At 36.1% G+C, this 57,150-nt stretch carries 66 protein-coding genes, 1 riboswitch and 1 other annotated feature (1 of these 68 only partly in view); of the genes, 42 read left to right on the top strand and 24 right to left on the bottom strand.

What is annotated here, in order from left to right; all coding sequences use genetic code 11:
- On the top strand, positions 1-294 hold a 294-nt coding region (locus tag BAU28_RS12430; protein ID WP_208610968.1), incomplete at its 5' end, for an L-serine ammonia-lyase, iron-sulfur-dependent, subunit alpha.
- Between the two features lie 47 nt (positions 295-341).
- Here BAU28_RS12430 and proI read toward each other — a convergent pair.
- Positions 342-1,181, bottom strand: coding sequence for a pyrroline-5-carboxylate reductase ProI (gene proI, locus BAU28_RS12435; protein WP_071718704.1), 840 nt, complete (start codon positions 1,179-1,181; stop codon positions 342-344).
- Between the two features lie 166 nt (positions 1,182-1,347).
- On the opposite strand from proI, the gene BAU28_RS12440 reads away from it, so the two are divergent.
- Both BAU28_RS12440 and BAU28_RS12445 read left to right on the top strand, forming a co-directional pair.
- Complete coding sequence (locus BAU28_RS12440; RefSeq protein ID WP_002173369.1) at positions 1,348-2,301, top strand: MBL fold metallo-hydrolase; 954 nt, start codon at positions 1,348-1,350, stop codon at positions 2,299-2,301.
- A gap of 9 nt (positions 2,302-2,310) precedes the next feature.
- Positions 2,311-3,105 carry an SDR family oxidoreductase gene (locus tag BAU28_RS12445; protein WP_048374133.1) on the top strand — a complete coding sequence of 265 codons (795 nt, stop codon included), beginning with the start codon at positions 2,311-2,313 and terminating at the stop codon, positions 3,103-3,105.
- Between the two features lie 30 nt (positions 3,106-3,135).
- Here BAU28_RS12445 and BAU28_RS12450 read toward each other — a convergent pair whose 3' ends face one another.
- On the bottom strand, positions 3,136-3,321 hold the full coding sequence (locus BAU28_RS12450) for a YqzH family protein (RefSeq protein WP_002145860.1): 186 nt from the start codon (positions 3,319-3,321) through the stop codon (positions 3,136-3,138).
- Positions 3,322-3,545: 224 nt separating this feature from the next.
- On the opposite strand from BAU28_RS12450, the gene argC reads away from it, so the two are divergent.
- The 7 genes from argC (at position 3,546) to BAU28_RS12485 (ending at position 9,672) form a co-directional block, all read left to right on the top strand.
- Positions 3,546-4,583: an N-acetyl-gamma-glutamyl-phosphate reductase gene (argC, locus tag BAU28_RS12455; RefSeq protein WP_071718705.1), complete on the top strand. Its 1,038-nt coding sequence runs from the start codon at positions 3,546-3,548 to the stop codon at positions 4,581-4,583.
- 10 nt (positions 4,584-4,593) lie between these two features.
- Complete coding sequence (gene argJ, locus BAU28_RS12460) at positions 4,594-5,817, top strand: bifunctional glutamate N-acetyltransferase/amino-acid acetyltransferase ArgJ (RefSeq protein WP_071718706.1); 1,224 nt, start codon at positions 4,594-4,596, stop codon at positions 5,815-5,817.
- A gap of 11 nt (positions 5,818-5,828) precedes the next feature.
- Positions 5,829-6,596, top strand: coding sequence for an acetylglutamate kinase (gene argB, locus BAU28_RS12465; RefSeq protein ID WP_071718707.1), 768 nt, complete (start codon positions 5,829-5,831; stop codon positions 6,594-6,596).
- Complete coding sequence (locus tag BAU28_RS12470; RefSeq protein WP_071718708.1) at positions 6,593-7,753, top strand: acetylornithine transaminase; 1,161 nt, start codon at positions 6,593-6,595, stop codon at positions 7,751-7,753. Before argB ends, BAU28_RS12470 begins: the two co-directional genes overlap by 4 nt.
- Before the next feature lie 12 nt (positions 7,754-7,765).
- Positions 7,766-8,716, top strand: a complete 951-nt coding sequence (gene argF, locus BAU28_RS12475; protein WP_071718709.1) for an ornithine carbamoyltransferase — start codon at positions 7,766-7,768, stop codon at positions 8,714-8,716.
- A 148-nt stretch (positions 8,717-8,864) separates the two neighbouring features.
- Complete coding sequence (locus tag BAU28_RS12480; RefSeq protein ID WP_025150106.1) at positions 8,865-9,416, top strand: DUF2062 domain-containing protein; 552 nt, start codon at positions 8,865-8,867, stop codon at positions 9,414-9,416.
- Positions 9,417-9,474: 58 nt separating this feature from the next.
- Entirely contained in the window at positions 9,475-9,672 is a 198-nt protein-coding gene (locus BAU28_RS12485; protein WP_071718710.1) for a hypothetical protein, read from the top strand.
- 24 nt (positions 9,673-9,696) lie between these two features.
- Here the strand turns inward: BAU28_RS12485 and BAU28_RS12490 are convergent, their stop codons facing one another.
- A complete protein-coding gene (locus tag BAU28_RS12490) occupies positions 9,697-10,143 on the bottom strand; it encodes a MarR family winged helix-turn-helix transcriptional regulator (RefSeq protein ID WP_002173352.1) in 447 nt (148 codons plus the stop codon).
- Positions 10,144-10,215: 72 nt separating this feature from the next.
- The gene (locus BAU28_RS12495; RefSeq protein WP_002173351.1) at positions 10,216-10,995 is read right to left on the bottom strand and encodes a GDSL-type esterase/lipase family protein; all 780 of its coding nucleotides are present in this window, start codon (positions 10,993-10,995) and stop codon (positions 10,216-10,218) included.
- Between the two features lie 271 nt (positions 10,996-11,266).
- On the opposite strand from BAU28_RS12495, the gene cpdB reads away from it, so the two are divergent.
- Positions 11,267-13,627 carry a bifunctional 2',3'-cyclic-nucleotide 2'-phosphodiesterase/3'-nucleotidase gene (gene cpdB / locus BAU28_RS12500; RefSeq protein WP_071718711.1) on the top strand — a complete coding sequence of 787 codons (2,361 nt, stop codon included), beginning with the start codon at positions 11,267-11,269 and terminating at the stop codon, positions 13,625-13,627.
- Positions 13,628-13,684: 57 nt separating this feature from the next.
- Here cpdB and nhaC read toward each other — a convergent pair whose 3' ends face one another.
- Entirely contained in the window at positions 13,685-15,058 is a 1,374-nt protein-coding gene (gene nhaC / locus BAU28_RS12505) for a Na+/H+ antiporter NhaC (protein WP_071718712.1), read from the bottom strand.
- A gap of 276 nt (positions 15,059-15,334) precedes the next feature.
- Positions 15,335-15,555: a binding site (T-box leader), on the bottom strand.
- A 143-nt stretch (positions 15,556-15,698) separates the two neighbouring features.
- Between nhaC and BAU28_RS12510 the strand changes: the two genes are divergently transcribed.
- The 8 genes from BAU28_RS12510 to BAU28_RS12545 all read left to right on the top strand — a co-directional run bounded on the left by BAU28_RS12510 (position 15,699) and on the right by BAU28_RS12545 (position 22,461).
- Positions 15,699-16,055, top strand: a complete 357-nt coding sequence (locus BAU28_RS12510; RefSeq protein WP_071718713.1) for a hypothetical protein — start codon at positions 15,699-15,701, stop codon at positions 16,053-16,055.
- A 122-nt stretch (positions 16,056-16,177) separates the two neighbouring features.
- Entirely contained in the window at positions 16,178-17,566 is a 1,389-nt protein-coding gene (gene bioA, locus BAU28_RS12515; protein ID WP_071718714.1) for an adenosylmethionine--8-amino-7-oxononanoate transaminase, read from the top strand.
- Positions 17,566-18,294: a dethiobiotin synthase gene (gene bioD, locus BAU28_RS12520; RefSeq protein ID WP_071718715.1), complete on the top strand. Its 729-nt coding sequence runs from the start codon at positions 17,566-17,568 to the stop codon at positions 18,292-18,294. Before bioA ends, bioD begins: the two co-directional genes overlap by 1 nt.
- Positions 18,260-19,447, top strand: coding sequence for an 8-amino-7-oxononanoate synthase (gene bioF, locus BAU28_RS12525; protein WP_071718716.1), 1,188 nt, complete (start codon positions 18,260-18,262; stop codon positions 19,445-19,447). Before bioD ends, bioF begins: the two co-directional genes overlap by 35 nt.
- Positions 19,444-20,184, top strand: a complete 741-nt coding sequence (locus tag BAU28_RS12530) for an alpha/beta fold hydrolase (protein WP_071718717.1) — start codon at positions 19,444-19,446, stop codon at positions 20,182-20,184. Before bioF ends, BAU28_RS12530 begins: the two co-directional genes overlap by 4 nt.
- Positions 20,150-20,959 carry a malonyl-ACP O-methyltransferase BioC gene (gene bioC, locus BAU28_RS12535; RefSeq protein WP_071718718.1) on the top strand — a complete coding sequence of 270 codons (810 nt, stop codon included), beginning with the start codon at positions 20,150-20,152 and terminating at the stop codon, positions 20,957-20,959. The genes BAU28_RS12530 and bioC overlap by 35 nt, the downstream gene beginning before the upstream one ends.
- Position 20,960: 1 nt before the next feature.
- Positions 20,961-21,959 carry a biotin synthase gene (gene bioB / locus BAU28_RS12540; RefSeq protein WP_002173341.1) on the top strand — a complete coding sequence of 333 codons (999 nt, stop codon included), beginning with the start codon at positions 20,961-20,963 and terminating at the stop codon, positions 21,957-21,959.
- Positions 21,960-22,140: 181 nt separating this feature from the next.
- Complete coding sequence (locus BAU28_RS12545; RefSeq protein WP_048374117.1) at positions 22,141-22,461, top strand: hypothetical protein; 321 nt, start codon at positions 22,141-22,143, stop codon at positions 22,459-22,461.
- Between the two features lie 29 nt (positions 22,462-22,490).
- Here BAU28_RS12545 and ribH read toward each other — a convergent pair whose 3' ends face one another.
- From ribH to BAU28_RS12570, 5 genes are all read right to left on the bottom strand, one after another.
- Complete coding sequence (ribH, locus tag BAU28_RS12550) at positions 22,491-22,952, bottom strand: 6,7-dimethyl-8-ribityllumazine synthase (protein ID WP_000230892.1); 462 nt, start codon at positions 22,950-22,952, stop codon at positions 22,491-22,493.
- An 18-nt stretch (positions 22,953-22,970) separates the two neighbouring features.
- Positions 22,971-24,164, bottom strand: coding sequence for a bifunctional 3,4-dihydroxy-2-butanone 4-phosphate synthase/GTP cyclohydrolase II (gene ribBA, locus BAU28_RS12555; RefSeq protein WP_071718719.1), 1,194 nt, complete (start codon positions 24,162-24,164; stop codon positions 22,971-22,973).
- A 12-nt stretch (positions 24,165-24,176) separates the two neighbouring features.
- Positions 24,177-24,821 carry a riboflavin synthase gene (gene ribE / locus BAU28_RS12560; RefSeq protein ID WP_071718720.1) on the bottom strand — a complete coding sequence of 215 codons (645 nt, stop codon included), beginning with the start codon at positions 24,819-24,821 and terminating at the stop codon, positions 24,177-24,179.
- On the bottom strand, positions 24,803-25,915 hold the full coding sequence (gene ribD, locus BAU28_RS12565; protein WP_071718721.1) for a bifunctional diaminohydroxyphosphoribosylaminopyrimidine deaminase/5-amino-6-(5-phosphoribosylamino)uracil reductase RibD: 1,113 nt from the start codon (positions 25,913-25,915) through the stop codon (positions 24,803-24,805). The genes ribE and ribD overlap by 19 nt, the downstream gene beginning before the upstream one ends.
- A 309-nt stretch (positions 25,916-26,224) precedes the next feature.
- A riboswitch (FMN riboswitch) is annotated at positions 26,225-26,368 on the bottom strand.
- Between the two features lie 189 nt (positions 26,369-26,557).
- Positions 26,558-26,764, bottom strand: coding sequence for a CDGSH iron-sulfur domain-containing protein (locus BAU28_RS12570; RefSeq protein ID WP_001151582.1), 207 nt, complete (start codon positions 26,762-26,764; stop codon positions 26,558-26,560).
- Positions 26,765-26,902: 138 nt separating this feature from the next.
- Here BAU28_RS12570 and BAU28_RS12575 point away from each other — a divergent pair, with 138 nt between their 5' ends.
- Entirely contained in the window at positions 26,903-27,148 is a 246-nt protein-coding gene (locus tag BAU28_RS12575) for a DUF2552 family protein (protein WP_002173336.1), read from the top strand.
- Positions 27,149-27,157: 9 nt separating this feature from the next.
- Here BAU28_RS12575 and BAU28_RS12580 read toward each other — a convergent pair whose 3' ends face one another.
- Positions 27,158-28,081, bottom strand: coding sequence for an alpha/beta hydrolase (locus BAU28_RS12580; RefSeq protein WP_025150122.1), 924 nt, complete (start codon positions 28,079-28,081; stop codon positions 27,158-27,160).
- 82 nt (positions 28,082-28,163) lie between these two features.
- On the opposite strand from BAU28_RS12580, the gene BAU28_RS12585 reads away from it, so the two are divergent.
- Together BAU28_RS12585 and BAU28_RS12590 are read left to right on the top strand one after the other, a co-directional pair.
- The gene (locus BAU28_RS12585) at positions 28,164-28,640 is read left to right on the top strand and encodes a GNAT family N-acetyltransferase (RefSeq protein ID WP_071718722.1); all 477 of its coding nucleotides are present in this window, start codon (positions 28,164-28,166) and stop codon (positions 28,638-28,640) included.
- Positions 28,641-28,754: 114 nt separating this feature from the next.
- Positions 28,755-29,681, top strand: coding sequence for a LacI family DNA-binding transcriptional regulator (locus tag BAU28_RS12590; protein ID WP_071718723.1), 927 nt, complete (start codon positions 28,755-28,757; stop codon positions 29,679-29,681).
- Between the two features lie 25 nt (positions 29,682-29,706).
- Here the strand turns inward: BAU28_RS12590 and BAU28_RS12595 are convergent, their stop codons facing one another.
- The 4 genes from BAU28_RS12595 to BAU28_RS12610 all read right to left on the bottom strand — a co-directional run bounded on the left by BAU28_RS12595 (position 29,707) and on the right by BAU28_RS12610 (position 34,514).
- Positions 29,707-31,026 carry a Na+/H+ antiporter family protein gene (locus tag BAU28_RS12595; protein WP_071718724.1) on the bottom strand — a complete coding sequence of 440 codons (1,320 nt, stop codon included), beginning with the start codon at positions 31,024-31,026 and terminating at the stop codon, positions 29,707-29,709.
- Positions 31,027-31,141: 115 nt separating this feature from the next.
- Complete coding sequence (locus BAU28_RS12600; RefSeq protein WP_071718725.1) at positions 31,142-32,143, bottom strand: alpha/beta fold hydrolase; 1,002 nt, start codon at positions 32,141-32,143, stop codon at positions 31,142-31,144.
- 272 nt (positions 32,144-32,415) lie between these two features.
- Positions 32,416-32,766, bottom strand: coding sequence for a ferritin family protein (locus tag BAU28_RS12605; protein ID WP_071718726.1), 351 nt, complete (start codon positions 32,764-32,766; stop codon positions 32,416-32,418).
- Positions 32,767-32,924: 158 nt separating this feature from the next.
- Positions 32,925-34,514, bottom strand: a complete 1,590-nt coding sequence (locus BAU28_RS12610; protein ID WP_071718727.1) for a bifunctional metallophosphatase/5'-nucleotidase — start codon at positions 34,512-34,514, stop codon at positions 32,925-32,927.
- Positions 34,515-34,724: 210 nt separating this feature from the next.
- Here BAU28_RS12610 and BAU28_RS12615 point away from each other — a divergent pair, with 210 nt between their 5' ends.
- The 3 genes from BAU28_RS12615 to BAU28_RS12625 all read left to right on the top strand — a co-directional run bounded on the left by BAU28_RS12615 (position 34,725) and on the right by BAU28_RS12625 (position 36,539).
- Positions 34,725-34,988, top strand: a complete 264-nt coding sequence (locus BAU28_RS12615; protein WP_071718728.1) for a YqkE family protein — start codon at positions 34,725-34,727, stop codon at positions 34,986-34,988.
- A gap of 68 nt (positions 34,989-35,056) precedes the next feature.
- The gene (locus tag BAU28_RS12620; protein ID WP_025150129.1) at positions 35,057-35,581 is read left to right on the top strand and encodes a GrpB family protein; all 525 of its coding nucleotides are present in this window, start codon (positions 35,057-35,059) and stop codon (positions 35,579-35,581) included.
- A 130-nt stretch (positions 35,582-35,711) separates the two neighbouring features.
- The gene (locus BAU28_RS12625; protein ID WP_071718729.1) at positions 35,712-36,539 is read left to right on the top strand and encodes an aldo/keto reductase; all 828 of its coding nucleotides are present in this window, start codon (positions 35,712-35,714) and stop codon (positions 36,537-36,539) included.
- Positions 36,540-36,568: 29 nt separating this feature from the next.
- On the opposite strand, the gene BAU28_RS12630 is transcribed toward BAU28_RS12625, so the two are convergent.
- Complete coding sequence (locus BAU28_RS12630; protein WP_071718730.1) at positions 36,569-37,483, bottom strand: aldo/keto reductase; 915 nt, start codon at positions 37,481-37,483, stop codon at positions 36,569-36,571.
- A gap of 53 nt (positions 37,484-37,536) precedes the next feature.
- Positions 37,537-37,665, bottom strand: coding sequence for a Z-ring formation inhibitor MciZ (gene mciZ, locus BAU28_RS12635; RefSeq protein ID WP_002173323.1), 129 nt, complete (start codon positions 37,663-37,665; stop codon positions 37,537-37,539).
- A gap of 74 nt (positions 37,666-37,739) precedes the next feature.
- On the opposite strand from mciZ, the gene BAU28_RS12640 reads away from it, so the two are divergent.
- Positions 37,740-38,279, top strand: coding sequence for an NUDIX domain-containing protein (locus tag BAU28_RS12640; protein ID WP_071718731.1), 540 nt, complete (start codon positions 37,740-37,742; stop codon positions 38,277-38,279).
- A 25-nt stretch (positions 38,280-38,304) separates the two neighbouring features.
- Here BAU28_RS12640 and BAU28_RS12645 read toward each other — a convergent pair whose 3' ends face one another.
- Positions 38,305-38,856: a GNAT family N-acetyltransferase gene (locus BAU28_RS12645; RefSeq protein ID WP_002173321.1), complete on the bottom strand. Its 552-nt coding sequence runs from the start codon at positions 38,854-38,856 to the stop codon at positions 38,305-38,307.
- Between the two features lie 126 nt (positions 38,857-38,982).
- On the opposite strand from BAU28_RS12645, the gene spoIIM reads away from it, so the two are divergent.
- The 9 genes from spoIIM (at position 38,983) to corA (ending at position 47,029) form a co-directional block, all read left to right on the top strand.
- On the top strand, positions 38,983-39,630 hold the full coding sequence (gene spoIIM, locus BAU28_RS12650) for a stage II sporulation protein M (protein WP_071718732.1): 648 nt from the start codon (positions 38,983-38,985) through the stop codon (positions 39,628-39,630).
- A 107-nt stretch (positions 39,631-39,737) separates the two neighbouring features.
- Entirely contained in the window at positions 39,738-40,193 is a 456-nt protein-coding gene (fur, locus tag BAU28_RS12655) for a ferric iron uptake transcriptional regulator (protein ID WP_000392654.1), read from the top strand.
- Positions 40,194-40,296: 103 nt separating this feature from the next.
- Positions 40,297-40,527 carry a YqzK family protein gene (locus BAU28_RS12660; protein WP_001250436.1) on the top strand — a complete coding sequence of 77 codons (231 nt, stop codon included), beginning with the start codon at positions 40,297-40,299 and terminating at the stop codon, positions 40,525-40,527.
- A 6-nt stretch (positions 40,528-40,533) separates the two neighbouring features.
- A complete protein-coding gene (xerD, locus tag BAU28_RS12665) occupies positions 40,534-41,424 on the top strand; it encodes a site-specific tyrosine recombinase XerD (RefSeq protein WP_002173319.1) in 891 nt (296 codons plus the stop codon).
- Between the two features lie 147 nt (positions 41,425-41,571).
- A complete protein-coding gene (locus BAU28_RS12670; protein ID WP_071718733.1) occupies positions 41,572-42,309 on the top strand; it encodes a FixH family protein in 738 nt (245 codons plus the stop codon).
- 366 nt (positions 42,310-42,675) lie between these two features.
- Positions 42,676-43,860: a phosphopentomutase gene (deoB, locus tag BAU28_RS12675; protein WP_071718734.1), complete on the top strand. Its 1,185-nt coding sequence runs from the start codon at positions 42,676-42,678 to the stop codon at positions 43,858-43,860.
- A 12-nt stretch (positions 43,861-43,872) separates the two neighbouring features.
- Positions 43,873-44,694, top strand: coding sequence for a purine-nucleoside phosphorylase (locus BAU28_RS12680; protein WP_071718735.1), 822 nt, complete (start codon positions 43,873-43,875; stop codon positions 44,692-44,694).
- 7 nt (positions 44,695-44,701) lie between these two features.
- On the top strand, positions 44,702-46,006 hold the full coding sequence (locus BAU28_RS12685; RefSeq protein ID WP_071718736.1) for a pyrimidine-nucleoside phosphorylase: 1,305 nt from the start codon (positions 44,702-44,704) through the stop codon (positions 46,004-46,006).
- A gap of 60 nt (positions 46,007-46,066) precedes the next feature.
- The gene (corA, locus tag BAU28_RS12690; RefSeq protein ID WP_071718829.1) at positions 46,067-47,029 is read left to right on the top strand and encodes a magnesium/cobalt transporter CorA; all 963 of its coding nucleotides are present in this window, start codon (positions 46,067-46,069) and stop codon (positions 47,027-47,029) included.
- Positions 47,030-47,060: 31 nt separating this feature from the next.
- On the opposite strand, the gene BAU28_RS12695 is transcribed toward corA, so the two are convergent.
- Together BAU28_RS12695 and BAU28_RS12700 are read right to left on the bottom strand one after the other, a co-directional pair.
- On the bottom strand, positions 47,061-48,350 hold the full coding sequence (locus BAU28_RS12695) for an NCS2 family permease (RefSeq protein ID WP_071718737.1): 1,290 nt from the start codon (positions 48,348-48,350) through the stop codon (positions 47,061-47,063).
- A gap of 134 nt (positions 48,351-48,484) precedes the next feature.
- Positions 48,485-49,156: an SIMPL domain-containing protein gene (locus tag BAU28_RS12700; RefSeq protein ID WP_071718738.1), complete on the bottom strand. Its 672-nt coding sequence runs from the start codon at positions 49,154-49,156 to the stop codon at positions 48,485-48,487.
- A 265-nt stretch (positions 49,157-49,421) separates the two neighbouring features.
- Here BAU28_RS12700 and BAU28_RS12705 point away from each other — a divergent pair, with 265 nt between their 5' ends.
- Both BAU28_RS12705 and BAU28_RS12710 read left to right on the top strand, forming a co-directional pair.
- On the top strand, positions 49,422-49,841 hold the full coding sequence (locus BAU28_RS12705; RefSeq protein WP_025150140.1) for a MarR family winged helix-turn-helix transcriptional regulator: 420 nt from the start codon (positions 49,422-49,424) through the stop codon (positions 49,839-49,841).
- Between the two features lie 100 nt (positions 49,842-49,941).
- Positions 49,942-50,487 carry a hypothetical protein gene (locus BAU28_RS12710; RefSeq protein ID WP_071718739.1) on the top strand — a complete coding sequence of 182 codons (546 nt, stop codon included), beginning with the start codon at positions 49,942-49,944 and terminating at the stop codon, positions 50,485-50,487.
- A gap of 17 nt (positions 50,488-50,504) precedes the next feature.
- Here BAU28_RS12710 and BAU28_RS12715 read toward each other — a convergent pair whose 3' ends face one another.
- The 4 genes from BAU28_RS12715 to BAU28_RS12730 are packed head-to-tail and all read right to left on the bottom strand — an operon-like array spanning position 50,505 to position 53,914.
- Complete coding sequence (locus BAU28_RS12715; RefSeq protein WP_071718740.1) at positions 50,505-51,578, bottom strand: ABC transporter permease subunit; 1,074 nt, start codon at positions 51,576-51,578, stop codon at positions 50,505-50,507.
- Between the two features lie 12 nt (positions 51,579-51,590).
- A complete protein-coding gene (locus BAU28_RS12720) occupies positions 51,591-52,658 on the bottom strand; it encodes an ABC transporter permease (protein ID WP_071718741.1) in 1,068 nt (355 codons plus the stop codon).
- On the bottom strand, positions 52,648-53,529 hold the full coding sequence (locus BAU28_RS12725) for an ABC transporter ATP-binding protein (RefSeq protein WP_071718742.1): 882 nt from the start codon (positions 53,527-53,529) through the stop codon (positions 52,648-52,650). Before BAU28_RS12725 ends, BAU28_RS12720 begins: the two co-directional genes overlap by 11 nt.
- The gene (locus BAU28_RS12730) at positions 53,495-53,914 is read right to left on the bottom strand and encodes a GntR family transcriptional regulator (RefSeq protein WP_002173305.1); all 420 of its coding nucleotides are present in this window, start codon (positions 53,912-53,914) and stop codon (positions 53,495-53,497) included. The genes BAU28_RS12725 and BAU28_RS12730 overlap by 35 nt, the downstream gene beginning before the upstream one ends.
- Before the next feature lie 166 nt (positions 53,915-54,080).
- Between BAU28_RS12730 and dacF the strand changes: the two genes are divergently transcribed.
- The 5 genes from dacF to BAU28_RS12755 form a co-directional block, all read left to right on the top strand.
- A complete protein-coding gene (gene dacF, locus BAU28_RS12735; protein WP_071718743.1) occupies positions 54,081-55,271 on the top strand; it encodes a serine-type D-Ala-D-Ala carboxypeptidase DacF in 1,191 nt (396 codons plus the stop codon).
- Positions 55,272-55,436: 165 nt separating this feature from the next.
- Entirely contained in the window at positions 55,437-55,787 is a 351-nt protein-coding gene (gene spoIIAA, locus BAU28_RS12740; RefSeq protein WP_002088460.1) for an anti-sigma F factor antagonist, read from the top strand.
- Complete coding sequence (spoIIAB, locus tag BAU28_RS12745; RefSeq protein WP_001243400.1) at positions 55,788-56,228, top strand: anti-sigma F factor; 441 nt, start codon at positions 55,788-55,790, stop codon at positions 56,226-56,228.
- A gap of 12 nt (positions 56,229-56,240) precedes the next feature.
- Complete coding sequence (gene sigF, locus BAU28_RS12750) at positions 56,241-56,999, top strand: RNA polymerase sporulation sigma factor SigF (protein WP_025150147.1); 759 nt, start codon at positions 56,241-56,243, stop codon at positions 56,997-56,999.
- 139 nt (positions 57,000-57,138) lie between these two features.
- Positions 57,139-57,150, top strand: partial view of a sodium-dependent transporter gene (locus tag BAU28_RS12755; RefSeq protein WP_002173303.1) — the start only. It continues 1,515 nt past the right edge of the window; the window shows 12 of its 1,527 coding nt (coding positions 1-12); it begins with the start codon at positions 57,139-57,141; its stop codon lies off the right edge, out of view.

Consider the following 57,150-nt stretch of genomic DNA (forward strand, 5'->3'; position numbering starts at 1 on the left):
ATGGCGATTTCTTTAAAGAACATGCTTGGTTTAGTATGTGATCCTGTTGCAGGGCTTGTAGAAGTACCTTGTGTAAAACGGAATGCAGCAGGTGCTTCAAATGCCATGATTTCAGCTGATTTATCATTAGCTGGTGTAACTAGCACAATTCCATGTGACGAAGTAATTGAGGCGATGTTTAGAATCGGACAAACGATGCCAGTAGCACTTCGTGAAACAGCTGAAGGTGGACTTGCAGCAACACCGACAGGTCGTCGTCTGCAAGAAGAGATCTTTGGGAAGAGTAATAATTAAGAATAATTATGAGAAAACGGAGCTCAAATAAAGTTGAGCTCCGTTTTCTATTTTTCGTTTGTGATTTGTTCTAATGTTTTTCCGAGATCATGTGATCGTTTCGTCGCTTGTGTAATACATGAAACTAGTGCTTGTTGAAAATTATGCTCCCGTAATACTTCTATTCCTGCTTCGGTAGTTCCGCCAGGAGAAGTAATTTCTTTTCGCAAAATAGAAGGGTGTTTTTCACTTGCTTTTAGCATTTCAGCAGCACCAATCATCGTTTGAAGAATAAGTGATTTTGCAACAGTTTCTTTCAGACCAATTTTTTTTGCAGCTTCTTCCATTGCTTCCACTACGTAATAAATATAAGCTGGTCCGCTTCCGGATAATGCAGTGACAGCATGCATATCTTCTTCCTCTACAACAGAGACGAGGCCAATCGTCTCAAATAAAGCTGTTGCAGTGCGAATATGTTCTTCCGTTGCATGTTCTGAAGGTGAGATGGCGGTAGCAGATTTTAAAATAGCCGCAGATGTATTTGGCATTGCACGAATAATCGGAATGTCTTTTTGAAGTAGGTTTCTAATTGAATGGGTAGAAACACCTGCCAATAACGAGATAATAAGCAGGTTGTTATTTATATGTTCTTTAAGAGGGATAATCGCTTCTGCGACATCTTTTGGCTTCATAGCTAGAAAAAGAATATTTGCATCAGTAAGTAATTCTTTTTTGTTATGTGTACCTTTAGTCCCGTATTTTTTATGTAACTCCTGTAATCGTGTCTCGTTAGAACGATTACTTACAGTAATATGTTCCCCTTTGACAACATTTGCGTCTAATAAACCACCAATAATTGCTTCGGCAATAGAGCCTGCACCGAGAAAGGAAATATTTTGAATAGACATGATGTTCCTCCTTTAAATTTGGTTAGAAATGCTTATAAATGTACATACATTCGTTTTTTTGGGGGAAATACCTCTTTTTATCTGAAAATAATGACAAATTTGTGGAGAAGTTGTAAACTGAAGAGGTATTCATTTTTGAACCGGAAAGAAACAGGGGGGGCTAAGCATGACGGCGATTCATCGAATGGAGATTCCTGTTCCATTTGCAGTTGAGACAGTGAATGTGTTTTTAGTTGAGGGAGAAACATTAACGTTAATTGATACAGGGACAAATACAGAAGAGGCAAAGAAGGCACTAGAAAGTCATTTAGATGTATTAGGATATAAGATAGAAGATATTGAAACGGTAGTGATTACGCATCACCATGCGGATCATTGTGGACTTTTAAATACATTTTCTGAAAAAGTAAATATTATCGGACATCCTTGGAATGAACCATGGATTACGCAGAATGCCGAGTTTTTAAAGCGGTATCATGAATTTTTTAAAGAGACAGCACTACAGTTCGGAGTTCCAGCAGCATTTTTGAATGATGAGGCACTATTGACGACGAAGACACTTAAATATTCTTGTAATAGATCGTTAACACACACTGTGAGAGAGGGAGATCGTATAGATTCGTTACCTGGATTTACAGTGATTGAAACGCCAGGTCATGCTTCTACTCATATTTCATTATATAGAGAATCTGATGGAATATTAATTGGTGGGGATGCGCTCATTAGTCATATTTCTTCTAATCCAATATTAGAACCACCATATGAAGGGCAAACAGAAAGAGCACGTCCATTATTGCAGTACAATCAAACGTTAAAACGTTTAAGTGAGATGAATATTTCACGTATTTTATCAGGACATGGGGAAGATGTTTTGAATGTGAAACAACTTATTGAAACGAGGTTACAAAAGCAAGAAACACGAGCGTTTAAAGTGCTTGAGTTATTAAAAGAAAAGCCAATGACAGCATTTGAAGTATGTGTAAAATTATTTCCGGTATTATATAAAGAACAATTGCCACTTACTATCTCAGAAACTGTTGGACAATTAGACTTTTTAGCATATAATCAACAAGTGATGATTGATGAATCTTCACAACAATTGATTTATTATGCAAAGTAGGTGACAGCAATGACGGGACGTTTACAAGAAAAAGTAATCGTCATTACAGGTGCTTCTAGTGGAATTGGAGAGCAAGTCGCAATGCAGGTTGCGGAGCAAGGAGCGACTCCAGTATTAATGGCTCGAACAGAAGAGAAACTACAAGCATTAGCAGAAAAAATTAAAGCAACTTATAATACGCCTTGCTATTACTATGTATTAGATGTAAGTGAAGAAACGAAAGTACAATCAGTTTTTTCAAAGGTATTACAAGAAGTAGGACGTATTGATATATTGGTAAACAATGCGGGATTTGGTATTTTTAAAACATTTGAAGATGCGTCAATGGATGAAGTAAAGGATATGTTTCAAGTAAATGTATTTGGATTAGTAGCTTGTACGAAAGCAGTATTACCTTATATGGTAACAAGGAACGAAGGACAAATTATAAATATTGCTTCATTGGCTGGAAAAATTGCAACTCCGAAGTCGAGTGCTTATGCAGCAACAAAACACGCTGTATTAGGATTTACGAATAGTTTACGTATGGAGTTATCTAACACAAATGTGTATGTAACAGCAATTAACCCGGGACCGATAGATACGAACTTTTTTGAAATAGCCGATCAATCAGGTACATATGTGAAAAATATGGGACGTTACATGTTAAAACCAACATATGTAGCAGAACAAATCGTAAAGGCGATGCAAACGAAAAAACGTGAAGTAAACTTGCCGAAGTGGATGGGAATTGGGCCGAAGCTCTATGCATTATTCCCGGGGGTATTTGAACGTGTTGCAGGTAAATCATTAAGTAAAAAATAGGAGATTTCCATATGGAAATCTCCTATTTTTTTATTTTCCGGTCACATAATCGTAAACGATATCTTCAACCGCCTCGTACACATCAATTTCAGTATTTGAATGAATTATCGTTTGAATATGTTTAATTAACATTTCCTGATCCTCTTTTGAAACAGGATTACATTGATATTGCCGAAAACTTTTTGTAATCATTTTCTCAATTAATTTTTCATTCATGTTTTTCCCCGCCCATATGTATACATGTATTGTTTTATTGTACTTGAAGTGAAATAAAAATACTACCATACATAATTTTTGTATAAAAATTCATCTGCGTATATTATTTTTCTAGTAAAATTAAGTTTTTAAAGTTTTTAAAATTAATAAATATTTAATTGACTCTATAAATATACAATATTATAATCATACTTAATTTAAAGAATCGATTTAAGGAGGAGCATATGAAAGTCGCAATTATTGGAGCAACTGGATATGGAGGTATTGAATTAATTAGGTTATTAGAGCAACACCCCTACTTCTCAATAGCATCTCTCCACTCCTTTTCGCAAGTTGGTGAATGTATAGCGAATGCATATCCGCATTTGCGGAGTGTTCTCGTTCATAAGTTGCAAGAAATTGATGTGGATGAAATAAGGAAGGTAGCGGAGATTGTATTTTTAGCAACGCCCGCGGGAGTATCTGTGGAGCTCACACCAAAATTATTAGAAGTAGGTTTAAAAGTAATTGATTTATCGGGTGACTTTCGTATGGTAGATCCTTCGCTATATGAAATGTGGTATAAGCGGCCAGCTGCAAAGGGAGAGATTCTCAGAAAAGCAGTGTATGGATTAAGCGAATGGAAAAGGGAAGAGGTTAGGTGCGCTGAATTAATTGCAAATCCGGGATGTTTTGCAACAGCGACATTGCTAGCGGTAGCGCCGTTAATGCAAAACGGGATAGTTGAAGAAGATTCAATTATTATAGATGCAAAGTCAGGAGTATCAGGAGCGGGAAAAACACCAACAACAATGACTCACTTTCCAGAACTATACGATAATCTTCACATTTATAAAGTAAATAAGCATCAGCACGTTCCTGAGATTGAGCAAATGCTTATAGAATGGAATGATGAAGCGAAGCCAATTACATTTAGTACACATTTAATACCGATATCACGAGGGATTATGGTTACACTCTATGCAAAAGTAAAACAAAAAATCAAAATGCAACAACTTCAAAAGTTGTATGAAGAAACGTATCACAACTCAGCTTTCGTTCGAATTCGTTCTCAAGGAAAATTCCCAAGCCCGAAAGAAGTAAGAGGCTCAAATTATTGTGATATTGGGTTAGCCTACGATGAAAGAACAGAAAGAATTACAGTAGTTTCTGTTATAGATAATATGATGAAAGGTGCAGCGGGGCAAGCGATTCAAAATGCAAATATATTAGCGGGATTGGAAGAGGCAACGGGTTTACAGCATATACCGCTTTATCCATAAGGGGGAAATTATGATTAAAGAATCGTCCATTAATAAATTAGAAAATGGTTCAATTGTCACTCCGAAAGGCTTTTCGGCAATTGGTACTGCAAATGGTTTGAAAAAGGAGAAAAAGGATATAGGTGTAATCATTTGTGAAGTGCCAGCATCGTGTGCCGTTGTTTATACAACAAATCAAATGCAAGCAGCGCCGTTGCAAGTAACGAAAGATAGTATAGCGGCGGAAGGGAAATTACAAGTAATCGTCGTTAATAGTGGAAATGCAAATGCTTGTACGGGAATGAAAGGATTGCAAGATGCTTACGAGATGCGAACATTAGGAGCTGAACACTTTGGAGTAAAAACGAATTACGTCGCGGTCGCTTCAACAGGTGTAATTGGAGTACCTTTACCGATGGATATAATTCGAGAGGGAATTGAATCACTTGTACCAACAAAGGAAGTAAGTGAAGCTCATTCTTTTTGTGAAGCGATTTTAACGACGGATCTTATGACGAAAGAATCTTGCTATGAGATGATAATTGACGGAAAAGAAGTAACAATTGCTGGGGTCGCAAAAGGTTCTGGGATGGTTCATCCCAATATGGCAACGATGCTTAGTTTTATTACAACAGACGCTAATATAGAGCATGACGTATTACAAACAGCACTATCACAAATTACGAATCATACATTTAATCAAATTACGGTGGATGGAGATACTTCTACGAATGATATGGTCATCGTTATGGCAAGTGGATTATCAGAAACGAAGCCAATAAGTATGGAACATAAAGAGTGGGAAACTTTCGTAGTTGCTTTACAAAAGGTATGTGAAGATTTAGCAAAAAAAATTGCGCAAGATGGTGAAGGGGCTACGAAGTTAATAGAAGTAAATGTGCTAGGGGCTCGAACAAACGAAGAAGCAAAGAAAATCGCAAAGCAAATTGTCGGTTCGAGTCTTGTGAAAACAGCAATATACGGTGAAGACCCAAATTGGGGGCGAATAATTAGTAGTATTGGCCAAAGTGAAGTAGCTATTAATCCAAATACAATTGATATCACCCTTCAATCTATCAATGTGTTAAAAAATAGTGAACCTCAAATGTTTTCTGCAGAGGGAATGAAAAAAAAATTACAAGAACATGAAATTATTATTGATGTGTATTTACATTTAGGAGAAGAAACTGGATCTGCTTGGGGCTGCGACTTAAGTTATGAATATGTGAAAATAAACGCTTGTTATCGTACATAAGGAGAGAGAAGATGAGTGATTATATTGTAGTTAAATGCGGCGGGAGCATGTTGAATCGATTAAATAGTGCGTTTTTTGAGTGCATAAAGAAATTGCAACAGAAGTATAAGGTAGTGATTGTCCATGGCGGTGGCCCAGAAATTGATGCTAAGTTAGAAGACTATAATATCAAGGTAGAAAAGAAAGATGGATTACGAGTAACGCCGAAAGAGGTTATGGATGTTGTTCAAATGGTGCTATGCGGAAGTACGAATAAAAAGTTTGTAATGAATTTACAAAAGCATAATTTACTTGCAGTGGGGCTTTCAGGGTGTGACGGTAATTTACTTCAAGTTCAACCTGCCAGCGAAGGGATAGGATATGTGGGAGAAGTAAGTTATGTAGAAACAGCCTTATTAAAAGGATTAATAAATATGAATTATATTCCTGTTATTGCTCCAATCGGGATAAATGATAATGAGATTTATAACATAAATGCTGATACCGCTGCAGCTGGAATTGCGGTCGCATTATCCGCAAAAGAACTCATTTTTATTACGGATGTAGATGGAATATTACATGAAGGAAAATTGGTAAAGAAAACGGACGAATCTGAAATTGTTACTTTTATAGAAAAAGGAGTTATTACAGGCGGGATGATTCCGAAAGTACAGGCGGCACTGACATCTTTAAAAATGGGAGTGCAAAAGGTAAGTATTGTGAACGGTACAAAAGATTTTACTGAAGTTACAGGAGAGTGTATCGGAACGACGGTAACGAAAGGAGTGAGTATCGTATGACAAGTCATCTTTTTCAAACGTATGGGAGAAGAAATATTGAGTTTGTAAAGGGAAATGGAACGAAAGTTATTGATAAAAATGGTAACCAGTATTTAGATTTTACGTCGGGAATTGGCGTATGTAATTTAGGACATTGTCACCCTACTGTTATGAAAGCTGTACAAGAGCAACTTGATGATATATGGCATATATCTAACCTGTTTACAAACAGCTTACAAGAAGAAGTCGCGTCATTATTAACAGAAAATATAGCATTAGATTATGTGTTTTTCTGTAATAGCGGAGCAGAGGCGAATGAAGCTGCTTTGAAGTTAGCCCGTAAGCATACTGAAAAATCTCTCGTCGTAACATGTGAGCAATCTTTTCACGGTAGAACATTCGGAACGATGAGTGCGACGGGGCAAAATAAAGTGAAAGAAGGATTTGGTCCACTACTTCCGTCTTTTTTACATACCCCTTTTAACGATATTAAGGCGTTAGAGGAAGTAATGAATGAAGAAGTTGCGGCGGTAATGGTAGAAGTTGTTCAAGGAGAGGGAGGAGTAATACCTGCTGATCTATCTTTTTTGAAAGCGATTGAAACATTATGTAATAAGTTCGGTTCATTATTTATTATAGACGAAGTACAAACAGGGATCGGAAGAACAGGAACACTATTTGCTTACGAACAAATGGGAATAGATCCTGATATCGTTACCACTGCTAAGGCTCTTGGAAATGGCATTCCCGTTGGAGCGATGATTGGCCGGAAAGAACTTGGAACGTCGTTTACTGCAGGATCACACGGTTCAACGTTTGGTGGGAATTATATTGCAATGGCTGCAGTGAAAGAAGTATTGCAAGTAAGTAAGAAACCATCGTTTTTAAAAAAAGTAAAGGAAAAGGGCGAGTACGTATTAGAGAAGTTGCGAGAGGAATTACGACATGTCGAATGTATTCAAAATATACGTGGTAAGGGGCTTATGATTGGGATTGAGTGTAAGCATGAAGTTGCAAGTTTTATAGAACAACTAGAAGAAGCAGGACTTCTCGTATTACAAGCAGGACCTAATGTTATAAGACTATTACCGCCACTTATTGTAACGAATGAAGAATTAGAACAGGCAGTATATATGATAAAAAAAGTAGTTTGTACAAAAAAAGTATCAATTATATAAGGGGGAAACTTCATGTCAACTGTACAAGTACCGAAATTAAATACGAAAGATCTTTTAACACTAGAGGAATTAACGCAAGAAGAAATCATTTCTTTAATTGAATTTGCTATATATTTAAAAAAGAATAAGCAGGAGCCTTTATTACAAGGAAAAATATTAGGTCTCATTTTTGATAAACATTCAACTCGTACTCGCGTTTCTTTTGAAGCAGGGATGGTACAGCTTGGAGGACATGGAATGTTTTTAAATGGAAAAGAGATGCAAATGGGTAGAGGAGAAACGGTGTCAGATACTGCGAAAGTACTGTCTCATTATATTGATGGGATTATGATACGTACATTCTCACATTCGGATGTAGAAGAGCTTGCGAAAGAATCGAGTATTCCTGTTATTAATGGATTAACGGATGATCATCACCCTTGTCAAGCGTTGGCAGATTTAATGACGATATATGAAGAAGTTCATGCGTTTAAAGGAATTAAATTGGCTTATGTAGGTGATGGGAATAATGTATGTCATTCATTGTTGCTAGCGAGTGCAAAAGTCGGAATGAATATGACTGTTGCAACGCCCGTAGGGTATGAACCGAATGAGGAAATTGTAAAAAAAGCGTTAGCGATTGCTGAAGAAACAGGAGCTGAAATTGAAATTTTGCATAATCCTGAATTAGCGGTAAACGAAGCGGACTTTATTTATACTGACGTTTGGATGAGCATGGGGCAAGAGGGAGAAGAAGAGAAATATACTTTATTTCAACCTTACCAAATCAATAAAGAACTTGTTATGCATGCGAAGGAAACATATCGTTTCTTACACTGTTTACCTGCCCATCGTGAAGAAGAAGTAACAGGAGAGATAATAGACGGGCCACAGTCTGTTGTCTTTGAGCAAGCTGGTAATCGATTGCATGCTCAAAAAGCGTTATTAGTGAGTTTGTTTCAAAATACTGGAAAACCTTCCTGAAAAGGAAGGTTTTTTTTATTGAAATGTCGGATGTATATTTGGTTAATTATTTCTATATCATTTATAATAAAAAGAGAAAATTAATTTTTTTTTCATATTATGTAGGGACATACTAGATAGAAAAAATATAGTTAAAGAGATGATAATTGTGAAAACAACTAAGAAGACATATTCGTTTTTTCAGCGGATGTGGAGAATATTAAAGTTTCAATATTATAAGTTACTGCGATCGCCAGAGGGAGCAAAGAAAGTGTCGTTAGGCTTTGCTATTGGATTTGGTTTAGAAATGTTAGTAATTTATACGGCATCGCTCGTATATTTAATATTTTATCCAATTGTCAGGTTGGCAAAGGGATCTTTTCCAGCCGCAGTCATTGGCAATATTATTGGGAAAATATCGTTTCTCCCAGTATTTTTATTTCCATTTGCTTACGCGTTAGGGAAAACGATTTATCCATTTCATGTAAAGAAAATACATCATGAACCATTTACGATATCAGATTTGTTTTCGAGCCATATTTTCACAATGTTAAAGAGCTTATTACAGAGTGAAGTGTATGTATTGATTGGTATGACGATAATAGGAGTTGTGTTTGGGGTAATTTCATATTTCGTTGTGCATTATTTATATGAAAAGAATCGTAAGTTACGTTTGAAGAAAAGAAAGAAACGAGTGAGAGAACCACTTGTACAAATATAAAGAATGTCACATTCATTTTCTCCGTTGAATATGTTTAAGAAAAAGGGGGAGAGAATGAATGTATTATTATTACGTACCTCAAGTATACTCGTATTCAACATATTATCCGGTACATGATATGCGAAGACAATTTGGAGTGTATCAACAACCGCAGCAATTACAACAACCTCAACAACAGAATACGCAAGAGCGAAAGCCATATTTAATGACATGGCCGTATTCAAATGTTTATTATGGTAATTATTACGAATCATAAAGCTGCTTCTATTTAGAAGCAGCTTTATACGTTTGTTTTCAAAATTAAATTTTGAATGGTTTGAAGAGAATAAATGAGCTTTTCGCGCTCTTCCTCAGATAATGTTTGGAAATTTTCTTTTAGTTTGTCTAAAATGAATTGCTGATACTGACCTACTAGCAATTTCCCTTCAGCTGTTAGGGAAATTAAAATGACCCGTCGATCTTTTTCGCTATAATGACGCTCTATTAGTTCTTCTTGAATGAGTTTGTTTAATAGAGGGGTCATGTTAGGCCGTGATATCGCTAGCCGCTTGCCAATTTCTGAAACTGCTAATGTACCATTTTCATGCAAAAGCAGTAACACCTGTGTATGTGATGGCGGCATATGTCTTTGAGAAGAAAATTCTCCAGGAAGCATAAATTTGCGATAAAAAAGAGGCACTAGCGAAAGCAGATGATCAACGATACGTTCCCACTCACGTGATTCCATGTAAAGGCCCCCTTCCACTATCATTGTAACAAAAAAGACAAGGTATAAAAATAGAATTGTTTCATGGTCGCCTTAATATTTGTAGGATAACACTTGCTTTGTAAATGTATTGGCAATAATCGCATAGCCGTTATCATTTGGGTGTACTTGGTCAAATAGTAAATCTTTTTTATCATTCGATATTAATTTTCGAATTGGTAAAACGATAGATGGTTGATTCGCTTTTGAAATAGCATAAACAGAATCATTCCAACCATCTAAAAACATATCTGCATAACTGGCAATGGAGTCATCGAGTTGTAAAGGGTTATAGAGTTCAGAGAGAATGAGTAAAGCATTCGGATTTTGATCTCGAACTGTCTTTACAATGTTTTTTACATCCGTTTCGAAACGAGCTTTTTCTTTATTTAGCATTTTAATACCATCTATAACACCTACATCACGATTTAAGCGAAATAAATTATTTCCCCCAATATTAATAGTAATGATATTCGCTTCCCTAATTTTTTGTTGAACTTCTTCGGACTGAACTTTTTTAGCGAGACGATCCGTAGTAAGGCCATTTACACCAAGATTTTCTACTGTAATTGGTTTATGAATTTGTTCTTCCAGTTGTCTGGAAGCTAATTCGGCAAATCCCCCCTGTGTAGACCCATATCCTTTGGCGAGTGAATCACCTAATACGAGGTGATAAAAGGAGTCGTTCGTTTGTTTATCAATCCAACTTGGAGCAGATGGTTTTTCTGTTTTTTCTTTAATTTCTTTTTGTTTTGTCTCATCGTTCTTTTCAAAATTAGAATAAGAAATGATTAGAAGGAGGAGACAAACAATTGTTAAGATGACTTTTCTCATAAATTCATCCTCCTTGTAATTGGTAATTGTATCATATTCAGCAGTATAAGCAATGTAAGGGCATATTATATATTTATGAAAACTTCACAATAACTTTACAGAAAATTTGTAGAAGTGTGTCAAAAAATATTGACGATATGAAAGAAGTTTAGATATGATAATGTCAGATAAGGTGAAAATCGTCGCTCTAATAGAAGAAAAAAGTATGTGGTTAGGGACTGATGGAGATTCATTTCATTATTTTGGGGTAATTGTATAAGGGGGATTTTTTGTGAGAAAGTCAAAAAAAATGCTAGCTGGAGCAACTCTTGCTATTGGTGTTATAGCGCCGCAAGTATTGCCAACAACAGCTCATGCAGAGGAAAAAACTGGGGAGAGTACAGTTAACTTACGAATTTTAGAAACATCAGATATTCACGTTAACTTAATGAATTATGATTATTATCAAACGAAAACAGATAATAAAGTAGGTCTCGTGCAAACTGCAACCCTTGTTAATAAAGCGCGTGAAGAAGCGAAGAACTCTGTCCTATTTGATGATGGGGATGCATTGCAAGGGACGCCGCTTGGGGATTATGTGGCGAATAAAATAAATGATCCGAAGAATCCTGTTGATCCAAGTTATGTACATCCATTATATCGTTTAATGAATTTAATGAAGTATGACGTCATCTCTCTTGGGAATCATGAATTCAACTACGGTTTAGATTATTTAAACAAAGTGATTAGTAAAACGAAGTTCCCAGTTATTAACTCGAATGTTTATAAAGATGATCATGATAATAATGAAGCGAACGATGAAAATTATTTTAAACCATATCATATTTTTGAGAAAGAAGTAGTGGATGAATCAGGTGAAAAACAAAAAGTGAAAATTGGTGTAATGGGATTTGTTCCACCTCAAGTTATGAACTGGGATAAAGCGAATTTAGAAGGAAAAGTAAAAGCGAAAGATATTGTTCAAACAGCGAAGAAAATGGTACCGAAAATGAAAGCAGAAGGTGCAGACGTTATCGTTGCATTAGCTCATTCAGGTGTTGATAAGAGTGGGTACAATGTTGGGATGGAAAATGCATCGTTTTATTTAACAGAAGTGCCTGATGTTGATGCAGTATTAATGGGACATTCACATACTGAAGTGCAGGATATATTTAATGGAGTTCCAGTTGTAATGCCTGGCGTTTTTGGCAGTAACTTAGGTATTATTGATATGCAATTGAAAAAGGTAAACGGAAAATGGGAAGTACAAAAAAAGGATCAATCTAAGCCAGAACTTCGTAAGATTGCTGATGGTAAAGGAAACGCATTAGTAGAATCAGATCAAAAATTAGTTAATGAAATTAAAGATGACCACGAAGCAACAATTAATTATGTTAATACACCTGTAGGTAAAACGACAGCGCCAATTAATAGTTATTTTTCATTAGTACAAGATGATCCTTCTGTACAACTTGTGACGAATGCCCAAAAATGGTATGTAGAAAAGTTATTTGCTGAAAATGGACAATATAGTAAATATAAGGGGATTCCAGTTTTATCTGCAGGAGCACCATTTAAAGCAGGTGGCCGAAACGGTGCTACATACTATACTGATATTCCGGCTGGAACTTTAGCGATTAAAAACGTTGCAGATTTATATGTATATCCAAATACATTATATGCTGTGAAAGTAAATGGAGCACAGGTAAAAGAATGGCTTGAAATGTCTGCTGGTCAGTTTAATCAAATCGATCCAAAGAAAACAGAAGAACAGCCATTAGTAAATGTAAACTATCCTACATATAACTTTGATATTTTAGATGGTTTAAAATACGAAATTGATGTGACGCAACCAGCGAAATACGACAAAGATGGAAAAGTTGTAAATGCAAATACGAATCGTATTGTAAATATGACGTATGAAGGTAAGCCTGTAGCTGACGATCAAGCGTTCATCGTAGCGACAAATAACTATCGTGGAAGTAGCCAAACGTTCCCTGGTGTAAGTAAAGGGGAGGTTGTATACCAATCACAAGATGAAACACGTCAAATCATTGTGAAGTATATGCAAGAAACACCCGTTATTGATCCAGCAGCCGATCAAAATTGGACATTTAAACCGATTGTTGCAGATAAATTAAATACAACATTTGACTCTTCACCAAATGCACAAAAGCATATAAAGAAAGATGGAAAAATATCATATGTTGGACCATCTGAAAATGAATTTGCTAAATATGCAATTGATATAACGAAGAAGAATGATGATAAAGAAACTGGTGGAGGAAATCAAACGACGCCACCGAAAGGTGATGGAGAAAATCCGAAGACACCGTCAACAGATAATGGAGAAAATCCGAAGACACCGTCAACAGATAATGGAGAAAACCCAACACCACCAACAACAGAAGACGGCAATAATGGTAATGAGCCAAAACAAGAAGGAAACAACACTGGATCTGGACAAACTACAACAGATGATCAAAATACAAAAGAAACAACAACAACTGTAAGTGAAAATAAAGAAGCTGAAAAAGATGAACATGATTTACCGAAAACAGGTGCAAGTGTTGCTTCTACAATTGGAGCTGGTCTGGCGTTTGTTGGAGCAGGATTACTTATGTTATTTAGAAGAAAGAAAGCAAGTAAATAGTAAAGTATTGTATGAGAAAAGGATTACCGATTACGGTAATCCTTTTTTATGTGTATATTATGAAACTGGTACTGCTTTTTCTTTTTTCCATGAAAGACCGAATCCAGTAAAGCCAACGATAATAGTTACGACTGGACAAGCTAAGCAGAAGATTGCGTATGGAACATAATCGAATGTTGGAACACTAAGGACGTTTGATAAGAATACGCCACTTACACCCCAAGGTACGAGCGGATTAATTACTGTACCAGCATCTTCTAATACTCGTGATAAATTACGACGTTCTAAACCGACTTCATCGTATTTGTTAGCGAATGCTTGTCCTGTTAAAACAATTGATAAGTATTGTTCGCCGAGTAAGAAGTTTACACCAATTGCAGTTGAAGCGGTAGAGATGATTAAGCGTGTACTTGTCTTTACAAAGCTAGAGATGATATTCATAAGCTGTGTGATAATACCCATTCCTTGTAGTAAACCACCCATACATAGAGCGAGGAAAATAAGAGCAATTGACATCATCATACTTTGTAAGCCACCGCGAGATAATAAGCTATCAATATCTTTTATACCAGTTTTTGAAATGTAACCGTCCTGCATAATTTTCATTAAATCAGGTAGAGACGTACTTGGCTTGAAAATAAAGAGAATAATGATTCCTACTACGATTCCAGCAAGTAATGTTGGAACTGCGGGCACCTTTTTAAATGCGAATAGGAATAGTAATAAAATCGGAATAAGTGTAACGATAGAAATCGTTGCATTTTTTTCTAATGTACTAATAAAGGTTGTAAAATCAACGTCGCCTTTAGTGCCGCTGCCTAAAATGAAAAATGCAATAAAAGCAATAATGAAAGCAGGGACTGTTGTCCAAAGCATGTTACGAATATGTTCAAATAAATCTACACCCGTTACAGCTGGAGCTAAGTTTGTTGTATCAGATAAAGGAGACATTTTATCTCCAAAGAAAGCACCAGAAATAATTGCACCGGCGATAAGAGCTGGATCGTATCCAAGAGCACTACCCATGCCCATAAAGGCAAGGCCTACGGTTGCAGCAGTTGTAAACGCACTACCAATACTCGTTCCAACAATTGCACAAACAACAAAAACAGTTGGAATGAAAATTTTCGGAGATACAAGTTGGAAGCCGTATACCATTAAAGTTGGAATTGTTCCAGCTGCGATCCAAACGCTGATTAATACGCCTACAAGTAAGAAAATAAATATAGATGGAATACCAGCTGAAATACTACTGATCATCCCTTTTTCCATAGTAGACCAAGAGATTTTTTTCATAAAGCCAAACGCTAATAAAATAACGATACCGAATAAAATTGGGATATGCGGTGAAACTTCTAATTGAATAACACTAAAACCAATACAGAAAAAGATAAAAATTGTTAAAAGAACAGATTCAATTTTTGAAACCATTGTTTTCCCCTCCTAATTAATCGAAAATAGTCTTTTTTATATAAAATTCGCCAATATTGTATATTTCCTTCTAAAATTTAGAATTTTGTGACAAATTACCGGTAATTGTTAATAATTCTATATGATACGGAAATGATTGGATAAAAAAACGTCCCTGCATATAATTATGCAGGGACGAAGAAATCGCGGTACCACCCTAGCTTGTGAAATGAATGTATCACGAAATAAAGGGTCGTATGATATGCGCTAATAAAATAAAAACGCCCCTGCAATATATGCAGGGACGAAAAATTCGCGGTACCACCCTAAATTGTGAAACAGTGTCGTTTCACCACTCTTTAGACATAACGGTCTATAACCGTCTTTCACTACTCCTCACGTTTCGTAAAAGAAGCTCCAGGGGGTAATTCATAAATCGCTCTGTACTGGTTCGCACCGACCACCAGCTCTCTGAAATCAGAAATCGAAATACTACTAAATCCTATCAACGCCGATTCATATGATGTTAGTTAAATTTTTATCATATATTCGTCTCACATGTCAATAAAAACATTCAAGATTTTTTAAGGGGAATAAAGGGAAAATGTTTTTAAAGCTCTAAATTTGTGCGTTATAATGAAAGTGAAAGGGGGAGAAAAGAGTGAAGAAAAAAATAGTTCTTTTTACAACCTTATTAGTTGTTGGGAGTGGTGCTGGAATTTACACAGCTTTTGCAGCCTCCTCAGACCAACCAGACAAATACAAAATACAGCAGTCAGAAGTGAAAAAAGTAAAAGAAACTGAAGAGAAGAAATCAATGGAAAAAACAGCAGCGAAACTAGGTGTTTCTACCGAGGGAAAAACAAAAGAAGTGATTGGAAAAGAAGTAGACACTGCCAGATTTGAGCAGCGACACGATCTATTAATTGAGCATGCAAAACAACTTGGAATTGATACAGAAGGAAAAAAAGATGAAGAAATTATTTTAGAAATTGGAAAGGTAAAGCATGGAAGGTAGAACAACTTATCGTATGATAAGTTGTTCTTTTTTAAGAACCTTTTGATTTAAAAATAATTGACAGTCATTTAGATTTAATGTTAACTGTATTTATAAACTAGTTAACATTAGGGGTGACAATTGTGACTGTTAGTAGTAATACGAATGAAAAATTACCTTATACATATGAAGAATTATCGGAGAAAAATAAAGCCTATGTATGGCATCCATTTACACAAATGAAAGATTATTTAGAAGAAGATCCTGTCATTATTGAACGTGGAGAGGGAAGAAAGCTATACGATGTAAATGGAAATGAATATTGGGACGGTGTTTCGTCTATTTGGTTAAATGTGCATGGGCATCAAGTACCGGAACTAGATGAAGCAATTCGTGAGCAATTAAATAAAATTGCACATTCTACTATGTTGGGACTTGCTAACGTTCCATCTATTTTATTAGCAGAAAAAATAATTGATGTTGTACCAGAAGGCTTGAAGAAAGTATTTTATTCAGACTCTGGTTCAACCGCTGTTGAAATTGCAATTAAGATGGCTTTTCAATATTGGCAGCATAAAGGGAAACCGAGAAAACAAAGATTTGTTACATTAAAAGAAGCATATCACGGTGATACAATTGGTGCTGTTTCAGTAGGAGCAATAGACTTGTTTCACCAAGTGTATAGTTCACTCTTATTTGAAGCAATTAAAATGCCTTATCCGTATACATATCGTTCTCCTTATGGAGATAATAAGGAACAAATTGTAAAAAAACATTTAGAAGAAATGGAAGAGCTACTGAAAGAAAAACATGAAGAAGTAGCAGCGATTATTGTGGAGCCATTAATGCAAGGTGCTGGCGGGATGATTACAATGCCGAAAGGATATTTAAAAGGGCTTCGCGATTTATGTACAAAATACAATGTATTATTTATTACAGATGAGGTAGCGACGGGATTTGGACGTACCGGAAAAATGTTTGCATGTGAACATGAGAATGTGACGCCAGACATTTTAACTGCGGGAAAAGGTTTAACAGGTGGTTATTTACCGGTGGCGATTACGGTAACGACAGATGAAATTTATAATGCCTTTTTAGGAGACTATGAAGAACAAAAAACGTTTTTCCATGGTCATAGTTATACAGGGAATCCGTTAGGGTGTGCTGTAGCAATTGCAAATTTAGAACTATATGAAAAAACTAATTTAATAGAAGATGTTGCGTATAAAACGGAATATGTAGCAAAACAATTAGAAGCGCTTAATGAATATAAGCACGTAGGAGATATTCGTCAGTGCGGGCTAATGGTTGGCATTGAACTTGTTAAAAATAAGGAAACGAAAGAATCGTTTGAATGGACAGAAAGAGTCGGCGTTCAAGTGTGTAAACGCTCAAGAGAGTTAGGCATGATTTTACGTCCACTTGGTAACACCATTGTATTTATGCCTCCTCTTGCATCTACAATGGCTGAAATTGATGAGATGTTACGCATTTTATATAAAGCAATCTCAGATGTTACGGAGGAAGAATGATGAGTGGTTTCTTTATAACAGCAACAGATACGGAAGTTGGAAAAACTGTAGTGGCAGGGGCCTTAGCAGGTATATTTCGTGAGCGTGGGTATAATGTTGGTGTATTTAAACCGTTGCAAAGTGGACATGTTGCGTCAAATCCAGATGGGGATGCAGCAAGGTTAAAAGCATTATCGGGTGTACCGACAAAAGAAGATGAAATTTGCCCTTATTCAATTGAAGAACCACTTGCTCCGAGACTTGCCATGAAAAGAGCTGGAAGAGTCGTAAAGTTAAAAGAAATTATTGCGCACTATGAAGAGTTATTAAAAGAGTTTAATAGCCTATTTGTAGAAGGAGCTGGTGGGCTTGCCGTCCCATATACAGAAGACGCTCTAGTAATCGATTTCGCAAAAGAATTAAAGCTGCCTCTTATTGTAGTAGCACGTCCTACACTAGGAACAGTAAATCATACAATTTTAACAATAGCTTACGCAAAGGCACAAGGATTAACAGTGGCAGGTGTCATTTTATCTGGTTGTAAAGAATGTGAAATGGAAAGAGTACAAGAAAATAAAGAAATGATTGAAGAATTGAGTGGGGTACCGGTTTTAGGTTTATTACCATTCTTTGAAGGTGAGTTTACAAAAGAAGAAGTCTTGGAATCTGCAAAAGAATATATAATGATTTCAAAATTAGAGGAGTTCGTCCAAAATGAATCAAATGTGGCGCACACATCTTCAATCTAAATTACAACAATTAAATGAGCAAGGGCAGTATCGCAATTTGCATGTAACAGAGCAAGCAGAAGAGACATGGCTTATTCGAGATAAGAAAAGGATGCTAAATTTAGCATCAAATAATTATTTAGGATTAGCTGGAGATGAAAGGTTGAAAGAAGCTGCTATTGTCTGTACAAAAAAATATGGAACTGGAGCGACAGCATCTCGTCTCGTTGTAGGAAATTATCCACTGTATGACGAGGTTGAGAGAAGTATATGTAATTGGAAAGGTACTGAAAGATCCTTAATTGTAAATAGTGGATATACCGCGAATGTTGGAGCGATTGCTTCGTTAGTTGGTCGTCATGATATTGTTTTTAGTGATAAATTAAATCATGCAAGTATTGTTGATGGAATTATATTAAGCGGGGCAGAATATAAAAGGTATCGTCATAATGATTTGGATCATTTAGAGAAGCTGTTGAAAATAGCGTCACCTGAAAAGAAGAAATTAATCGTAACAGATACTGTTTTTAGTATGGATGGTGATACTGCATATTTGAGAGGTTTAGTGCAACTTAAAGAGAAATACGGGGCAATCATTATAGTTGATGAAGCGCATGCGAGTGGAATATACGGAATTAGTGGAGCTGGATTATCTCATATAGAAAAAGATATTGCTCAAAAAATTGATATACATATGGGGACGTTTAGTAAGGCTTTAGGGTGTTATGGTGCGTATTTAACAGGTGATGCAATTTATATAGAGTATTTACAAAATATGATGAGGAGCTTTATTTTTACTACAGCCTTACCACCAGGAACACTAGGAGCGATACAAAAAGCAATTGAGATTGTGAAAGAAGATCACGAAAGAAGAGAGAACCTCATAGCGAATGGTGCGTACTTCAGGAACCGTTTAGGAGAAGCTGGTTTTGATATTGGGAATAGCTCAACTCATATTGTACCGATTGTAGTCGGTTCAAATGAAAATGCCCTACGCTTTAGTGAAAAATTGCAAGAGATAGGCATTACAGCAATTGCAATTCGCCCGCCAACTGTTCCGGTCAATAGTTCCCGAATTCGCTTTGCAGTTACGTCACAACATACAAGAGCCAATTTAAGATGGGCAACGCAGCATATTATTCGTATTGGTAAAGAAGAGGGGTTTTTAGTATGAAGGAGCTGAAGATTATTTTTATTCCTGGATGGGGAATGGAAGAAGAGGTTTGGACTTTAGTTCTGCCGTATTTTAAAGGATATTCTGTTCAATGTGTAGAGTGGCGTAATGTGAAAGAAAGTAGTGAATTTGCGAGGCGCATCATAGATGCAGCAAATGATGAAAATGTGATTTTAGTTGGGTGGTCATTAGGAGCGCTAGCCGCTATCCAATCTTATAAAAAGATTAAGGCAAAAGGTATAGTTTTAATAGGTGGTACTGCTAAATTTACAATTACTAGCGACTATACAAGTGGGTGGAATGCTTCATTTGTAGAACGTATGAAAAAGAATTTAGCAAGGCAGAAAGAAAGTACGCTACAGCGCTTCTATGAAAATATGTTTACAAAAAATGAGTTAAAAGAGAATAAGAATTTTGAAGAGATTATAATGCGATTTAAAGGAGACACGATTCAGTCTTTGCAATTAGGTTTAGATTATTTAATAGAAACAGATATGAGAAATGAATTAACAGATATTAAAGCCCCGTTGTTACTCCTTCATGGAGAGCAGGATGTAATATGTCCATTGTCTGCAGCACATAGTATAACGAAGAATACGAACGCTACGCTAAAAGTAGTAAGCGGGGCTGGGCATGCATTATGCATAACAAATTTTGAATATTGTGCAAATGAAATAATTCAATTTGTAGAGGGGATACGACATGATCAACAAAATGTTACTGCAAAAACGGTTTAACGGGGCGGCGGTATCTTACGATCAATATGCAAACGTGCAAAAGAAAATGGCACAATCGTTACTTTCTATATTGCAAGAAAGGTACAGTGAAGCATCATCGATACGTATTTTAGAACTTGGATGTGGAACTGGATATGTAACAGAGCAATTATCAAATTCATTTCCGAAAGCACATATTACAGCTGTTGATTTTGCTAATGAGATGATTGCAGTGGCGAAGGCTAGGAAACAAGTAGAGAATGTTGTATTTAGATGTGAAGATATTGAGAAATTAAAATTAGAAGATTCATATGATGTCATTATTTCAAATGCTACATTTCAATGGCTAAATGATCTAAAAGCGACAGTGAAAAATTTATTTAACCATTTGTCTGAAGAGGGAATATTATTATTTTCAACGTTTGGTAATACGACTTTCCAAGAGTTACATACGTCTTTCCAACGTGCTAAGAAAGAAAAGGGGATACACAATTGTACTTCAATTGGACAACGCTTCGTTTCGAAAGAACAGTTGGTAAATATATGCAAAATGCCATTAGGAGATGTACATGTTTCTGAAACATGTTACATAGAAAGATTTACAGAAGTTAGGGGGTTTCTACATTCTATTCGAAAAGTAGGAGCGACCAATAGTAATGAAGAATCGTATTGTCAAAGTCCTTCACTCTTTCGGGCGATGCTTCGAATATACGAAAGAGACTTCACGGAAAAAGAAGGGATAATGGCAACATATCATGCTTTATTTACGTATATAACAAAAGAGGGGAAGAGATGAAATGAAACAAGTACAAACAAAAAGGGATTGGAAAAAACTTGCATACGACGTAGTAGAAGAGAAAATGATTACGAAAGAAGATGCAATAGCGATATTAGAAGCTGACGACACAGAAGTTTTAGAAATTATGAATGCAGCTTATATCATTCGCCATCATCATTTTGGTAAGAAAGTAAAATTGAATATGATTATTAATACGAAATCAGGCTTATGTCCTGAAGATTGCGGGTATTGTTCACAGTCTATTATTTCAGAAGCACCGATTGATAAATATGCATGGTTAACGCAGGAGAAAATTGTAGAAGGAGCACATGAAGCAATTCGCCGTAAAGCAGGTACATATTGTATTGTAGCATCTGGACGTCGTCCGACGGATAAAGAAGTAAATCACGTAATTGGAGCAGTTAAGGAGATTCGTGAAACGACAGATTTGAAGATTTGTTGTTGTTTAGGTTTCTTAAACGAAGATCAAGCAGGACGTTTAGCAGAGGCTGGTGTGCATCGTTATAACCACAACTTAAATACACATGAAAATAATTATGATAGTATTTGCTCAACTCATACGTATGACGATCGTGTTGATACAGTTCAAAAGGCGAAGCAAGCCGGCATTTCACCATGCTCTGGGGCGATTTTTGGAATGGGAGAAACAATTGAACAACGTGCTGAAATTGCCTTTGAATTACAACGTATAGATGCAGATTCTATTCCTTGCAATTTCCTTGTTGCTGTAAAGGGGACGCCGCTTGAAGGACAAAAAGAGTTAACACCTGTAGAATGTTTAAAAGTGTTGGCGATGATGCGTTTTGTAAACCCAACAAAAGAAATTCGTATTTCAGGAGGACGCGAAATCAATTTACGTTCTGTACAGCCGCTCGGTTTATTTGCAGCAAACTCTATTTTTGTCGGCGATTATTTAACGACAGCTGGACAAGAGCCGACTGCGGACTGGGGTATGATTGAAGATTTAGGATTTGAGATTGAAGAATGTGCATTATAATATAGATGAAAAGCAAACTCTTTTAAGAGTTTGCTTTTTTTGTAAATAAAATGTAATAAAAAGCCATTAACGCTTGATACTATTGCCTTTTAATCGAGAAAAAGAATTTTTGTGGACGAATTTTCCAAGGCCCAATTGTACATAGTAAAAAAGTAATTTATATTGGGTTGGAGGATTTTACATGCACAAATATATATTAGCTATTATGACTTGTCTTATTTTAATAAAAGCGATAAGTGCTGATCCAGTTAAGGCGGCTGAAAATCCTGAACAAAAAGAAATGCAACAAAGAATTGAACAACATTTTCGAACGAAAGCTGAGCATTTTGGACTTGAAACAGAAGGAAAAGATTTAAAAGAAGTGCGGAAAGAAATTTATATTATAGAAGAATCGAAAAAGAGAGAAAATGTGTGGAGAACAGCACAAACTCTTCGTATAAAAACAGAAGGAAAAACGATGGATGAATTAATAGAAGATGTACGAAAAAAGGTGAAAAAATAAAATAAAAAAAGAGGCCGTAGCCTCTTTTTTTAAGCCCATTGTTTTGATAAGTGAGCCATTTCGATTGCAGCAACTGCTGATTCATATCCTTTATTACCAGCTTTTGTACCTGCACGTTCAATCGCTTGTTCAATTGTTTCTGTCGTTAATACCCCGAAAATAACTGGAATGTCTGTTTGTAGTGATAAAGACGCAACACCTTTTGCTACTTCATTACAAACGTAATCGTAATGTGTTGTAGCACCACGGATTACTGTACCTAATGTAATAACAGCATCATACTTTCCGCTATTGGCCATCTTTTTAGCGATCAAAGGAATTTCGAATGCACCAGGAACCCATGCAACGTCAATATCATTTTCTTCTACACCGTGGCGCTTTAATCCATCTAAAGCCCCGCCGAGTAACTTGCTTGTAATAAACTCATTAAAACGTCCAACAACAACCCCAACTTTTAAACCTGTACCAACTAAATGACCTTCGAATACCATATTTTATCTCTCCCTTAATTATAAGTTTAATAAATGTCCTAATTTGTTTACTTTCGTTTGTAAATACGTTTTATTTTCTTCTTTTGCTGGCATTTGCAATGGTACACGCTCGATTACTTCTAAATCGTAACCTTGTAAGCCAGCAATTTTTCGTGGATTATTCGTTAATAATCGTAACCTTTGTAAGCCTAAATCTTTTAAAATTTGAGCCCCAATACCGTAATCACGAAGATCTGCTGGGAACCCGAGTTTTTCATTTGCTTCTACAGTATCAAAGCCTTCTTCTTGTAATTTATAAGCGCGAAGCTTATTAAGAAGCCCAATGCCTCGTCCTTCTTGTCTCATATAGAGAAGAACCCCTTTTCCTTCACGCTCAATTTGAGCAAGCGCAGCATGTAGCTGTGGTCCGCAGTCACAGCGGCACGAACCGAATACATCACCTGTTAAGCATTCTGAATGGACACGTACAAGTATATGATCACCTGTTGAAATATCACCTTTTACGAGTGCGATATGTTCTTTCGTGTCTAATGAGTTAGAATAGCCAATTGCATGAAACGTACCGAAATCAGTAGGTAATGTAATTTCCACTTCTCTCGTTACAAGCGTTTCATGATGGCGGCGATAAGCAATCAAATCTTCAATTGTAATCATTTTTATATCAAATTGTTTTGCGCACTGCAGTAAATCAGGTACACGTGCCATCGTCCCATCTTCATTTATAATCTCGCAAATGACCCCAGCTGGTTCTACTCCGCAAAGTTTGGCTAAATCGACAGCAGCTTCTGTATGACCAGCACGGCGCAAGACACCGCCTTCTTTCGCAATTAATGGAAAGATATGTCCAGGGCGATTGAAATCAGCACTTTTTGATGTAGGATTTAACAATTCTTGTATCGTAGTTGCACGTTCGTGAGCGCTAATCCCTGTAGTTGTAGAAATATGATCAATACTTACTGTAAACGCAGTATGATGTGAATCTGTATTATGAGAAACCATCGGTTCTAACTGTAGACGCTCTGCGCATTGTTCTGTAATCGGTACGCAAACGAGGCCACGACCGTGTGTAATCATAAAATTAATCGTTTCTGGTGTAATGAACTCTGCTAAAGCAATAAAATCGCCTTCATTTTCTCGGTTTTCATCATCACATACGATAACGACTTTTCCTTGTTTTAAATCTTCTAGAGCTTCTTCAATACGATGAAACATTGTGCTTCCCCCTTATAGAAATCCATTTTCTTGTAAAAAGCTTTCGGTCATTGAATCTGTTTTTTTTACCGGTTTTGAAATAAAGCGTTCAATATATTTACCAATCATGTCACACTCAATATTTACGATATCTCCGGCTTTTTTTTCTCCGATGACAGATTCGCTTACTGTGTGTGGGATGAGTGAGATTGTAATTGAAGATTCGTCTATATCAAATATTGTCAAACTAGTGCCATCAACAGAAACGGATCCTTTATGCAAACAATAGCGTAGTAATTCATCAGAAATTGCTATTTTGTAATAGATGGCATTGTAATGTTGTTTTGTAGTTAAAATCGTACCGATGCCATCTATATGTCCGGTGACGAAATGTCCACCGAATCGTCCGTTCGCAGCCATTGCCCGTTCTAAATTTACTTTGGCACTTGGCTTTAGCATACGAAGTGATGTTGCTTTCATAGTTTCAGGCATTGCATCGACGGTGAATGAAGTAGTCGTAAAATGAGTCACGGTTAAGCAAATCCCATTAACTGCGATGCTATCACCTAACTTGACATCTGATAAAATTTGATTTGCGCTAATAGTTAACTTCATTGCTTCCCCACTTTGAGTCATGCTTGATATCGTTCCTAACTCTTCTACAATTCCTGTAAACATTCCGTCACCTCGCTTTTTAAGGTTGCAACAATTTTTATATCATTACCAATTTGTTTCATCTCTTGAATTGTTAAGGGAAGTGCATCTTGTAATTTTGAAAAACCATTTCCGCCAAATAAAGTAGGTGCATCTTTTCCACCGATTAATCTCGGGCTTATATAGGTCACAATTTCATTAAAACTATTTGTTTTTAAGAAACTTGCATGTACTGTTTGACCACCTTCAACGAATAGAGAAAGAATTTGTTTCTCCCCGAGTAGGGATAGGACATCTTGTATTTCAATTTGCTTCGTTTTCATTTGGAATACAGCTATATTGTTAGATTCATAAGATGCTATTTGCTCTTTATTTACATCCTTACCGACAATAATCCATGTCGGAGCTAAGCCATCTGTTATGACATGAGAAGATGGCGGCGTTCGTAAGTGGGTATCTAAAATAACGCGTATAGGATGTTTACCTCCGTTTGGAATTCTTGTTGTTAAGTGTGGATTATCAGTTATAACTGTATTCACACCGACAAGGATAGCATCATGCATATGACGATATCGGTGAACATCAGCTCGCGCTTCTTCACCTGTAATCCACTTACTTTCACCGGTTACAGTCGCTGTTTTTCCATCTAAGCTCATTGCTGTTTTTATTGTTACAAATGGACGTTTCGTTTTCATATAGTGGAAAAAGTATCGATTTAATAAAGTTGCTTCCGCTTCAAGAACACCGGTAGTTACCTCGATTCCGGATGCTTTTAATCTCCTTTTTCCATTACCGGAAACGAGTGGATTGCAATCAAGGGTAGCAATTACAACACGCTGGACTCCTTTTTCAATGAGTGATTCACAGCAAGGTGGTGTTTTTCCAAAATGGCTACACGGTTCAAGTGTTACATAAACGGTAGCGCCTTTTGCCCTTTCACCAGCCATGTGAAGAGCATGAACTTCAGCGTGTTCTTCACCAGCACATAAGTGAGCACCCATTCCAACAATATTTCCATCCTTTACAACAACAGCACCAACCATAGGATTTGGACTTGTTTGTCCTGATGTACCTTGTGCTAACTGCAAGGCAATTCTCATATATTCTTGATCTGTCATTCTCTTCACCTCTCCTGAAAAAATCAAAAAACCCCAAGGATTTTATATCCTTGGGGTTTGGGAGACGTGATTTCTAGAAATATAGTTCGAATACGAAAGTATAGGAAAGAAACCTAACGATGACTGATATTTTGGCATAAGGAAAAAGCCTAGCACAATATCGAGTTTTTCAAACGCTAGTCGTATCTTTTTATTTCAGTATAGAAACATAAGTATACAAAATAAAACATATATGAAGATTCAAAATGAACCTTTAAAAATATGCATACTGAAATAAAAGTGTATTCGCTATATATAATTACTAGAAAACATATCCTTCTCCCATCCAGACTATACTGTCGGCCCTAGAGTTTCACTAGATCCACCGTTTTCGAGTTGAAAACGGGTCACGGACTTAAAAGCTTTCGCTTCATCACCGCCGGTTGGGAATTTCACCCGACCCCGAAGGATGTTGTTTGCTCACATTATAGCACAAAAAAGAAAAAAGCATAGTAGAAAATGTTCGAATGTGAAGAATTGTGTGAAAATACATGTTGCTTTGAATGGAGTCAAAAGTAATAGAAATGTTGTAATGGGAAGGTTTGTACAGGCGTTGATTGAAAGAAAAAACATGCACAAAAAATGTGCATGTTTTTTACAAAATTATTCTGCCTCTGGTGCTCTAACAACAGATTCGAATTTTCCTTTATGCGAAGCATCGCAATAAGGCATATTTTTTGATAGACCACAACGACATAAAGAAAATGCCGGTTTTGCTGGGAATACATTCCCTTGTGAATCGACTAATTCCACGTCCCCTGTAACGCGAAAAGAGCCATTATCATTTACTTTAATTTGTACTTTTGCCAACGTTATCCCTCCTTTCCAAACGCTTAATCTCATCATATAATCAGGGGGAGGACTTGACAATAAAAAAGAGTTCTTTGTGCGGAAGAAGAGGGAATGTTATAATAGCTTTTATAACTGATTAGAGTAAGGTGACGAAAGATGGATAAACAATTACGAACATTACAAAATATTGCAAATGAGCGCACGTGGGCATCATTTTTGAATGATAATCATCCATATAGTTTACTTCATTGGTCAATCGCAGGTGTAGGACAAGAACCGAAAGATGTTTGGTTACTTCAAGATGAGGTGACCTTTCAAACGACGGAATTCCCAACGCTAGATGAGGCAGTAAAGTGGATTTCTGAAAATATGGAACAAGTTACAGACGTTTTAGCTCAGTAAAAAACAGGCTTATGCAAGCCTGTTTTTTGTTTCTTTTACATATGTGTTTAAAAATTTGTCAATGGCAGCTTCGTACTCTTCTTTATTTTCATTATAAGAGCAAGCGTGTGCACCATGTTCTGCAATATAAAGTTGTTTATTATTCTCTTTTGCTTCATAAAGTGATTTCGTCATATCAGCTAAAATATAGTCATCATCTTTACTATGAATAAAGAGAACAGGATTGTTAATATTTTTTATGCAATCAATTGGTGAAACTTCACGAATTGTATAGCCGTCACGAACTTTTAAAAAGGCATTTGCTAAAGGTAATAAAGGCCATTTTGGCAAATGAAATTCAACCTTTAAACGATGTTGTAATTGTCCGTAAAAATCAGAGAAAGGACAATCAGCAATATAAAAATCGGCACCATCTTCTACAAGTCCTGCATATTGAAGAAGGGTTGCAGCACCCATAGATTCACCATGAATTCCAAGTGTAATATTCGTTCCGAAACGACCTTTTAGCCAGTCAACTACTGATTTTAAATCATGTTTTTCATAATAGCCATAGCTTGTCGTTTTGCCACCTGTTTTACCATGGCGACGATGATCATAAATAAATACGTTATATCCTCTACTCAAAAATAAGTTTGCATACTTAACGGAATTCATTTTATTTACAGTCACACCGTGGCAAAAAATCATAAATTTATTGGAATGTCCAGCGGGCATGTAATATCCGTGAAGTTCGTATCCAAATTGAGAAGGGATGTGAATTTCTTCTTTTTGAATAGCATTAAAATCGTCCAAATGAAAATGTTTTTTCGTTTCGCGTTCTAAAACTTCTTCCTCTGTTTTTTTCTTCAAGTACATAACTTTATTTGTAAAGAAAATCCCAATAGCAGTTAGTGCACCTAGTATAGTAAACAATGCTGTAAAAAAACGTTTCATACTTTACCTCATCCTCCAAATACCTCTACATATGATACACTTACATTGTATCACAATGATATAAAAAGGGGAGAAATCGTGTATGGTTCATATACAAAAAATTACACCAGAAATGAAAGAAACAATTCAGGATTTTATGTGTGAAAACTGGGGAAGCTCAATGATGGTCTCACGGGGCAGAGTGCATCGATTGGAAAAATTACCTGGTTTTGTTGCACTTAAAAATGACAGAATAGTGGGAATTATAACTTGTGAAGTGACAGAAAATATGTGTGAAATTGTATCGTTAGATAGTCTTGAAGAAGGAAAGGGGATTGGTACAAAACTGGTGGATTGTGTATTGCAAATAGCAAGGGAGAATGGATGTAAAAAAGTATGGCTCATTACGACGAATGATAATATGAACGCACTTCGTTTTTATCAGAAACGTAACTTTATGATGACGAACTTATATATTAATGCGGTAAAGGAAGCACGAAAAATAAAGAAAGAAATTCCGTTTATTGGTTATGATAATATCGCGATTTCACATGAAATTCAGCTGGAGTATATTTTGTGAGTAAAGTGGAAGTTATGTAACAATTTTCAGAAATATAAAACAATAACCTTGACGAATGTTATATTTTGGTTTAGTTTAAAATTGTAATCTATTACCATATTAAGGGGTGACGATGTGGCAACTATACGTGATGTTGCAAAATTGGCCGGTGTTTCAGTCGCGACTGTTTCAAGAGTAATTAACGAAAAAGGATATGTCCATGAAGATACGGTGAAACAAGTAAAAAAAGCAATTGAAGAATTACATTATAGGCCGAATGCTGTAGCAAAGCCTTTATTTAAACAGCCTTCAACGATGATTGCATTACTTGTAGATAATTTGCATAATCCATCATACATCACTTTGCTGCGTTTCGTTGAGGAAATAGCATATAAAGAAGGATATCAAGTAGTAGTTTGTAATATAGAAAATAAGAATAGATACATAGATATGTTTATGCAAAATAACATTGCAGGCGTTATAATGACGGAATCTGTTTTTCGAAATATAGGAGGAATATCACTTCCTTTCGTTGTGCTTGAGGAAAGGCAATCTCTTATGAGCTATTATGAAAGTGGGCAGAAGGCTGTTTCTTTATTAAAAGAGAAAGGCTGTCAGTTTCTTGCTTATATTGGTGAGGGGGTAGAGAGTGAAGAAATGGAAGAGCATGTGGCAGGATTTTTAGACACTGCTTGGAAAGAAGGACTTTCTTATCGAGAGGAAATTGTACAAGGGTATACGAATCAACAGTTTCTTGAAATATTGCAAAAGCATCCGTACATAGATGGGATTGTAGCTTCGAGTGACAAGGTCGCTATTGAGCTAATCAGGGCGGCGAAAACTCTTAATATTCATATACCAGGTAAGTTGCAAATCATTGGATTTAATGGGAGTGTAGAGGGGGAATGGATAAGTCCATCGTTAACGACGATTGGAAGCCATATCGAAGAAAATGGAAAAATAGCTTTTCAGCAGTTAATTGGAAAAATAAAAGAGAAGAAAGTGGAACAAGAAGAAGTAAAAACAGAATGTAGATTCATTGAGAGAGAAACAACAAAGTAAAAGGTGCGTTTTTAAAACGCACCTTTTATAGTGTAATTGCGGCAATAAAGCCGAATATAAGTAACGGTATATTATAGTGTAGAAAAGTTGGAACACATGTATCCCATATATGGTGATGCTGACCGTCAGCATTTAAACCGGAAGTTGGTCCAAGTGTACTATCTGATGCTGGAGATCCTGCGTCACCTAGTGCACCAGCTGTCCCGATAATTGCGATTGTTGCCATCGGGCTAAATCCGAGCTGGATGCATAACGGCACGAAAATTGTTGTTAAGATTGGGATGGTTGAGAAAGATGAACCAATTCCCATCGTCACGAGAAGTCCAATAACGAGCATAAGAAATGCAGCCAGCGGTTTACTATTTCCGATTATATGCGCACTCGTTTGCACAAGAGATTCAACGTGTCCAGTTTTTCGAAGAACAGCGCCAAATCCAGCGGCAGAAATCATAACAAATCCGATAAAGGACATCATACGCATTCCGCTCGTTAAAATAGCATCGGCTTCTTTAAGAGGAAGACTACCGCTAACTGATAAGACGATAATCCCTGCTAAAGCACCGAAGATCATTGATTCTGTTGCTAATTGAACAGTTAATGTAGCGATTATTGATAATAAGCCAAAAGTGATGCTTCTTTTCGTATAGGGAACGATTTCATTCTGTGCAGCATGAACGTGTTCTATTTCATACGTACGTGGTTTTCGGTATGTAATGAAAACCGCTACACATAATCCGATAATCATACCGATTGCTGGAATAGTCATTGCTTTTGGAATAAGTGCGACATCAAATGTAAGACCACTTTGCGCAGCATTTGTTTGCAATACGTCATGATAAATTTTTCCGAACCCTGCTGGGACCCACATGTAAGGGGTAATCAATCCAAATGTAATAAGACATGTTACAAGCCTACGATCCACCTTCAGTTCATTTAATATTTTTAAAAGTGCTGGAATTAAGATCGGGATGAAGGCGATATGAACAGGGATAATATTTTGTGAGAAACAAGCCATTGTTAAAATAATAAATAATATAAGTATTTTAGAATAGACTTGTTTTTTCGTGTCTTGTTCGTTGCCAATCCATTTTAAGGCTGATTGGATCATTGCATCGGGAAGCCCTGTTTTTGAAAGGGAAATAGCAAATCCACCGAGCATTGCGTAGCTTAATGCGATAGGAGCACTGTTTCCGAGACCGGTTGTAAAAGTGCTAATTGTTTCTGAAATACCAAGTCCGCCGATAAGTCCGCCTGTTAAAGCTCCAACAATAATGGCGACAATGACTTGGACACGTAACAAACTAAGCAATAGCATGACTGCTACTGCGATGAGTACAGCGTTCATAATAAATGTAGTCTCCTAATTTTTATTCTGTTAAGGCAAGCAAATACGAAGTATGTTATTTGCTTGCGACATATTATTATAAAATGTTTTTTATGAAATGTAAAAGAGCCATTTGTTATTTATGTTGAAAAGATAGCTCTTGTTTAATTGATTGTAAAGATTTGGCGAATAGTTCAGGCTCTTCTAAATCTGGAGAATGCGCCGAGTTTGGAAACCAAATCATCTTTTTAATAGGAGCTTGAATGATATCGCAATATTGTTGAACGAGTGCATAAGGAGTTTGATAATCATAGCGACCGGAACAAAAATAAACAGGAACGGATAAACTTGAAATAGACGAAAAGAAATCGATTGTCAGCATCTCTTCCCATAAAACCCCGGACTTTAAATTTCCTGTGAGAAACTTGAACCAATCTAACAGCGTATATTCAGGAGAAAAGAAACCTTTTCGTATGAAAGAAAAGGAAGATCCGTTTTGTATTGCTCCTCCAAATGTACCAAGCCACTTTCTTTGAATAATGAGACGTCTCGTATCTAAAAAGGGTGGTTTACCTAATTTTAAAAGAGAAGCTAGTGCTTTTTTATGGTCATGTTTTTTTGCCGAGTTAATTAAATGTTGGAATAGTAATTCCTCATTTTTCTTCATATGTACGATTTGACCGATGCCGATATAAGCCTCTATATATTCCGGACATTGACTAGCGATTTTCAGTCCGATAATACTCCCCCAAGAATGACCAGCGAGAAATAATTTTTGCTTATTGAACCTTTTAAGAAGATATTGGATGACTTCTTTTGCATCTGAAACAAATTGATTAATCGTAAAGTTTGATTGGATATCCCGCCATAAAAAGGATTTTCCTGCCCCACGTTGGTCCCAATTAATCACAATAAAATGCTTTTCTAACTCTTTCTGAAAATGTCGAATAAAGCCGATTTGAGCCATACCAGGTCCGCCGTGACAGCATAATAAAATAGGCTGTTCCACATTTTGCCCGCGTATAAGGAGAGATTGTTTCCGATCATTAATCATAACGCTTTCTATCGTAGCGATACTGTTAGGGATTAATTGCTTCTTTTCGTTATAAAACCGAGGGGTATGGCTACGAAAAAGCATATGTAAACCTCCTTTTCTTAAATGGTATGAATCGCACAGGCTCTTTCTTTTGCATATACTGCTAGAAAATCATTGTATCATAACATACTGGTTAGATTTCAAGCTTAGGCAATTAAGAGAGGAGGGAGAATGTGACGATTGGAGAAAGTATAGATTCTTTAAATAGACGTGAATCATATCGAGAGAAATAAAAGAAAGGATACTATGTTCCATATAAGAGCGTGTATCCTTTTTAACTTATTTTATTTGTGCTTTGAAAAGTAATATGGAAACTAAACAGCATGATTTTGTTCATCAGCAGCTGCGCGTCGAAATGCTTCTTTTATTTGCTGATTTGTCTCTTCGTCTGCAATTTCTAGGTAAAAATCAACAGAGCGTTGTGCATCTTGTATAGCGAATTCTAATCCGTTCAAATAAAGAGTTGGGCATTCTTCAGTGATCTGAGGCTGAGGGTTTTTACCAGTTAAAAGGGTGTGAATTTGTACAAATTGGTGGAAATGTTTTATTTCATCTTGCCGAATTTCAAGAATCTGATTTCGTTCATTAATTGCTTTCTCAATACTACGAATAGGTTTGTCGTTTTGTCGATATAAAGCATCGTAATTGTCTGTCTGGAAATACATATGAACCCTCTCAGTATAGTTTTCTGTATACTACGAGGAAATAAGGGGCTATGCGCTTATCTATTACTGGGCTAGAAGAATACGACATACAAGAAGAAGCCCCTTGCATATAAAAGGAGCTACTTCTTTCGAGTGTCACGCACTAGTTTGATTAATATTTAGTTGATTTTTTGAATACGTCCATCAATAATTGGCTGAATTGGTTCTTTTAATTGTTTTACATAATCGACTAACGCTTCAAAATCGTTTGGACCAGTTTCAGCATTTTTTCCATTTTTAAAGGATACGAATCCATCACCGCCGGATGCTAAGAAGGCATTTGCAACTACGCTATACGTTTTAGAGGAAACTAATTCTTCACCATTAGTTAAACGGATATTAGTTACCTTTTCACCGTTCGGTTTATTTGCATCCCAATTGTATTGAATACCTGAAATCTGGAGCATTCTTGTAGCTCCTTTTTGCCATTGTTGATTTAAAATATCACGAATATCTTGACCCGTTAAATCTACTTTAATTAATTGATTTCCGAAAGGTTGAATCCCATATAATTCGCCCCATGTAATATCTCCAGCGTCTAGATCGTTACGAATGCCACCAGGATTCATAAGAGCGATTTGTGCTTGCATTGTTTGGCGCTGTGCATCGGCAATTAAATTTCCAAGAGTAGACTCACCAGCATCGTTTTGTTTACGGTCGATAGGTGCTGTGGATTTTCCTACAACTTCATTTACAAGCGGTGCAATTTTCTCTTTATATTGATCTAATTTTTGTTTTACTTGTTTATCAGGCTCTACACCTTCATGGTATGTTGTAATAACTTCAGCTTTTTTCTTAACAATATCTTTTGTTTTTCTATCAATTGTTACATCTACGTCTGAGAAAGCTGTTCCGTAAGAATTAGCTTGTACAATAAGTTTATTATTTACAGTACCATTTACATACGTATGACTATGTCCACCGAAAATAACATCAACTTCAGGGTCTGTTTCATTTGCAATACGGGCAAGATCACCATTTGTTACACCAGTGTCATCAGTTGTGCCTCCAACATGTGCAAGGACTACGATAGATTTAACGCCGAGACGCTTTAATTGTTGTGTGGATTTATTAATAGCTTCTACTTCATCAGTAATTTGTACATTTTTTAGCATAGTAGGCATAACGACATTTGGTGTATCCGTTGTAACAACCCCAATGAATCCCACAGGAACTCCATCAACCATTTTTACAGTAAATGGTGGTAAAAATAAGCGGCCAGTTGATTTATTATAGAAGTTTGCAGCGACATAAGGGAAATTTGCTCCTTTGAAGTTTCCAGTTTTTTCGTGATATCCACCGTAAATGAGGCGTTTCATTTCATCGATACCTTCATCGAATTCATGATTTCCAATTGTACCAACATCAAACTTTAAGTCATTTAAAAATTCAATAGTTGGTTCGTCTTGTAATAAAGCTGAAAGTGGTGGGCTAGCACCGACAATATCTCCAGCATGCACAAGAAGTGTATTTGGATTTTGTTTTTTACGTTCTTTTAAATAAGTGGCTAAGTAATCAGCGCCACCAGCGTCTTTGTTGTTAATTTTTTTTACAGTGTCTAGTTGTCCATGGAAATCATTAATACCAAGCATTTGTACGTCTATGTATCGGTTTTGTTCAGCAGGAGTCTGAGATGGAGGAGCAGCGAATACGTTTGAAAAAGTCATGGTACTTAAAATAGCGACAGCAGGAATAATTTTTTTCCACATGATTAAATTCTCCTTTTTTATAATCTGACATCATACGACATAATTTTAATAGATTAATAGGATTATATCTATAATATTTTTTAGTTTTTTCGAAAAATTAACAAATTTACAAAATATGAATAATAGAGAATGCGTGAGTAATGTACCTTTTTTATTGTCGATTTCACCGTGTATCCTCTATAATGGAGAAAAAAGTAAAAGGTGAGCAGCATGAAGAAAAAGAAACAAAGACAAATGCAAAGACAATCTCAAATGAATAAACCAGAGAAAGAATCACTTACATTAGGTGATCAATTGAATGAATCACTCATGCAACAATTAAAGAATAAGAAAAAAGAGTTACAAGTGAGAAAAGAGGAAAAAGAGGCAGCTGAGCAAGAGAGAAAGCGTAAAGAGCAAAAAGAACGTGAAAAGAATAAATCATTTGAAGAACTGTTAAGTGAAAGTAATCTTACTTGGAAAGACTTTAAATAATAAAAAAATGATCAGTGAAATATCACTGATCATTTTTTTGACGAGTTTGTAAGAAAAGGGGAATTAAAATGAGAAAAATTGTAGTCGTTCCGTACGAAAATCATTGGAGTGAGAAATTCCAAATGGAAGCCGAAAGATTAAAGCTGGCGATGCCAGAAACGGTGAAAATTTATCATATTGGCAGTACATCAGTGCCAGGACTTGCGGCTAAGCCAATCATTGATATGATAATGGAAGTAGATAGTATTGAAAGAGTAGATCATTGGAATAAACAATTTGACGAGCTTGGTTATATTGTGAAAGGGGAAAATGGCATTTCAGGTCGCCGTTTTTTTATTCATGGAACTGAGGAGAAACGCTCGTATCACTTGCACGTATTTGAAAAAGGAAATTCTGAGATTACAAGGCATTTAGCGTTTCGTGATTATATGATGGCTCATTGTGAAGAAGCTGAGGCATATGCAACTTTAAAGAAAGAACTAGCCGAAAAATATACATATGATGGCACGCTGTATACAGAAGGAAAAGATGAGTTTGTACGTAATGTTGATGAAAAAGCAAAAGAATGGATAGAAAATAACGTGAATGACTGATTTCACGTTATTTTTTATAAGGTGTATAAAATTATTATGTAAACTGTACGTATGTTTTGACTTTTTGGGTGAATCTTGTTGAAATAAAGTGGTGGTTTATAAAAATGTAATACTGAAGGGGAGAACGAATGTGCATATTCCAACAACTACACTTCATAATGGCGTGAAAATGCCGATGATTGGCTTAGGTGTTTATAAAGCGAAAGAAGGCGACGAAGTAAAACAAGCAGTAAAAAAAGCGTTAGAAGTTGGATACCGTTCGATTGATACAGCGACTGTATATGAAAATGAAAGCGGTGTCGGAGAGGCGGTTCGTGAATCAGGAATCCCGCGAGAAGACTTATTTATTACAACGAAAGTTTGGAACGACGATCAAGGATACGAGGAGACACTCGAGGCGTTTGAAAAGAGCTTAAAGAAATTACAAATGGACTATGTAGATTTATATTTAATCCACTGGCCAATTAGAGGAAAGTATGTTGATACATACCGAGCTTTAGAGAAGCTTTATGAAGAAGGAAAAGTACGTGCCATCGGTGTTTCTAATTTTCATAAACATCACTTAGAACTATTATTACCAAATTGCAAAGTGAAGCCGATGGTAAATCAAGTGGAACTTCATCCAATGTTAGCGCAATTTGAATTGCATAACTTCTGTCAAAGTGAACAAATTCAAATGGAAGCATGGAGTCCATTAATGAGGGGCGGGGAAGTATTCGAGCACCCAATTATTCAGGATATTGCTAACAAATATGAAAAAACACCCGCGCAAGTTATATTAAGATGGGATATTCAAAGTGGGATTGTGACAATTCCTAAATCTGTTACGCCATCTCGTATTGAAGAGAACTTTACTATTTTTGATTTCTCATTAACTGAAGAAGAGATGAATCAAATTAATACGTTAGATCGTAATTTACATGTAGGGACGAATCCTGATAAATATGATACGTTATAAAAAGACGCTACCAGTATGGTAGCGTCTTTTTAACGATGTAAAGCATATGTATCAAATTTTACAATTTGCTGAAGTTGTGTATATTCTTCTTCTGTTAAAGGTGTTTGTTTACCAGCATGTACATTTTCTTGCAACTGTTGAATAGAGCTTGCACCAGGTATAACAGATGCAACAGTTTCATTATGTAAGCAATATTGAATAGCTGTTCCTGTTAAAGAGTTTCCCCCGATTATTTCTTTTACACTTGCTAATGCTGTATTTAATTCATCATAAGAATAGGAGAGGTAATCTTTTTCTTTCACTTTTCCTATCTTCGTTTCATTGCTGTCAGTTAACAGTCCTTTTGCAAGTGGTCCGCGTGCGATGACACTAATTTGATGTTCATTAAGCAGCGAGAACCATTCTTCAGGGCGACGATTTAAAAGGCTGTACTCCATTAATACACTAACGATATTTGAACGTTTTGCATACTCACGGATGACATTTGGACGTATAGAAGAGATACCATAATGACGAATAATACCTTCTTTTTTTAATTCTTCAAAGGCTTCAACAGTTTCATCTATAGGATCTTCAATCGTCCCGCCATGCAGTTGATATAAATCAATATAATCTGTTTGAAGTCTACGTAAACTTTCTTTTACTTCGGCCTTTATGTAAGCTTTAGAAGGATCCCAAGACCAGCCGTTTTTTTCTTCTGTCCATCGATTTCCAACCTTTGTTGTAAGAACAATTTGATCTCGTTTTCCTTTCAGAGCTTTGCCGACAAATTCTTCATTTAATCCATAATCGTATAAGTCCGCTGTATCAAAAAAGTTAATTCCTAAATCGATTGCCTCATCGATAATACGCATAGCTTCTACTTCAGATGTACCGAGAGACATACAGCCAAATCCGATTTCCGTAACATATAAATCTGATTTTCCTAATTGACGTTTTTTCATAAGTCAACCTCCTTATCTTTATTGTACGAAAGGGGAAGAAGGTTGACAAACGTTTACTTTTTGTTTGCTGTAATCCACTCCTGCACAGTTGTATACTCTTTTCCATATTGTTTTAGTTTATGACGAATTTGCCATGCTTTGCCGACTAAAGTGACGCGATTTGGTAAAATATAAATTTTCATTTCTATCACGCTCCTTTCAATGTGGTAAAATGTATGAAGAACGATTAGGAAATAGAACAGGGAGATGAAGTAGTATGAGTAATCTTGCAGAAAGAACAGTAAAAACTGAACCGATTTTTGATGGTAGAGTTATAAAAGTTCGTGTTGATGATGTAGTATTACCAAATGGAGAAATGAGTAAACGTGAAATCGTAAATCACCCTGGGGCAGTTGCTATTATTGCTATTACTGATGAGGGGAAAATTGTACTTGTTGAGCAGTATCGTAAAGCTCTCGAAAAGGCAATTGTGGAAATTCCAGCTGGGAAGTTAGAACCTGGGGAAAAGCCAGAGGTAACAGCAGTTCGTGAATTAGAAGAAGAAACAGGATATGTATGTGAAAATATGGAATTTATCACATCTTTCTATACATCACCTGGTTTTGCAGACGAGATTTTATATGTATATAAAGCGACAGGATTAAAACAAAAAGAAAATAAAGCAGCTTTAGATGAAGATGAATTTATGGAATTAATGGAAGTGTCATTAGAAGAAGCAATTTCTCTTATGGAAAATCATCGTATTCATGATGCGAAGACGATGTTTGCAGTACAATATTTACAATTACAAAAATAAAACACTCGCCTTAGGCGAGTGTTTTTTAATTAATTTTCGCATATACACGTGCATCGCGTAAGCTACCGTCTGGCGCTAGGAAATCATTTTCCATAGTACCCTCTAAAATAAATTCAAGACGTTCTGCTAAGCTACATGCATTTACATTTGTTGCATCAGTACGAATTTCAATTCTTCTAGCACCTAGTTTATCAAAAGCAAATTGAATGGCCCCTTTAACGGCTTCTGTCATATAGCCTTGCTTTGTATAAGCGCTATGTAACCAGAAGTGAAGTGAAAACTTTGGAATATCCCAGTTTTCAGGCTTAAGAGTAATAGCTCCGATGAATGTACCAGATACTTTATCGTATAAGTGGAAATCAAGTGTTTCACGAAGTAAAAACTGTCCGTGAGCTTCGCGAACAATTTCTTCAGCACTTTCTTCTGTTTCAGCTGTAATTGGCATCCACGGTAATAAGTCTTCTAGAGAAGCTTGGATTGCTTCATACACTTCTGTACCATCACCTGGAAACGGCTTACGTACTTGCAAGCGCTCAGTTTGAAATAATGTTGGAAAATCTAACAATAATGGTTTCAAGAGAAATCCCTCCTATTCTCTACTATTTAGTTTAGCAAAGTAGAGCGGAATTTCAATGTTAATTCGTCATACTTTTTTTCTTTCTCACATACATTTTTAGTAAGAGTGTGAACGGAGGGAAGGAAAATGTGGCGAAAAACTTGGCAAGACCGTGTAATGTCTCACATACAGGAAAATTCTTCACTATATATATTTAACTCTGTTTTATTATTGATGGGAGTAATATTTGGAGCGATTCTTGTGAATAGTTTACAAATAAACCAAAAGCAAGATTTATCATTTTATTTACAGCGTTTTTTTGGACAAGTTTCTAAAGGCGAATTTGCTATTGCGGGTGAAATGTTTCGAGAAAGTTACTTTTCGCAATTAAAATATATTGGCTTTATTTGGATTTTAGGGATTTCCATTATTGGATTGCCACTTATTTTTATCTTATTATTTTTAAAAGGAGTAGTTGTTGGATTTACAGTAGGTTTTTTAGTAAGTCAGCATGGATGGAATGGATTATTATTAGCATTTGTATCTGTATTGCCGCAAAATTTAATTATTATTCCAGTGTTTCTTGTTATGACAACAATTGCTGCAAGCTTTTCTTTGAGAATGATTAGGCACCAATTTATCCGGAGAATAACTGAGCCACTATTACCGTTATTAATTCGTTATACATGCTTTTTTCTCGTGATTGGAGCAGTATTAGCTATCGCTTCTAGCATCGAAGCCTATGCATCACCAGTTTTAATGAAAGAAGTCGTGGAAACTATTAATAAAAAATAAATACTTTTTGAGAATAATTATCAATTTGTTTTTATTGTTTTTTCTTTTGACAGAAGCCCTTCTTCTGATATAATGGTGTAAGAGTGGCGAGGAGGGAGTAGTACCGAATGGAAGAAAGAATTGAACGAATTAAGAAGCAACTACATGCAGCGAGCTATAAATTGACACCACAACGTGAAGCAACAGTTCGTGTGCTGCTGGAAAATGAAGAAGATCATTTAAGCGCAGAAGATGTATACCTCCTTGTAAAAGAAAAGTCGCCAGAGATCGGATTAGCAACCGTCTATCGAACTTTAGAGCTATTATCTGAGTTAAAAGTTGTCGATAAGATTAACTTCGGAGACGGTGTTTCACGCTATGACTTACGCCAAGAAGGTGCACAGCGTTTCCACCATCATTTAATCTGTACACAATGCGGTGCTGTACAAGAAATACAAGAAGATTTACTTGGTGAAGTGGAGAATAAAGTAGAACGAGACTGGAGCTTTAAGGTGAAAGATCATCGTTTAACATTCCATGGGATTTGTAAAAATTGTCAAGAAAATGAAACGGATGAAAAATAACCTTTTCCTATTTAACTAGGAAGAGGTTTTTTATTTGAATAAGGTATAAATCGGTGGAAGCTTGGCATATGTTGTAATAACTTATATTTTGGAGGAATTTACAATGCGCCGAGCTTTGAAATTAACTTTTGATGGAATGAAAGTATTTTTATTATTTACGAGTTGTACGATTTTGTTTTATTTCGCTATACTATGGATAAATGAAGAATATGAAAGTTACCATCGTTATGAAAAGCCAAAAGAAGAGACTGTAGAAAAAGTATCAGGGAATGAGGAGCCGGCAAAGGATGCTTTCGTAAATAGAATGATGTTTTTCTATGAAAATGGGGAGTAGTGTAGATTGGAAGATCAATTAAAAGATTTTATTCATTATATGATTGTTGAAAAAGGATTAGCGAAAAATACAGTTGTATCTTACGAACGTGATTTGAAAAGCTATGTGAAGTATTTGCAAAATGTAGAACAGACGAAGACATTTCATGAAGTGACACGCCTACACATTGTTAACTTTTTGCAGTATTTAAAAGAAAATGGGAAGTCTTCAAAAACATTGGCACGTCATATTGCATCGATTCGTTCGTTTCACCAATTTTTACTTCGTGAACGAGCGGTGGAGCACGACCCATCGGTACATATTGAAACGCCACAAGGGGAACGGAAATTACCAAAAGTATTATCTGTCGACGAAGTAGAAGCGTTACTTCAAACACCGAAAGCGGCGAGTGCTTTTGGGATTCGGGATAAAGCAATGTTAGAGTTATTGTATGCAACGGGACTTCGTGTTTCAGAATTAATTGCATTAAATTTAGAAGATGTACATTTAACAATGGGATTTGTTCGTTGCATTGGGAAAGGGAATAAAGAAAGAATTATTCCATTAGGAAGCTTAGCGACGGAAGCGATTCAAAAGTATATTGAAAAAGGTAGAAGAGAATTGATGGGGAAAAAAGCAGTAGATGCGCTCTTTTTAAACCACCATGGTAATCGATTATCGAGACAAGGGTTTTGGAAAATTTTAAAGCGATTAGCGAAAGAAGCAAATATTGAAAAAGAGCTTACACCGCATACGTTGCGTCACTCTTTTGCTACGCATTTATTAGAGAACGGGGCAGATTTGCGTGCTGTACAAGAAATGCTTGGACATGCAGATATTTCAACAACGCAAATCTATACACACGTTTCAAAAACTAGATTAAAAGATGTATATAAACAGTTCCATCCGAGAGCATAGTTATTATGCTCTTTTTTTCATAGATTGAGAAGAGTAAAGCACTTCACAGAAACTTCACAAACATTTCGTACATTGTTTTCAGCAGAAGACTAGAATATTACAATGTATTTCCTCTATACTAAGGAAAGTATGAAGGAGGAAATGAAGATGAAAAAACTTATTATTACATTATTTATCGCGATGCTAGCACTGGCTGGCTGTAATACAAACAAAGAAGAACCGAAAAAAGAACAGAAAATTGAGGCTGTAAAAGTAGCCTTTCAAACGAATCCGAAAAAAATTAAACCAGGTGAAAAAACAGAAGTACAAGCACTTGTTACACAAGGAAAAGAAAAGGTAACAGATGCTGATGTGAAGTTTGAAATTTGGAAAGATGGCGACGAGAAGCACGAAATGTTAAATGGTAAGCATAAAGGGAAAGGTGTTTATGCTGTAGAGAAAACATTTGAGACTGATGGAGTATACCATATTATTCCTCACACAAATGCACGTGAAATGCATGTTATGCAAGAAGAAAAAGTGGCTGTGGGAAATGCCAAAGTAGAAGATGCAAAGAAAGAAAATAGTGATCATGGTGCAGGGCACGGCGATCATAAGAGCGATACAATGATTCACCTTATGGCTGGAGATTTGAAAGCCAATGCTGAATCAGAAATGAAAGTTCATTTGAAACAAAAAGAAGAAGCATTAACTGGCGCTGAAGTACAACTTGAGATTTGGAAAGATGGCGTTGAAAAACATGAATTTATTCCAGCAAAAGAAGGAAATAAAGGCGAGTACGTAACTAAGCATACATTTAAAGAAAATGGTACTTACAAAGTGAAAGTTCATGTAAGAAAAGGCGAACTACATGAACATAAAGAAGAAACAGTAGAAGTAAAATAAAAAAGCAGCTCTTTAGAGCTGCTTTTTTATTTTTATATTAGGAAATTATTCATAAAATGATTAGCACTTCTTTGTAGAATGGATTACAATAGAAGTGTGAATAAAATAAGAAATTCTACGAAAATGTATTAAAAAGAAAGCGTAAACATGTTATGATATCAATATCAGATGTCTGACATCTGACTTAGAAAAAACTAGAAATATTTTTCAGTCGTTTCAAGTAAAACGAAATAGGTTAGAAAAGGATTTAAAGAAGTACTGTTTGACAATGAGAATGAAAGAGAATTCTTATCGATAACAGTTTCACTTTATAGCGTTTTGAACATACTACAAGAAGTAGAACTGAACTTATAGGAGGTCGCAGTTATGAATAAATATAAACGTATATTCCTAGTCGTAATGGACTCTGTGGGAATCGGTGAAGCACCGGATGCTGAGCAATTTGGTGATTTAGGTTCTGACACAATTGGTCACATTGCTGAACATATGAATGGATTGCAAATGCCAAACATGGTGAAGTTAGGTCTTGGTAACATTCGTGAAATGAAAGGTATTTCTAAAGTAGAGAAACCGCTTGGATATTATACAAAAATGCAAGAGAAATCTACTGGTAAAGATACGATGACAGGTCACTGGGAAATCATGGGCCTATATATTGATACACCATTCCAAGTGTTCCCTGAAGGATTCCCGAAAGAATTACTTGATGAATTAGAAGAGAAAACAGGCCGTAAAATTATCGGTAATAAGCCAGCTTCTGGAACTGAGATTCTTGACGAACTTGGTCAAGAGCAAATGGAAACAGGCTCTTTAATCGTTTACACTTCTGCAGATAGCGTACTACAAATTGCAGCACACGAAGAAGTAGTGCCACTTGATGAGTTATATAAAATTTGTAAAATTGCACGTGAACTAACGTTAGATGAGAAGTACATGGTAGGACGTGTTATCGCTCGTCCATTCGTTGGAGAACCTGGAAAATTCACACGTACACCAAATCGTCATGACTATGCGTTAAAACCATTCGGCCGTACGGTAATGAATGAATTAAAAGATAGTGACTATGATGTAATTGCTATCGGTAAAATTTCTGATATTTATGATGGTGAAGGGGTAACTGAATCACTTCGTACGAAGTCTAATATGGATGGAATGGATAAGCTTGTAGATACATTAAATATGGACTTTACAGGTCTTAGCTTCTTAAACTTAGTTGACTTTGATGCATTATTCGGCCACCGTCGTGACCCACAAGGATACGGAGAAGCATTACAAGAATATGATGCACGTCTTCCAGAAGTATTCGAAAAACTAAAAGAAGATGATCTATTATTAATTACAGCAGACCACGGTAATGATCCAGTACATCCTGGTACTGATCATACACGTGAATATGTACCGTTATTAGCATATAGCCCAAGCATGAAAGAAGGCGGACAAGAATTACCACTTCGTCAAACATTTGCTGATATTGGTGCAACAGTAGCAGAAAACTTCGGTGTGAAAATGCCAGAATACGGAACAAGCTTCTTAAACGAGCTAAAGAAATAGGGGGATAAACAAATGAATCGTGAACTTATTACAAAATCAGCTTCATACTTAAAAGAGAAATTTCAAGAGACACCACAAGTAGGACTAATCCTTGGATCTGGACTAGGCGTATTAGCAGATGAAATCGAGAACGCAGTAACAGTACCTTACAGTGAGATCCCTGAATTCCCAGTATCAACTGTAGAAGGTCATGCAGGTCAACTTGTATTCGGTACACTTCAAGGTGTAACAGTAGTAGCAATGCAAGGACGTTTCCATTTCTACGAAGGATATGATATGCAAAAAGTAACATTCCCAGTTCGTGTTATGAAAGAACTAGGTGTAGAAACAGTTGTTGTAACGAATGCAGCTGGTGGTGTAAATACATCATTTGAACCAGGCGACCTTATGTTAATTTCAGACCACATCAACTTCATGGGTACGAATCCATTAATCGGACCGAATGATTCTGAAATGGGCGTACGCTTCCCTGATATGTCTACATCATATACGACAGAACTTCGCGAAATGGCGAAACAAGTTGCAGCTGACTTAAACATTACAGTACAAGAAGGTGTATACGTTGGAATGACAGGTCCTGTATATGAAACACCTGCTGAAATTCGTATGCTTCGTACACTTGGCGGAGATGCAGTTGGTATGTCAACAGTACCGGAAGTAATTGTAGCGCGTCACGCAGGTATGAAAGTACTAGGTATTTCTTGTATTTCAAATATGGCAGCTGGTATTTTAGATCAGCCACTTCACCACGATGAAGTAATTGAAACGACAGAACGTGTTAAAGCTAACTTCTTAGCATTAGTAAAAGCAATCGTAAAACAAATGAAGGGGTGACTTCACAATGAGAATGGTGGACCTAATTGCAAAAAAACGTGATGGACATGCATTAACGACAGAAGAGATTAACTTTATCGTTGAAGGATACACAAATGGTGATATTCCTGATTATCAAGTAAGTTCACTTGCAATGGCAATTTTCTTCCAAGATATGAATGATCAAGAACGTGCAGATTTAACGATGGCAATGGTAAATAGCGGTGATACAATTGACTTATCAGCCATTGAAGGGGTCAAAGTAGATAAGCATTCAACAGGTGGAGTTGGTGATACAACGACACTTGTATTAGGTCCATTAGTAGCTGCTTTAGGTGTACCAGTTGCGAAAATGTCTGGACGAGGTCTAGGACATACGGGTGGTACAATTGATAAATTAGAAGCAGTACCAGGATTCCATGTGGAAATTGAAAATGATGAATTCATGCGTCTTGTAAATGAAAATAAAATTGCTGTTATCGGTCAAAGTGGAAACCTAACACCTGCTGATAAAAAATTGTATGCACTTCGTGATGTAACGGCAACAGTAAACTCAATTCCGCTTATTGCAAGCTCGATTATGAGTAAAAAAATTGCTGCTGGTGCAGATGCAATTGTTCTTGATGTAAAAACTGGAGCAGGAGCATTTATGAAAACGGATGAAGATGCAAAATGTTTAGCAGAAGCAATGGTACGAATCGGTAATAACGTTGGTCGTAATACGATGGCAGTTATTTCTGATATGAGCCAGCCGCTTGGTGAGGCTATTGGTAACGCATTAGAAGTACAAGAAGCAATTGATACATTACAAGGTAAAGGACCAAAAGATTTAGAAGAGTTATGTTTAACGCTTGGAAGTCAAATGGTATACCTTGCTGGACAAGCTTCATCTTTAGAAGATGCTCGTGAAAAGTTAATTGAAGTAATGAACAACGGTAAAGCGCTAGAATCATTTAAAACGTTCTTATCAGCGCAAGGCGGCGATGCATCTGTTGTTGATGATCCTTCTAAATTGCCACAAGCACAATTTAAAATTGAAGTGGAAGCAAAAGAAGACGGTTATGTATCGGAAATCGTTGCAGACGAAATCGGAACAGCAGCAATGCTTTTAGGAGCAGGGCGTGCAACGAAAGAGTCTGAAATCGATTTAGCAGTTGGTCTAATGCTTCGCAAAAAAGTAGGCGATAGCGTGAAAAAAGGTGACGCTCTTGTTACAATTTACGCAAACCGCGAAAATGTTGAAGACGTAAAAGCGAAAATTTATGAGAACATGAAAATCGCTAAAGACCACGTAGATGCACCAACTTTAGTACACGGTATTGTAACAAAGTAATAAAAAAAGCTGAGGAGATTTCTCCTTGGCTTTTTTGACTATTTTTTGTTTATAATAATAATGGGTGAAATTATGATTAGAATTTGTGCGATAACGAAAAAAAATGAAGTTTTATATGATGTTTCGCTAGAAGAAACGCAAAAAGAAAACATCGTATGGTATTGGCTTGATTTATATAAGCCGACGAAAGAAGAGTATACATATATTTTACAAGATCACTTCAAGTTCCATCCCCTTGCAATTGAAGATTGTGTAGAGTATGTACAGAGGCCAAAGGTAGATTTTTATGATGGATATAACTTTTTAGTTCTCCATGCATTCGGAGAAGACGGATTAGAACCGCATGAAATCGATTTATTTGTTAGTGATCGATATATAGTCTCTTTCCACTTCTCTCATAACAATGCGATTGAAAGAGTATGGAAAACGCTCGGTGAGAAGAAACGTATTAAGAAGAGTCCTTTAAATGTAGCGCATACAATTATTGACCAAATTGTAGATGATTATTTCGCACCTGTGTATTACATTGAAGACCATTTAAATGCAATTGATGATAATTTAACGGGTGAGACAGCAGGAAGCGTGCTAGAAGAGGTATTTGATATTCGTGCAGATTTATCGAAGCTAAGGCGTACGATTATTCCGATGCGTGATTTATTGTATCGTATTTTAAATTCAACTCGCTTTTACGGTATAAGCGACCATGAAATTTATTTTAAAGATATACATGATCATTTGCTTAAACTGACAGAGATGATTGAAGCGAGTCGTGAATTAACAGCAGATATTCGAGATAGTTACTTTTCATTGAACTCGCACCATATGAACAACATTATGAAAACATTAACTGTATTCTCGACGATTTTCATGCCATTAACATTTATCGCAGGGGTATATGGAATGAACTTTTCACATATGCCAGAGCTTGGCGGACAGTATAGTTACTTTATTTGTTTGTTAATTATGGCGTTAATTGGCGGGGGCATGATGGCTTGGTTTTATAAAAAAGGTTGGTTTAAGTAAAAAACACCGAGGATTTCCTCGGTGTTTTTTACTAGCCAATAGCGTGTAATACGAACATGGCTAAGAATAAGCATGTAATGATATACATGGATGGTGCAACTTCTTTACGCTTTCCAAGAGCAACTTTTAAAATAGGATAAGCGATAAATCCGAACGCAATGCCATCAGCGATACTATATGTGAGCGGGATCATAACGATAATTAAAAACGCTGGAAACCCTTCTGAAAAGTCGTTCAGAGGAATTTGTTGAATGCTTGTAATCATCAGGCCGCCAATAATAATTAAGATTGGTGCAATGGCACTATCAGGAATTAGTTTGACAAACGGAAGTGCAAACAGTGATGCGAAGAATAACAACCCTGTAACGATAGACGTCAGACCTGTCTTTCCGCCTGCAGTAATACCTGCGGCACTCTCTACTGTTGAAACGGTAGGGCTTGTGCCAAATAGACCACATGTCATTGCTGAAATTGCATTTGCTTGGTAAGCACGTGGGAATTTACGATCATCTTCTAATAAACCGTGTAAAAGTCCCATGTTCTCAAAAATAAGCACCATGCTTAAGGAGAATGTTGCAATCCAAAATGGTAAGGAAGAAAGTTTCCCAAATGACATAGCTCCAAACACATCGCCGTAATTAGCGAATGAAAATGAGCTATTTCCCACTTGACTCGTATCAACAAGACCGAATAGCCATGCAATACCAGTTCCAATTGCAATCGTCCATAAAAAGTTTCCACGCACGTTACGAATAAATAGTACAAGCGCAATGATAAGAGTAAGTAATGTCGCAAGAACGACAGGATTACTTAATTTCCCCATTGCAACAGCAGTATGAGGATTCGAAACGACTAAACCACCTTTTTGCAAGCCGATGAAAGCTAAAAACAACCCGATACCGACAGTGATCGCTTCCTTTAATGACTTTGGAATCGATACCGAAAGCACGCGAGCAATCGGTGTAAAAGCAGCAATTGCAAAAATAATACCGGCGATAAAAACAGCTGCTAATGCTTCTTGCCAAGCTAGACCGAGCGTGTGCACAGCAGTGTACGTGAAGAATGCATTTACACCCATACCCGGGACAAGAATAGCAGGTGCATTTGCCCAAAATGCCATAAGTAGACATCCGACAAATGAACTAAAAACAGTTGCTAAAATTCCAGCTTCAAGAGGAATGCCGGCATCTGATAAGATTGACGCATTTACAATCATAATATAAACGATCGTGAAAAATGACGTGACTCCAGCTAAAACTTCTTGTTTTGGTGATGTTTGGTGTAAGTCTAATTTAAATGTTCTTTCAAGTATTCCTTTCATGTTAAACCTTCTTTTTCATATCCCTCTCCCACCCGTGATATCTCTTTTGTAAGAGCTCACCGTCCTTTATTATATCAGAACATCATGTTTTTACAACAACGAAAATGATAACGTTTACTTATAAACGAAATTATTTATAAATACGTAAAAATGGCTCGTATGGTTGAAATGATTTCTAATTCTCCAGATTGAATGGGCGGGGCTGCTTGTGCATGTAAAGTAGCATAGGATGCAACCTCCCGTGGTAATTGGGCAGATTCTTCAACGAGTGAGAGGGGAACAGGATTAATGTTTAAATTGTATGTACTCGCAATAGCACGAGCTTTTTCTACTGCTTGGTGCAGAGCCTGAATGAGAGCTTGCTCATAATATTTATTTGGATGAGATATTCGAAAACGTAACCCTTTTGCTACGTTTGCACCATTCGAAACGGCTATATCATATACTTCCCCTGCTTTTTGCACATTTAAAACGGTAATTTCATACAAATGCTCCACACGGTAGCCTTGTAGTAATGCTTTATCATTTACATATTCGTATTGAGGAGTAATCGTATAAGAAATGGTTTCTATATCTTTATCGGCAATACCGAGCTGTTTGAGTGCATCCAGCAATTGTTTCGATTGTATCGCATTTTCTTCTTGCGCTTGTTTTACATTTTTACTATCTGTTCGAATTCCGAGTGTTAATATGACAACATTTGGTTTTGCTTTTACAATGCCTTCTCCTTGTACAGTAATAGTAGCTTCTTTACCAGCATTTGTCGTACGGATATTATGTAAATACGGATTCATTCCACCTTGCATTTTGCATCACCATCCTTTTTTATCCCGCTATTTGCGGACAGTAAGACTGCCCGTAAAAGCCCGATTGGTGAAGGCTAATAATCAGTGGGGGAGGTGTCCATCCCCCACTGATTAAAGTTTCACTTTATATGTATATGTGTGAACAAAAAAGAAAATCGTATGAAAAAAGTTACATAAATGAGAATGATGAGGAAAGAAAGCATATACAACAGAGGTATTTATAGATTATAATATGTGTAAATATGATAAAAAAGGGACGAGGCTAGTGAACGAAAAAAGAGAAACACTGATTTTAGATTTATCTGCATCATTTCGAAAGATGATACGTTTATTACAAAATGATATTAATACACGTTTTTCAGAGCATATGCCATATAATGAATTCTCTGTCCTACGTGCGTTGTTTTTAAAAAGTCCACAGATGGCTTCGCAAATTGCGAGTGAAGTAAACGTAACCTCCAGTCATATTACAGCTGTAACAGATCGTCTCGTACGAAAAGGATTTGTAGAAAGAAAACGTTCAAATTCAGATCGTCGTATCGTGTACTTAGAAATTACAGAACATGGACGAGAAGTAACTGAAAAACTTGAAGCTGTGCGTAAAGAATATTATAAAGATAGATTTAAAGGTTGGAGCGACCAAGAGATAGAAATGGTTTTAGAACTATTTGGCCGCGTATTATAATAAATGAGGATAGGAAGCGAGAGCTTTCCTATCCTTTTTCTTTTGAATAAAAACATTTTGAAACTCCGATACTTTAATTAAAAAGATCGGAGGAAAGATTATGAAATATATTGCTGCACTTACCATTTTACTTGGAAGTTTTTTCTGTTTTCATACATTCACGTACGCCGATACCCCTATCCAAGTGGTGCAAAAAGAAGTGAAGTATATTGAAAACGATAATACGGTCTTATATTCGAAATTATGGGTTCGTTCTATGCAAAATGCAGTATCATTCCATCACAGCGATAATATTCGTAATCAGGACACATTGCGTAATGTAACAAATTCAGAGCTCGTTAAAGCGAAGCAATTGCCGTTTAAGAAAGCATCTATGTACATTCCGAGATTATCGCAATACGTATCAAAAGCAGGGAAAGAAAATATTCAAGTGTACTACATTGCGGTGCATTATAACGTGAAAAAAGAAAATGCATATCAACTTAATGGCATGAACTATTTTCTACAAGTATTTGTGAAAGAAAATGGGAAATGGAAAATTGCTGAAAGTGTAGTCGCACCGACAGAACAAATTGTACAAAATGGTGATGGGTTTGGGATGAAAGAAGAAATGGTGTATGGGGATAGGAGAGAGAATGTGAAATAACCTCCTTCAAAAGGAGGTTATTTCACATTCGAAGAAAATTTAAGTTTTAAGAAGCGAGATAAGATTAAGTAAACTACGACACTAGTTCCTATGAAGCCCATATAATAGCTCCAGATAGAGTGGCTTCCACCTACTAACATTCCGCCAAACATTCCAATAAAGATTACACAACATATCATACATAGCTTTTTAAGATTTGGATATAATAGGAAGTTTCCATTTTGTTCATTAGGTGATCTTGTATATAAGTACATCCCTAAAGGTAATAAAATAATTATATTTGCGATTGGCCCAATAAGTTTCGTCGCTGAAGGAATGTAAGTGAAGTTTGGCTCATCATGACGCACTCCAGCAGCATCGGTATACGCCCTCTGAGGGTCGTAATCGAAATCAATATCGAATCTGTGAATTGGTGCTAAAATATTCACTTTTTCGAGTATACCTGTATATAAACTATCTACTTTCTCTTGTGTATAAGCAGGCGTATTTGTATGGATGGAAATAAATCCAGCAATAAGTGTTGGTAAAATAAAAGGAAATCCAAGTATAGCAGTAGCAAAAAATCCTTGTGAAATTATATTGCCAGTAATTGTACCTATACATAGTGCAAGGGTATAGATGGAAATTAATACAATAACCATGTATAAGAAATAAGTATGAAATGGTGAAAATACTTGATACTTATTATGAAAGGTTGTCTTTTTCATAATAGCAAAAAGTCCCCAATTCAATATAACGATAGCTACAATATTACACACGCCAAAAAGCCATTTCGTCATGAAGAGATCTTTCCGTTTAAATGGCATAGACCATAGAAAGTCACTTGATTGATTTTGACGTTCCCATCCAATAAGGATACAGGCTAATGCAATGAGGAGTGCCCCTTGAACCATGATAGCATCAATAAGTGAAAGGTGATAAGTGTATCGGAATATATAGTTCCATTTACTATTTTCATGAAAAAAATGTAGTTGCGTTGCAGCTGATAAATAATATTTATATGACAGTACGTAGAAACTTACTAACCAAAATAGCCAAATAATATATTTACTTTGCTGATATGTGCGTATCCACAATGCTTTATGAAACATAGGATCTCTCCTTTAAAAAACTTTATAATTTGTAAGACGTGATAATATAAAATAGGTGACGATTCCAGTTAAAAAGAATCCAATATAGTAACTAAATAACAGATTAAAACTATTTAACATTTGGCCGCCTATTAATGCCGCGTATATGGTAGCACTCCATATCCAAAATGAGCGGTATTTATGAAATATAAAGATTTTCTTATTATTTTCATTCGGTGACCTCGTGTAAAGAAATGTACCAAGAAGTAAGCCAGAAATTGTATAGAAAATAGAAACAAGAATTACTTTAGCAGAGTAGTAACGATGAGATGTAGGACCTATCATTATAACTTTTCCGCTATCCATGTATGATTGTGAATTAGGATTATAATGATAATCAATTGTATAGTCTAGTATGGGACTTGAGATGTTTGTCTTCTTACTAAAATCATACATTTTCTCAAATCGTGTATAGTCTTTATGCTCATATAGTGCATCTGAATTGATTGTTAAGAAAAAGAGAAAGAGTGAAAATACTCCTAATCCGATTACGCAAAAAGTAATGCTAAAGATGCCTTGTGGAATAATGCTACCAGTAAATGTGCCAATACATAGAGAAACAGTGTAAATAGCAATGTATGAAAAAATCGCGTAAAGAAAATAACGATGAAATGTGCCAAATGATTGGTATTCAAAATGGATGGTTGATTTGTAAATAAAATACATAAGAACCCAATTAATAAGAAATGATGCTAGGATAAAAAATGTACCGAAAAACCATTTTGATAAGAAAATATCACGTCTTTTAAAGGGCATCATCATTAATAATTCTTCATGTTGATGACTGCGTTCCCATCCAATTAATATACAAGCTAGAGCGATTATAATAAGAGCTAACCAAAAAGTGTTAGAAGAATAAAAAGAATATTGATAATAAAACTTTTGTCCTTCTAGATTTTCTGGATGAAGAAGGAGATATTGTTGCTCCTTGGCAGTTTGATAGTAGTCATAAGATAAATAATAAATTGTACTCAAGAAAAAGAGTAATACAGCATATTTCCCACGTTTCCAATTCCACATCCATAACGCCTTATGAAACATACCCATCCTCCTCAAGCGTCGTAACGAAGACATCTTCAAGTGACATTGTTAATTCTTCAATGAGTATTGGTTGCTCTTTATAAAACTTCTCAAGCGTTGTAGCAACATTTCCTTCGATTAAAATCGTATATACTTTTCCCGTTTGATTTAATATTTTAATATTGCTTAAGTTTTCTAGTTTTTGAGGTAATGATCGTTCGTAAGCAACTTGTATTTTAGCGAATCGTGATTTTGCATCGTCTAGTGACGTAATAGAATCTACTGTATGCCCTTTTAAAATAATGATTGTATCTGCGATTTTTTCAACTTCATCTAAATGATGAGTAGAGATGAAAATCGTAATTTCTTTCTCTGCTACTTCTTCAACGAGAAATTGTAGGATTTGTCTTTTAACGATAGGATCAAGCCCGTTTGTCGGTTCATCTAAAATAATATATTCTGCTTTTGCAGCGAAAGCTAAAATGATGGCAAGCAGTGCTTTCATTCCTTTTGAATAGCTACGGATTCGTTTGTTCGGCAAGTTAAAACGTTCTAATATTTCATAAAAATATTGTTCATCGAATGCTGTATAAACGGCTTTATAAAATTTCACGATTTCCTTTACTGTATATCCGTTCAGTATGTTAGTAGAATCCGGAACATATACAACTTTTTGTTTAATTTCCGGCTGCTTATGAACATCCGTATCCTCATATGTAACAGTGCCTTCATCGGGGTCTAAAATGCCGACCATCGTTCGTAATAAAGTTGTTTTCCCTGCACCGTTTCTACCGAGCAATCCGACGATACTACCTTTTTGTAATGTGAAAGAAACATCGTCTAAAATTGTTTGATTATCAATTGTTTTCTTCAAGTTTGTCACTTTCAGCATCTATACTTCCTCCAATCTCTTTGTAGTATGAATCTATCCAATCGTGAATTTTATCTTTCGTAATCCCAAGATAAGAGGCTTCTAGTAGTAATTGATGAAATTGCTTTTCAACCATAGCGATTTTCCTTTCGTCTAATGTTGGGGTAATCGATTGGGATACAAATGTTCCTTTCCCTCGTAATGTTTCAATAATCCCTTGTCGCTCTAATTCTTGATAAGCTTTGCTTACTGTATTTGGATTTATAACGAGCAAAGATGCGAGCTCGCGTACAGAAGGAAGCTTATCACTTGGAGCTAACATGTTTTTCAATACGAGTTCTTTTACATTTTGGACAATTTGTTCCCATATCGGAGTGTTGCTTCTTGGATCAAGTTGAATATGCAAGAGCAATGTCTCCTTCCTGATGAGTATTAAGTGTACTACTGTGTGTAATACACTTAATACAATATAGGCAATGAATTTATTTGTCAACTGAAAATGATAGAAAAATATGGTATTAAAAATGTATAAATTGGAAAAAATAGGTTTGATATAGAATGGAGGGTTAGTCATGAAGCGAGTTTTTGGAATACTTGTTTGTTTCATGTTATTGCTTTCTGGTACTTCAGTTAGTTTCGCACAATCTGAGAAAACGAAGCAGGAGAAAACAGAAGAAACAGCACCGAAGTTAGCCGAACAAGCGTCGTCAGCAATCGTAATTGAGCAAGATACAGGTAAAGTTTTGTTTGATAAAAATCCGAATGAAAAGTTACCACCTGCTAGTATGACGAAGATTATGACAATGCTATTAATTATGGAACAAGTTGAAAAAGGAAAACTAAAACTAAACGATAAAGTTAGAGCGAGTGAACACGCAGCTTCAATGGGTGGATCACAAATTTTTCTAGAGCCTGGGGAAGAGATGACTGTAAATGAAATGCTAAAGGGCATTGCGATTGCATCTGGAAATGATGCATCTGTTGCAGTAGCTGAGCATATCGCTGGTTCAGAAGAAGGATTCGTAAATATGATGAACAAGAAAGCGAAAGATCTAGGACTGAAAAATACACATTTTCAAAATCCGACAGGTCTTCCAGCGAAAGATCATTATTCCACAGCGAATGATATGGCTATTATGGCGAAAGAGTTGATGAAGTATCCACTTATTCGAAAATATACAGGTAAGTATGAAGACTATTTACGTGAAAATACGGATAAGAAATTTTGGCTCGTTAATACGAATAAGCTAGTTCGTTTTTATCCTGGAGTAGATGGAGTGAAGACGGGTTTTACGACAGAAGCGAAATATTGTTTAACAGCATCAGCTGAAAAAAATGGAATGCGTGTTATTTCAGTTGTCATGGGAGCACCTACGTCAAAAGAGCGGAACAACCAAGTAACAAAGCTTCTTGACTATGCATTTGGACAATATATGACAAAGAAATTGTATACACGTGGCGAGAAAATTAAGACTGTACAAGTAGGAAAAGGTAAAAAAGAAAAAGTAGATTTAGTTGCGTCAGACAATGTGTCTCTTCTTATGAAGAAGGGCGAAAATATGGACAAGGTAAAACAAGAAGTGATTGCTGAAAAGAAAGTAAAGGCACCGATTAAAAAAGGTGATGCACTTGGTACACTCGTTATTAAAAAAGATAAAGATGTTTTATTAAAACAAACAATTGTAGCAAAAGAAGATGTTGCTGCAGCAAGCTGGTGGGAACTATTTAAAAGAAGTTTTGGGATGTTTTCAACATCAAAATAGCGGCGGGAATTTTGCCGCTTTTCTGCTCGTATATACGGGGATAATTGCTGAAAGGTTTCACTTTATGACGAAATAGTTCTTCTTTTGTCAGTAGGAAGGATTCTTATTTTATATCACGAAAATCTTATGTTAATGAGTAAAGTTTGAGCATAAGGAGGAAATCGTGTGAGTCTTTCCATGCACTTAGAAGTAAAACGTGACGTCTTATGTGTGAGACTAGAGGGTGAATTAGATCATCATACTGCTGAAGAGTTGCGAACGAAAGTAACAGATATGATTGAGACACATGGTGTTCATCATATTGTTTTGAGCCTAGAGAACTTAACGTTTATGGATAGTTCTGGTCTAGGTGTTATATTAGGCCGATATAAACATGTAAAGGGATTAGGTGGAGAAATGGTTGTCTGTGCAATTTCACCGCCTGTTAAACGTTTATTTGAAATGTCAGGTCTATTCAAAATTGTTCGTTTAGAAGAAAGTGAAGCGCATGCGCTCGCGACGTTGGGGGTGGCATAAATGAGAAATGAAATGAACCTTCAATTTTCAGCGTTAAGTCAGAATGAATCATTCGCTCGCGTTACAGTAGCTGCTTTTATTGCACAACTAGACCCGACGATGGAAGAACTAACAGAGATTAAAACAGTTGTGTCAGAAGCAGTTACAAATGCAATTATTCATGGATATGAAGGAAATGCAGAAGGTGTTGTTTATATTTCAGTGATTTTGGAAGAAGCAATGGTGAAACTCACGATTCGAGATGAAGGGATTGGTATCTTTAACTTAGATGAGGCAAGACAACCCCTTTTTACAACTAAACCTGAATTAGAGCGTTCCGGAATGGGATTTACTATCATGGAAAATTTTATGGATGAAGTAGAAGTTATTTCAAACGAATCTTTCGGGACAACAATCCATTTGACAAAATACTTATCAAATAGTAACGCTCTATGCAATTAAGGAGAATAGCCTATGGACATAGAGGTCAGAAATGAGAAGAAGAAACCTCAGTTAAAGGACCACGAGCTAAAAGCGTTAATTCAAAAAAGTCAAGATGGAGATCAACAAGCGAGAGATACAATCGTTCAAAGTAATATGCGTCTCGTATGGTCGGTTGTGCAGCGATTTCTTAATCGAGGGTACGAACCAGACGATTTATTTCAAATTGGATGTATTGGGCTCTTAAAATCGGTAGATAAATTTGATTTATCTTTCGACGTGAAATTTTCAACATATGCAGTTCCAATGATTATTGGTGAAATACAACGGTTTTTACGTGACGATGGATCTGTGAAAGTAAGTAGATCTTTAAAAGAAACAGGAAACAAAATTCGAAAGATGAGAGACGAGCTTTCGAAAGAATTTGGAAGAGCCCCAACGATTAATGAAGTAGCGGAGGCTCTTGAACTAACGCCAGAAGAAGTCGTTTTGGCACAAGAAGCGAGTCGTGCTCCTTCATCAATACATGAAACTGTGTATGAAAACGATGGAGATCCAATTACTATTTTAGATCAAATTGCAGATCAATCTGAAACGAAATGGTTTGATAAAATTGCTTTAAAAGAAGCAATTAGAGAATTGGATGAACGAGAACGTCTAATTGTGTATTTGCGTTATTATAAAGACCAAACCCAATCAGAAGTAGCGGAGCGCATAGGCATTTCGCAAGTACAAGTTTCAAGACTTGAAAAGAAAATATTGAAACAGATGAAAGATCGAATAGATGAGTAGCTATCTATTCGATCTTTTTTTATTGTCATGAAAAGGAGGAGGATCCAATTATTTCTAAAAAATTAACAGAATATATTGATAATTTAGTTAATTTAAAATATAATCCAAGTATGAACTTGTCACAAAGGGGGAAGGAAACATGGAAACGAGG

Origin of the sequence: Bacillus paramycoides, from assembly GCF_001884235.1 — a bacterium.
Classification (GTDB): Bacteria; Bacillota; Bacilli; order Bacillales; family Bacillaceae_G; genus Bacillus_A; species Bacillus_A paramycoides.

Excerpts from the sequence above, each read along its gene's own strand:
- proI (WP_071718704.1), bottom strand. The coding sequence starts at position 1,181 with ATGTCTATTCAAAATATTTCCTTTCTCGGTGCAGGCTCTATTGCCGAA.
- BAU28_RS12440 (WP_002173369.1), top strand. The coding sequence starts at position 1,348 with ATGACGGCGATTCATCGAATGGAGATTCCTGTTCCATTTGCAGTTGAG.
- BAU28_RS12445 (WP_048374133.1), top strand. The coding sequence starts at position 2,311 with ATGACGGGACGTTTACAAGAAAAAGTAATCGTCATTACAGGTGCTTCT.
- BAU28_RS12450 (WP_002145860.1), bottom strand. The coding sequence starts at position 3,321 with ATGAATGAAAAATTAATTGAGAAAATGATTACAAAAAGTTTTCGGCAA.
- argC (WP_071718705.1), top strand. The coding sequence starts at position 3,546 with ATGAAAGTCGCAATTATTGGAGCAACTGGATATGGAGGTATTGAATTA.
- argJ (WP_071718706.1), top strand. The coding sequence starts at position 4,594 with ATGATTAAAGAATCGTCCATTAATAAATTAGAAAATGGTTCAATTGTC.
- argB (WP_071718707.1), top strand. The coding sequence starts at position 5,829 with ATGAGTGATTATATTGTAGTTAAATGCGGCGGGAGCATGTTGAATCGA.
- BAU28_RS12470 (WP_071718708.1), top strand. The coding sequence starts at position 6,593 with ATGACAAGTCATCTTTTTCAAACGTATGGGAGAAGAAATATTGAGTTT.
- argF (WP_071718709.1), top strand. The coding sequence starts at position 7,766 with ATGTCAACTGTACAAGTACCGAAATTAAATACGAAAGATCTTTTAACA.
- BAU28_RS12485 (WP_071718710.1), top strand. The coding sequence starts at position 9,475 with ATGTATTATTATTACGTACCTCAAGTATACTCGTATTCAACATATTAT.
- BAU28_RS12490 (WP_002173352.1), bottom strand. The coding sequence starts at position 10,143 with ATGGAATCACGTGAGTGGGAACGTATCGTTGATCATCTGCTTTCGCTA.
- BAU28_RS12495 (WP_002173351.1), bottom strand. The coding sequence starts at position 10,995 with ATGAGAAAAGTCATCTTAACAATTGTTTGTCTCCTCCTTCTAATCATT.
- nhaC (WP_071718712.1), bottom strand. The coding sequence starts at position 15,058 with ATGGTTTCAAAAATTGAATCTGTTCTTTTAACAATTTTTATCTTTTTC.
- bioD (WP_071718715.1), top strand. The coding sequence starts at position 17,566 with ATGAGTGGTTTCTTTATAACAGCAACAGATACGGAAGTTGGAAAAACT.
- bioF (WP_071718716.1), top strand. The coding sequence starts at position 18,260 with ATGAATCAAATGTGGCGCACACATCTTCAATCTAAATTACAACAATTA.
- BAU28_RS12530 (WP_071718717.1), top strand. The coding sequence starts at position 19,444 with ATGAAGGAGCTGAAGATTATTTTTATTCCTGGATGGGGAATGGAAGAA.
- bioC (WP_071718718.1), top strand. The coding sequence starts at position 20,150 with ATGATCAACAAAATGTTACTGCAAAAACGGTTTAACGGGGCGGCGGTA.
- bioB (WP_002173341.1), top strand. The coding sequence starts at position 20,961 with ATGAAACAAGTACAAACAAAAAGGGATTGGAAAAAACTTGCATACGAC.
- BAU28_RS12545 (WP_048374117.1), top strand. The coding sequence starts at position 22,141 with ATGCACAAATATATATTAGCTATTATGACTTGTCTTATTTTAATAAAA.
- ribH (WP_000230892.1), bottom strand. The coding sequence starts at position 22,952 with ATGGTATTCGAAGGTCATTTAGTTGGTACAGGTTTAAAAGTTGGGGTT.
- ribBA (WP_071718719.1), bottom strand. The coding sequence starts at position 24,164 with ATGTTTCATCGTATTGAAGAAGCTCTAGAAGATTTAAAACAAGGAAAA.
- ribE (WP_071718720.1), bottom strand. The coding sequence starts at position 24,821 with ATGTTTACAGGAATTGTAGAAGAGTTAGGAACGATATCAAGCATGACT.
- ribD (WP_071718721.1), bottom strand. The coding sequence starts at position 25,915 with ATGACAGATCAAGAATATATGAGAATTGCCTTGCAGTTAGCACAAGGT.
- BAU28_RS12575 (WP_002173336.1), top strand. The coding sequence starts at position 26,903 with ATGGATAAACAATTACGAACATTACAAAATATTGCAAATGAGCGCACG.
- BAU28_RS12580 (WP_025150122.1), bottom strand. The coding sequence starts at position 28,081 with ATGAAACGTTTTTTTACAGCATTGTTTACTATACTAGGTGCACTAACT.
- BAU28_RS12585 (WP_071718722.1), top strand. The coding sequence starts at position 28,164 with ATGGTTCATATACAAAAAATTACACCAGAAATGAAAGAAACAATTCAG.
- BAU28_RS12595 (WP_071718724.1), bottom strand. The coding sequence starts at position 31,026 with ATGAACGCTGTACTCATCGCAGTAGCAGTCATGCTATTGCTTAGTTTG.
- BAU28_RS12600 (WP_071718725.1), bottom strand. The coding sequence starts at position 32,143 with ATGCTTTTTCGTAGCCATACCCCTCGGTTTTATAACGAAAAGAAGCAA.
- BAU28_RS12605 (WP_071718726.1), bottom strand. The coding sequence starts at position 32,766 with ATGTATTTCCAGACAGACAATTACGATGCTTTATATCGACAAAACGAC.
- BAU28_RS12610 (WP_071718727.1), bottom strand. The coding sequence starts at position 34,514 with ATGTGGAAAAAAATTATTCCTGCTGTCGCTATTTTAAGTACCATGACT.
- BAU28_RS12615 (WP_071718728.1), top strand. The coding sequence starts at position 34,725 with ATGAAGAAAAAGAAACAAAGACAAATGCAAAGACAATCTCAAATGAAT.
- BAU28_RS12620 (WP_025150129.1), top strand. The coding sequence starts at position 35,057 with ATGAGAAAAATTGTAGTCGTTCCGTACGAAAATCATTGGAGTGAGAAA.
- BAU28_RS12630 (WP_071718730.1), bottom strand. The coding sequence starts at position 37,483 with ATGAAAAAACGTCAATTAGGAAAATCAGATTTATATGTTACGGAAATC.
- mciZ (WP_002173323.1), bottom strand. The coding sequence starts at position 37,665 with ATGAAAATTTATATTTTACCAAATCGCGTCACTTTAGTCGGCAAAGCA.
- BAU28_RS12640 (WP_071718731.1), top strand. The coding sequence starts at position 37,740 with ATGAGTAATCTTGCAGAAAGAACAGTAAAAACTGAACCGATTTTTGAT.
- spoIIM (WP_071718732.1), top strand. The coding sequence starts at position 38,983 with ATGTGGCGAAAAACTTGGCAAGACCGTGTAATGTCTCACATACAGGAA.
- fur (WP_000392654.1), top strand. The coding sequence starts at position 39,738 with ATGGAAGAAAGAATTGAACGAATTAAGAAGCAACTACATGCAGCGAGC.
- BAU28_RS12660 (WP_001250436.1), top strand. The coding sequence starts at position 40,297 with ATGCGCCGAGCTTTGAAATTAACTTTTGATGGAATGAAAGTATTTTTA.
- BAU28_RS12670 (WP_071718733.1), top strand. The coding sequence starts at position 41,572 with ATGAAAAAACTTATTATTACATTATTTATCGCGATGCTAGCACTGGCT.
- deoB (WP_071718734.1), top strand. The coding sequence starts at position 42,676 with ATGAATAAATATAAACGTATATTCCTAGTCGTAATGGACTCTGTGGGA.
- BAU28_RS12680 (WP_071718735.1), top strand. The coding sequence starts at position 43,873 with ATGAATCGTGAACTTATTACAAAATCAGCTTCATACTTAAAAGAGAAA.
- BAU28_RS12685 (WP_071718736.1), top strand. The coding sequence starts at position 44,702 with ATGAGAATGGTGGACCTAATTGCAAAAAAACGTGATGGACATGCATTA.
- corA (WP_071718829.1), top strand. The coding sequence starts at position 46,067 with ATGGGTGAAATTATGATTAGAATTTGTGCGATAACGAAAAAAAATGAA.
- BAU28_RS12695 (WP_071718737.1), bottom strand. The coding sequence starts at position 48,350 with ATGAAAGGAATACTTGAAAGAACATTTAAATTAGACTTACACCAAACA.
- BAU28_RS12700 (WP_071718738.1), bottom strand. The coding sequence starts at position 49,156 with ATGCAAGGTGGAATGAATCCGTATTTACATAATATCCGTACGACAAAT.
- BAU28_RS12710 (WP_071718739.1), top strand. The coding sequence starts at position 49,942 with ATGAAATATATTGCTGCACTTACCATTTTACTTGGAAGTTTTTTCTGT.
- BAU28_RS12715 (WP_071718740.1), bottom strand. The coding sequence starts at position 51,578 with ATGTTTCATAAAGCATTGTGGATACGCACATATCAGCAAAGTAAATAT.
- BAU28_RS12720 (WP_071718741.1), bottom strand. The coding sequence starts at position 52,658 with ATGTTTCATAAGGCGTTATGGATGTGGAATTGGAAACGTGGGAAATAT.
- BAU28_RS12725 (WP_071718742.1), bottom strand. The coding sequence starts at position 53,529 with ATGCTGAAAGTGACAAACTTGAAGAAAACAATTGATAATCAAACAATT.
- dacF (WP_071718743.1), top strand. The coding sequence starts at position 54,081 with ATGAAGCGAGTTTTTGGAATACTTGTTTGTTTCATGTTATTGCTTTCT.
- spoIIAB (WP_001243400.1), top strand. The coding sequence starts at position 55,788 with ATGAGAAATGAAATGAACCTTCAATTTTCAGCGTTAAGTCAGAATGAA.
- sigF (WP_025150147.1), top strand. The coding sequence starts at position 56,241 with ATGGACATAGAGGTCAGAAATGAGAAGAAGAAACCTCAGTTAAAGGAC.